Annotated in this window: 50 protein-coding genes and 1 riboswitch; of the genes, 16 read left to right on the top strand and 34 right to left on the bottom strand. The window is 73.1% G+C overall.

Features of this window, described 5'->3' with window-relative positions; all coding sequences use genetic code 11:
- Window positions 1-73: 73 nt before the first annotated feature.
- The 4 genes from ACFVVA_RS35455 to ACFVVA_RS35440 form a co-directional block, all read right to left on the bottom strand.
- Window positions 74-538, bottom strand: coding sequence for a GNAT family N-acetyltransferase (locus ACFVVA_RS35455; RefSeq protein WP_387694830.1), 465 nt, complete (start codon window positions 536-538; stop codon window positions 74-76).
- Window position 539: 1 nt separating this feature from the next.
- Window positions 540-1,478 (bottom strand): RluA family pseudouridine synthase, encoded by a 939-nt coding sequence (locus ACFVVA_RS35450; RefSeq protein ID WP_387694829.1) that lies wholly within the window; start codon window positions 1,476-1,478, stop codon window positions 540-542.
- Between the two features lie 53 nt (window positions 1,479-1,531).
- Window positions 1,532-2,182, bottom strand: a complete 651-nt coding sequence (gene lspA / locus ACFVVA_RS35445; RefSeq protein ID WP_387694847.1) for a signal peptidase II — start codon at window positions 2,180-2,182, stop codon at window positions 1,532-1,534.
- 165 nt (window positions 2,183-2,347) lie between these two features.
- Entirely contained in the window at window positions 2,348-2,812 is a 465-nt protein-coding gene (locus ACFVVA_RS35440) for a TraR/DksA family transcriptional regulator (RefSeq protein WP_387694828.1), read from the bottom strand.
- A gap of 660 nt (window positions 2,813-3,472) precedes the next feature.
- On the opposite strand from ACFVVA_RS35440, the gene ileS reads away from it, so the two are divergent.
- The gene (gene ileS / locus ACFVVA_RS35435; RefSeq protein ID WP_359908368.1) at window positions 3,473-6,604 is read left to right on the top strand and encodes an isoleucine--tRNA ligase; all 3,132 of its coding nucleotides are present in this window, start codon (window positions 3,473-3,475) and stop codon (window positions 6,602-6,604) included.
- A 144-nt stretch (window positions 6,605-6,748) separates the two neighbouring features.
- On the opposite strand, the gene ACFVVA_RS35430 is transcribed toward ileS, so the two are convergent.
- The 16 genes from ACFVVA_RS35430 to rsmH all read right to left on the bottom strand — a co-directional run bounded on the left by ACFVVA_RS35430 (window position 6,749) and on the right by rsmH (window position 25,352).
- Entirely contained in the window at window positions 6,749-8,098 is a 1,350-nt protein-coding gene (locus ACFVVA_RS35430; RefSeq protein ID WP_387694827.1) for a DivIVA domain-containing protein, read from the bottom strand.
- 59 nt (window positions 8,099-8,157) lie between these two features.
- A complete protein-coding gene (locus ACFVVA_RS35425) occupies window positions 8,158-8,439 on the bottom strand; it encodes a YggT family protein (RefSeq protein ID WP_030060143.1) in 282 nt (93 codons plus the stop codon).
- Between the two features lie 98 nt (window positions 8,440-8,537).
- Complete coding sequence (locus ACFVVA_RS35420; RefSeq protein ID WP_224276937.1) at window positions 8,538-9,155, bottom strand: cell division protein SepF; 618 nt, start codon at window positions 9,153-9,155, stop codon at window positions 8,538-8,540.
- A gap of 292 nt (window positions 9,156-9,447) precedes the next feature.
- The gene (locus ACFVVA_RS35415; protein WP_387694826.1) at window positions 9,448-10,236 is read right to left on the bottom strand and encodes a YggS family pyridoxal phosphate-dependent enzyme; all 789 of its coding nucleotides are present in this window, start codon (window positions 10,234-10,236) and stop codon (window positions 9,448-9,450) included.
- Window positions 10,236-10,967 carry a peptidoglycan editing factor PgeF gene (gene pgeF, locus ACFVVA_RS35410; RefSeq protein ID WP_380551098.1) on the bottom strand — a complete coding sequence of 244 codons (732 nt, stop codon included), beginning with the start codon at window positions 10,965-10,967 and terminating at the stop codon, window positions 10,236-10,238. Before pgeF ends, ACFVVA_RS35415 begins: the two co-directional genes overlap by 1 nt.
- Window positions 10,964-12,196 (bottom strand): cell division protein FtsZ, encoded by a 1,233-nt coding sequence (gene ftsZ, locus ACFVVA_RS35405; protein ID WP_387694825.1) that lies wholly within the window; start codon window positions 12,194-12,196, stop codon window positions 10,964-10,966. The genes pgeF and ftsZ overlap by 4 nt, the downstream gene beginning before the upstream one ends.
- A 364-nt stretch (window positions 12,197-12,560) precedes the next feature.
- Window positions 12,561-13,337 (bottom strand): cell division protein FtsQ/DivIB, encoded by a 777-nt coding sequence (locus tag ACFVVA_RS35400; RefSeq protein ID WP_387694824.1) that lies wholly within the window; start codon window positions 13,335-13,337, stop codon window positions 12,561-12,563.
- Window positions 13,330-14,436: an undecaprenyldiphospho-muramoylpentapeptide beta-N-acetylglucosaminyltransferase gene (gene murG, locus ACFVVA_RS35395; RefSeq protein WP_359912813.1), complete on the bottom strand. Its 1,107-nt coding sequence runs from the start codon at window positions 14,434-14,436 to the stop codon at window positions 13,330-13,332. Before murG ends, ACFVVA_RS35400 begins: the two co-directional genes overlap by 8 nt.
- 6 nt (window positions 14,437-14,442) lie before the next feature.
- Complete coding sequence (ftsW, locus tag ACFVVA_RS35390) at window positions 14,443-15,783, bottom strand: putative lipid II flippase FtsW (RefSeq protein WP_387694823.1); 1,341 nt, start codon at window positions 15,781-15,783, stop codon at window positions 14,443-14,445.
- A 75-nt stretch (window positions 15,784-15,858) separates the two neighbouring features.
- Window positions 15,859-17,307, bottom strand: a complete 1,449-nt coding sequence (gene murD, locus ACFVVA_RS35385) for a UDP-N-acetylmuramoyl-L-alanine--D-glutamate ligase (RefSeq protein ID WP_387694822.1) — start codon at window positions 17,305-17,307, stop codon at window positions 15,859-15,861.
- Complete coding sequence (gene mraY / locus ACFVVA_RS35380) at window positions 17,304-18,365, bottom strand: phospho-N-acetylmuramoyl-pentapeptide-transferase (protein WP_359827635.1); 1,062 nt, start codon at window positions 18,363-18,365, stop codon at window positions 17,304-17,306. Before mraY ends, murD begins: the two co-directional genes overlap by 4 nt.
- Entirely contained in the window at window positions 18,365-19,768 is a 1,404-nt protein-coding gene (gene murF / locus ACFVVA_RS35375) for a UDP-N-acetylmuramoyl-tripeptide--D-alanyl-D-alanine ligase (protein ID WP_387694821.1), read from the bottom strand. Before murF ends, mraY begins: the two co-directional genes overlap by 1 nt.
- Window positions 19,765-21,417 carry a UDP-N-acetylmuramoyl-L-alanyl-D-glutamate--2,6-diaminopimelate ligase gene (locus tag ACFVVA_RS35370; protein ID WP_387694820.1) on the bottom strand — a complete coding sequence of 551 codons (1,653 nt, stop codon included), beginning with the start codon at window positions 21,415-21,417 and terminating at the stop codon, window positions 19,765-19,767. The genes murF and ACFVVA_RS35370 overlap by 4 nt, the downstream gene beginning before the upstream one ends.
- 7 nt (window positions 21,418-21,424) lie before the next feature.
- The gene (locus ACFVVA_RS35365) at window positions 21,425-23,635 is read right to left on the bottom strand and encodes a penicillin-binding transpeptidase domain-containing protein (RefSeq protein WP_387694819.1); all 2,211 of its coding nucleotides are present in this window, start codon (window positions 23,633-23,635) and stop codon (window positions 21,425-21,427) included.
- A 73-nt stretch (window positions 23,636-23,708) separates the two neighbouring features.
- Window positions 23,709-24,245, bottom strand: coding sequence for a cell division protein FtsL (locus tag ACFVVA_RS35360; protein WP_387694818.1), 537 nt, complete (start codon window positions 24,243-24,245; stop codon window positions 23,709-23,711).
- A gap of 132 nt (window positions 24,246-24,377) precedes the next feature.
- Window positions 24,378-25,352 carry a 16S rRNA (cytosine(1402)-N(4))-methyltransferase RsmH gene (rsmH, locus tag ACFVVA_RS35355; protein WP_387694817.1) on the bottom strand — a complete coding sequence of 325 codons (975 nt, stop codon included), beginning with the start codon at window positions 25,350-25,352 and terminating at the stop codon, window positions 24,378-24,380.
- Between the two features lie 537 nt (window positions 25,353-25,889).
- Here rsmH and ACFVVA_RS35350 point away from each other — a divergent pair.
- From ACFVVA_RS35350 to ACFVVA_RS35335, 4 genes are all read left to right on the top strand, one after another.
- Entirely contained in the window at window positions 25,890-26,432 is a 543-nt protein-coding gene (locus ACFVVA_RS35350) for a beta-class carbonic anhydrase (protein ID WP_387694816.1), read from the top strand.
- Window positions 26,433-26,721: 289 nt separating this feature from the next.
- The gene (locus ACFVVA_RS35345) at window positions 26,722-27,771 is read left to right on the top strand and encodes an AAA family ATPase (protein WP_380357231.1); all 1,050 of its coding nucleotides are present in this window, start codon (window positions 26,722-26,724) and stop codon (window positions 27,769-27,771) included.
- 1 nt (window position 27,772) lies between these two features.
- Complete coding sequence (locus ACFVVA_RS35340; protein ID WP_387694815.1) at window positions 27,773-29,095, top strand: DUF58 domain-containing protein; 1,323 nt, start codon at window positions 27,773-27,775, stop codon at window positions 29,093-29,095.
- Window positions 29,092-31,518, top strand: a complete 2,427-nt coding sequence (locus ACFVVA_RS35335; RefSeq protein WP_387694814.1) for a DUF3488 and DUF4129 domain-containing transglutaminase family protein — start codon at window positions 29,092-29,094, stop codon at window positions 31,516-31,518. Before ACFVVA_RS35340 ends, ACFVVA_RS35335 begins: the two co-directional genes overlap by 4 nt.
- A gap of 107 nt (window positions 31,519-31,625) precedes the next feature.
- Here the strand turns inward: ACFVVA_RS35335 and ACFVVA_RS35330 are convergent, their stop codons facing one another.
- From ACFVVA_RS35330 to ACFVVA_RS35320, 3 genes are all read right to left on the bottom strand, one after another.
- Window positions 31,626-32,015: a DUF3040 domain-containing protein gene (locus ACFVVA_RS35330; protein ID WP_049651927.1), complete on the bottom strand. Its 390-nt coding sequence runs from the start codon at window positions 32,013-32,015 to the stop codon at window positions 31,626-31,628.
- Window positions 32,016-32,513: 498 nt separating this feature from the next.
- The gene (locus tag ACFVVA_RS35325) at window positions 32,514-33,266 is read right to left on the bottom strand and encodes a methyltransferase domain-containing protein (protein ID WP_359897125.1); all 753 of its coding nucleotides are present in this window, start codon (window positions 33,264-33,266) and stop codon (window positions 32,514-32,516) included.
- Window positions 33,267-33,524: 258 nt separating this feature from the next.
- Entirely contained in the window at window positions 33,525-34,079 is a 555-nt protein-coding gene (locus ACFVVA_RS35320; protein WP_387694813.1) for an SAV_6107 family HEPN domain-containing protein, read from the bottom strand.
- Between the two features lie 637 nt (window positions 34,080-34,716).
- Between ACFVVA_RS35320 and ACFVVA_RS35315 the strand changes: the two genes are divergently transcribed.
- Complete coding sequence (locus ACFVVA_RS35315) at window positions 34,717-35,325, top strand: DUF4126 domain-containing protein (protein ID WP_387694812.1); 609 nt, start codon at window positions 34,717-34,719, stop codon at window positions 35,323-35,325.
- Between the two features lie 22 nt (window positions 35,326-35,347).
- The gene (locus ACFVVA_RS35310) at window positions 35,348-36,865 is read left to right on the top strand and encodes a phytoene desaturase family protein (RefSeq protein ID WP_387694811.1); all 1,518 of its coding nucleotides are present in this window, start codon (window positions 35,348-35,350) and stop codon (window positions 36,863-36,865) included.
- Between the two features lie 48 nt (window positions 36,866-36,913).
- Here ACFVVA_RS35310 and ACFVVA_RS35305 read toward each other — a convergent pair whose 3' ends face one another.
- Together ACFVVA_RS35305 and metF are read right to left on the bottom strand one after the other, a co-directional pair.
- On the bottom strand, window positions 36,914-37,789 hold the full coding sequence (locus ACFVVA_RS35305; protein WP_387694810.1) for a hypothetical protein: 876 nt from the start codon (window positions 37,787-37,789) through the stop codon (window positions 36,914-36,916).
- Between the two features lie 204 nt (window positions 37,790-37,993).
- On the bottom strand, window positions 37,994-38,908 hold the full coding sequence (gene metF, locus ACFVVA_RS35300; RefSeq protein WP_359897118.1) for a methylenetetrahydrofolate reductase [NAD(P)H]: 915 nt from the start codon (window positions 38,906-38,908) through the stop codon (window positions 37,994-37,996).
- A 196-nt stretch (window positions 38,909-39,104) separates the two neighbouring features.
- Here metF and ACFVVA_RS35295 point away from each other — a divergent pair, with 196 nt between their 5' ends.
- Window positions 39,105-40,235, top strand: a complete 1,131-nt coding sequence (locus ACFVVA_RS35295; RefSeq protein ID WP_359897116.1) for a polyprenyl synthetase family protein — start codon at window positions 39,105-39,107, stop codon at window positions 40,233-40,235.
- Between the two features lie 80 nt (window positions 40,236-40,315).
- On the opposite strand, the gene thiE is transcribed toward ACFVVA_RS35295, so the two are convergent.
- From thiE to ACFVVA_RS35280, 3 genes are read right to left on the bottom strand one after another with little or no spacing between them, the layout of a single operon-like run.
- Window positions 40,316-40,969, bottom strand: coding sequence for a thiamine phosphate synthase (thiE, locus tag ACFVVA_RS35290; protein ID WP_387694809.1), 654 nt, complete (start codon window positions 40,967-40,969; stop codon window positions 40,316-40,318).
- Entirely contained in the window at window positions 40,969-41,334 is a 366-nt protein-coding gene (locus tag ACFVVA_RS35285; RefSeq protein ID WP_189915099.1) for an Rv2175c family DNA-binding protein, read from the bottom strand. The genes thiE and ACFVVA_RS35285 overlap by 1 nt, the downstream gene beginning before the upstream one ends.
- Before the next feature lie 42 nt (window positions 41,335-41,376).
- On the bottom strand, window positions 41,377-42,585 hold the full coding sequence (locus tag ACFVVA_RS35280) for an NAD(P)/FAD-dependent oxidoreductase (protein WP_387694808.1): 1,209 nt from the start codon (window positions 42,583-42,585) through the stop codon (window positions 41,377-41,379).
- An 83-nt stretch (window positions 42,586-42,668) separates the two neighbouring features.
- Window positions 42,669-42,781, top strand: a riboswitch (TPP riboswitch).
- Between the two features lie 3 nt (window positions 42,782-42,784).
- Here ACFVVA_RS35280 and thiO point away from each other — a divergent pair.
- The 4 genes from thiO (at window position 42,785) to pknB (ending at window position 46,850) form a co-directional block, all read left to right on the top strand.
- Window positions 42,785-43,960: a glycine oxidase ThiO gene (gene thiO, locus ACFVVA_RS35275; protein WP_387694807.1), complete on the top strand. Its 1,176-nt coding sequence runs from the start codon at window positions 42,785-42,787 to the stop codon at window positions 43,958-43,960.
- Window positions 43,957-44,181, top strand: coding sequence for a sulfur carrier protein ThiS (gene thiS, locus ACFVVA_RS35270; RefSeq protein ID WP_387694806.1), 225 nt, complete (start codon window positions 43,957-43,959; stop codon window positions 44,179-44,181). The genes thiO and thiS overlap by 4 nt, the downstream gene beginning before the upstream one ends.
- Before the next feature lie 3 nt (window positions 44,182-44,184).
- Window positions 44,185-44,982, top strand: a complete 798-nt coding sequence (locus ACFVVA_RS35265; protein WP_387694805.1) for a thiazole synthase — start codon at window positions 44,185-44,187, stop codon at window positions 44,980-44,982.
- Window positions 44,983-45,068: 86 nt separating this feature from the next.
- Window positions 45,069-46,850, top strand: a complete 1,782-nt coding sequence (gene pknB, locus ACFVVA_RS35260; protein ID WP_387694846.1) for a Stk1 family PASTA domain-containing Ser/Thr kinase — start codon at window positions 45,069-45,071, stop codon at window positions 46,848-46,850.
- 34 nt (window positions 46,851-46,884) lie between these two features.
- Here the strand turns inward: pknB and ACFVVA_RS35255 are convergent, their stop codons facing one another.
- Complete coding sequence (locus ACFVVA_RS35255; protein WP_387694804.1) at window positions 46,885-47,514, bottom strand: sulfite oxidase-like oxidoreductase; 630 nt, start codon at window positions 47,512-47,514, stop codon at window positions 46,885-46,887.
- Between the two features lie 241 nt (window positions 47,515-47,755).
- Here ACFVVA_RS35255 and bfr point away from each other — a divergent pair, with 241 nt between their 5' ends.
- Complete coding sequence (bfr, locus tag ACFVVA_RS35250; RefSeq protein ID WP_359897105.1) at window positions 47,756-48,235, top strand: bacterioferritin; 480 nt, start codon at window positions 47,756-47,758, stop codon at window positions 48,233-48,235.
- 46 nt (window positions 48,236-48,281) lie between these two features.
- Here bfr and ACFVVA_RS35245 read toward each other — a convergent pair whose 3' ends face one another.
- Both ACFVVA_RS35245 and ACFVVA_RS35240 read right to left on the bottom strand, forming a co-directional pair.
- A complete protein-coding gene (locus tag ACFVVA_RS35245; protein WP_359897103.1) occupies window positions 48,282-48,560 on the bottom strand; it encodes a (2Fe-2S)-binding protein in 279 nt (92 codons plus the stop codon).
- A gap of 159 nt (window positions 48,561-48,719) precedes the next feature.
- A complete protein-coding gene (locus tag ACFVVA_RS35240) occupies window positions 48,720-50,069 on the bottom strand; it encodes a class II 3-deoxy-7-phosphoheptulonate synthase (protein WP_359897101.1) in 1,350 nt (449 codons plus the stop codon).
- 303 nt (window positions 50,070-50,372) lie between these two features.
- On the opposite strand from ACFVVA_RS35240, the gene ACFVVA_RS35235 reads away from it, so the two are divergent.
- Window positions 50,373-52,310, top strand: a complete 1,938-nt coding sequence (locus ACFVVA_RS35235) for a chorismate-binding protein (RefSeq protein ID WP_387694803.1) — start codon at window positions 50,373-50,375, stop codon at window positions 52,308-52,310.
- A 66-nt stretch (window positions 52,311-52,376) separates the two neighbouring features.
- Here the strand turns inward: ACFVVA_RS35235 and ACFVVA_RS35230 are convergent, their stop codons facing one another.
- From ACFVVA_RS35230 to ACFVVA_RS35220, 3 genes are read right to left on the bottom strand one after another with little or no spacing between them, the layout of a single operon-like run.
- Complete coding sequence (locus ACFVVA_RS35230; RefSeq protein ID WP_380353246.1) at window positions 52,377-53,072, bottom strand: response regulator; 696 nt, start codon at window positions 53,070-53,072, stop codon at window positions 52,377-52,379.
- A complete protein-coding gene (gene macS / locus ACFVVA_RS35225) occupies window positions 53,069-54,295 on the bottom strand; it encodes a MacS family sensor histidine kinase (RefSeq protein ID WP_387694802.1) in 1,227 nt (408 codons plus the stop codon). Before macS ends, ACFVVA_RS35230 begins: the two co-directional genes overlap by 4 nt.
- Window positions 54,296-54,344: 49 nt before the next feature.
- Window positions 54,345-55,190: a lysophospholipid acyltransferase family protein gene (locus tag ACFVVA_RS35220; RefSeq protein WP_387694844.1), complete on the bottom strand. Its 846-nt coding sequence runs from the start codon at window positions 55,188-55,190 to the stop codon at window positions 54,345-54,347.
- Window positions 55,191-55,406: 216 nt separating this feature from the next.
- On the opposite strand from ACFVVA_RS35220, the gene ACFVVA_RS35215 reads away from it, so the two are divergent.
- Window positions 55,407-56,201: an alpha/beta hydrolase gene (locus ACFVVA_RS35215; RefSeq protein WP_387694801.1), complete on the top strand. Its 795-nt coding sequence runs from the start codon at window positions 55,407-55,409 to the stop codon at window positions 56,199-56,201.
- Window positions 56,202-56,211: 10 nt separating this feature from the next.
- The gene (locus ACFVVA_RS35210) at window positions 56,212-56,958 is read left to right on the top strand and encodes a hypothetical protein (RefSeq protein WP_387694800.1); all 747 of its coding nucleotides are present in this window, start codon (window positions 56,212-56,214) and stop codon (window positions 56,956-56,958) included.
- Window positions 56,959-57,054: the final 96 nt, after the last annotated feature.

Raw genomic sequence — 57,054 nt, 5'->3', positions numbered from 1 at the left:
CGCGCGAAGCGAAGGGCGACCGGCGGGAACCCGCCCCCGGAGGTGCGGCGCCGTCCGCCCGGAACGCCTACGGCTACAGCATCCGCGTCATCGTCCGGTGCGGGATGCCCGCGGAGTCGTACACGGGCCCCTCGGCCACGTACCCCAGCCGCTCGTAGAACCCGAGCGCCCGCACCTGCGCGTGCAGCTCGACCTCCACGGCGCCGCGCTCGACTCCCGCGGCCTCGACCGCCCGTACGAGCACCGCCCCGAGGCCCGTCCCCCGGGCCGCCGCGACGACCGCGAGCCGCCCGAGCAGCACGCGTCCCTCGACACCGCCGGTGAGCTCGCGCGCCTGCTCCCCGAAGATCAGCCGCGCCGTCCCCAGCGCGGCCCCGTCGGCCCCGAGGGCCAGCAGGTGCACCGAGGTCGCGTCGTACTCGTCGTACTCCAGTTCCTCCGGCACGTTCTGCTCGACGACGAAGACCTCGCGCCGGACGGCCCGCACGAGCTCCAGGTCCGCCTCCCCATCGGCGATCCGGACGGTGGCAGCCGCCACCTCAGCTCTCCGCCGCGATGATGTCCAGCGACTTCCTGAGGTCCTCCGGGTACTCGCTGGAGAACTCGACCCACTGCCCGTCCGCCGGGTGCTCGAAGCCGAGCGACACCGCGTGCAGCCACTGCCGGGTCAGGCCCAGCCGCTTGGCCAGCGTCGGGTCGGCGCCGTACGTCAGGTCGCCCACGCAGGGGTGCCGCAGCGCGGACATGTGGACGCGGATCTGGTGGGTGCGCCCGGTCTCCAGCTTGATCGCCAGCAGCGACGCGGCCCGGTACGCCTCGATCAGGTCGTAGTGGGTGACGGACGGCTTGCCGTCCCGGGTGACGGCCCACTTCCAGTCCGAGCTGGGGTGCCGGCCGATCGGCGCGTCCACCGTCCCGCTCATCGGGTCCGGGTGGCCCTGCACCAGGGTGTGGTAGCGCTTCTCGGTGATCCGGTCGTGGAACTGCCGCTTGAGGTCGGTGTAGGCGCGCTCGGACTTGGCGACCACCATCAGCCCGGAGGTGCCGACGTCCAGCCGGTGCACGATGCCCTGGCGCTCGGCGGCGCCCGAGGTGGAGATCCGGTACCCGGCCGCGGCCAGCCCGCCGATCACGGTGGGGCCGGTCCAGCCCGGGCTGGGGTGCGCGGCGACGCCGACCGGCTTGTCGACCAGCACGATGTCCTCGTCGTCGTGGACGATCCGCATGCCCTCGACCGCCTCGGCGACGATCCGCACGGGCGCGGCCGGGGCCGGGATCTCGACCTCCAGCCAGGAGCCGGCGGTCACCCGGTCCGACTTGCCGGCCGCGGCGCCGTCGAGCATCACCTTGCCGTCGGCGGCCAGCTCGGCGGCCTTGGTCCGGGAGAAGCCGAACATCCGGGCCAGGGCGGCGTCGAGGCGCTCGCCCTCCAGGCCGTCGGGAACGGGGAGGCTGCGGATCTGCGCTGCGGTACTCACCCGTACGAGTATGCCGGAACCGCGGCCCTGCCCCCGCCCGCCGGTGGCCGGGGCTACTTCTCGGCCTGCTCCGTCTTCTCCGCCTTGTCGGCCTGCTGGTGGAGCGTCCCGTCCGGGTTGCTGCCCCGGAAGGAGAGCAGCACCACCAGGATTCCGCCGCAGACGATCGCCGAGTCCGCGAGGTTGAAGACCGCGAAGTGCTGGACGGAGATGAAGTCCACCACATGCCCGCGGAAGACGCCGGGCGCGCGGAACAGCCGGTCGGTGAGGTTGCCGAGCGCCCCGCCGAGCAGCAGCCCGAGCGCGATCGCCCAGGGCAGGCTGTACAGGCGGCGCGCGATCCGCCAGATCACCACGATGACGGCGGAGGCGATCATCGTGAAGACGACGGTCAGCGCCTGCCCCATCCCGAAGGCCGCGCCCGAGTTACGGATCACCTGGAAGGTGACCACGTCCCCGATCACCTTGATCGCCGCGTGGTTCTCCAGCCGGGCGACCACCAGCAGCTTGCTGCCCAGGTCGATCAGGAAGGCGAGCACCGCCACGACCAGCAGCACCCCGACCCGGCGCCGGCCCTTGGGCTTCTCGCTCCCCGCGTCGTCCACGGACGCCCCGGTCGGCTCCGCCACGGGCACCTCCACGGCATCGGCGGGGGACGGGACGGCGTCGTCCCGGGTCTGGGGGGAACCTTGCGTGCTGATGATCCGCTCCGCTGCCGATGGAGCTCCCCCGGTCCGCAGGAGGGGGAGGGTGGTGGGCCGGTGACAGCCTGCCCGCGTTCACGAACGCGTCAGGCGACGTTACTCGGGCGACGTTACGGGGTCGAGCGTACGGCAAGCCCGACCCCCCGCGTCGCTCCGGTCGCAGGGTCAGCGGCGTTCCTGCTTGGCCTTGCACTGCACGCAGAGCGTCGCCCTGGGGAAGGCCTGCATCCGGGCCTTGCCGATGGCCTGCCCGCAGGACTCGCAGGTGCCGAAGCCGACGCCCTCCAGCCGACCCAGCGCGCGCTCGGTCTGGGCCAGGCTGTCCCGCGCGTTGTTGGCCAGCGCGAGCTCGCTCTCCCGCGAGATGTTCTTCGTACCGGCGTCCACCTGGTCGTCGCCGGCTCCGTCGTTGGAGTCGCGCATCAGGCCGGAGATGGCCGCCTCGGCGGCGCCGATCTCGGTCCGGAGCCGGTCCAGGTCGCTGATCAGCTCGTCGTGCAGCTCGTGGACCTCCTCGGCGGTCCACGGGTCCTCGCCCGGCCGGACCGGCAGCGTGGCCGGGTCCACCGACTCGGCGCCGCGCGGCGCGGTGACGGTGTCGGTGCTGCTCTTCGGTGCGGTAGTGGTCACAGGCCCCTCCCCTGGGTCGACCGCCACGGCCTTGCGTGCCCGCTTGGTGGCGGTGCCCGCGCCGGTTCCCTTCTCAGCCATGGCTTTCGACCCCATCTACGAACGAATCGAGCCGCCGGTTCCCGGCGGCTTCCAGTGCCGGAACGATAATCCCGATCAAAACCGGTCACAACATGACATACCGACGCCTCATAACGTTCCCACCCAGGCAGCCGTCCCAACCGTCACGCCCCGTGCGCTCAGAGATTTGTGCCCAGATCGACTCCGGCTAACCTCCCTCGGCGAACGCCCCCGGAACGCTCCCGGAGCGCCCCCGGAGTGCTCCGGACCGCCCACCGGGAAACGGTTTGGACAAACCGGCGCGCCCGGCCGATACACTGGCCGTGCAAGGCGCAGATGGGACGAGTACCGACGTACGCAGCCACCAGCGACCCGGGGACGGTGCGAGCCCGGGGGTGTGCACGACGGGAAGATCACCCCGGAGCCGCCGGAAGAACGGCCGCCGCGATGCCGCGGTGGCCCACTAGACCCGGCAGCAAGCCCAAACAAGAGGGCCGCGAACGCAGCACCGCGGCCAAGGAGGGTGGTACCGCGGGACGGCCGGGCCGTCTCGTCCCTCCGGAGGATCCAGTCCCGCATCCACCGGAGGTAGACGCCGCGATGGCCAGCTCCTACAACCCCGTCCCCGCGCAGGTGGATCTGCCTGCCCTGGAGCACCAGATCCTGTCCTTCTGGCAGGACAACAAGATCTTCCAGCGCAGCCTGGAGCAGTCCGAGGGCCGCCCCGAGTGGGTGTTCTACGAGGGCCCGCCCACCGCCAACGGCATGCCCGGCGCCCACCACATCGAGGCCCGCGTCTTCAAGGACGTCTTCCCGCGCTTCCGGACCATGAAGGGCTACCACGTCGCCCGCAAGGCCGGCTGGGACTGCCACGGCCTGCCGGTCGAGCTCGCCGTCGAGAAGGAGCTGGGCTTCTCCGGCAAGCAGGACATCGAGGCGTACGGCATCGCCGAGTTCAACGCCAAGTGCCGCGACTCGGTGACCCGCCACACCGACGCCTTCGCCGAGCTGACCACCCGCATGGGCTACTGGGTCGACCTCGACGAGGCCTACCGGACGATGGACCCGTCGTACGTCCAGTCCGTCTGGTGGTCGCTCCAGCAGATCTTCGACAAGGGCCTGCTGGTCCAGGACCACCGGGTCGCCCCCTGGTGCCCGCGCTGCGGCACCGGCCTGTCGGACCACGAGCTGGCCCAGGGCTACGAGACCGTGGTCGACCCCTCGGTCTTCGTGCGCTTCCCGCTCACCAGCGGCCCGCTGGCCGGCCGGGCCGCCCTGCTGGTGTGGACCACCACCCCGTGGACCCTGGTCTCCAACACCGCCGCCGCCGTCCACCCGGAGGTCACCTACGTGGTGGCCACCGACGGCGAGGAGCAACTGGTCGTCGCCGAGCCGCTGGTCGCCAAGGCGCTCGGCGAGGGCTGGGAGACCACCGGCGAGTCCTTCACCGGCGCCGAGATGGAGCGCTGGGCCTACCGCCGCCCCTTCGACCTGGTCGAGATCGAGAACGCCCACTACGTCCTCAACGCCGACTACGTCACCACCGAGGACGGCACCGGCATCGTCCACCAGTCCCCCGCCTTCGGCGCGGACGACCTCGCGACCTGCCGCAAGTACGGCCTGCCGGTGGTCAACCCGGTGCTCGGCGACGGCACCTTCGCCCCCGAGGTCCCGCTGGTCGGCGGCCAGTTCTTCAAGAAGGCCGACGAGGCCCTGGTCGCGGACCTCAAGGAGCGCGGCCTGCTCTTCCGTCACCTCCCGTACGAGCACAGCTACCCGCACTGCTGGCGCTGCCACACCGCGCTGCTCTACTACGCGCAGCCGTCCTGGTACATCCGGACCACCGCCGTCAAGGACGCGATGATCCGCGAGAACGAGGCCACCAACTGGTTCCCGGACACGGTCAAGCACGGCCGCTTCGGCGACTGGCTGAACAACAACATCGACTGGGCGCTCAGCCGCAACCGCTACTGGGGCACCCCGCTGCCGATCTGGCGCTGCGAGGAGGGCCACCTCACCTGCGTCGGCTCGCTGGCCGAGCTGTCCGAGCTCACCGGCACCGACCAGAGCGGCCTCGACCCGCACCGCCCGTACATCGACGCGGTGACCTTCGCCTGCCGCGACTGCGGCGGCACCGCCACCCGCGTGCCCGAGGTCATCGACGCCTGGTACGACTCGGGCTCGATGCCCTTCGCCCAGTACGGCTACCCGTACCAGAACAAGGAGCTGTTCGAGAAGCGCTACCCGGCGCAGTTCATCTCCGAGGCGATCGACCAGACCCGCGGCTGGTTCTACACGCTGATGGCGGTCGGCACCCTGGTGTTCGACAGGAACAGCTACGAGAACGTCGTCTGCCTGGGCCACATCCTGGCCGAGGACGGCCGCAAGATGTCCAAGCACCTGGGCAACATCCTCCAGCCGATCCCGCTGATGGACCAGCACGGCGCCGACGCCGTCCGCTGGTTCATGGCGGCCGGCGGCTCGCCCTGGTCGGCCCGCCGGGTCGGCCACGGCACCATCCAGGAGGTCGTCCGCAAGACCCTCCTCACCTACTGGAACACCGTCGCCTTCCAGGCCCTGTACGCCCGCACCTCGAACTGGGCGCCCTCGGCGAACGACCCGGCCCCGGCCGACCGCCCGCAGCTGGACCGCTGGGTGCTCTCCGAGCTGAACACCCTGGTCCGCGAGGTCGACGCGGCCTACGAGGCGTACGACACCCAGCGCGCCGGCAAGCTGCTGTCGGGCTTCGTCGACGACCTGTCCAACTGGTACGTCCGCCGCGGCCGCCGCCGCTTCTGGCAGGGCGACGCCGCCGCGCTCGCCACGCTTCACGAGGCGCTGGAGACGGTCACCCGCCTGATGGCCCCGCTCACCCCGTTCATCACCGAGCGGGTCTGGCAGGACCTGGTCGTCCCGGTCGCCCCGGAGGCCCCGGCCTCGGTGCACCTGGCCACCTGGCCGGAGGCCGACGAGTCGCTGATCGACACCGAGCTCTCCCGGCACATGGCACTGGTCCGCCGCCTGGTCGAGCTGGGCCGGGCCACCCGCGCCGAGTCCGGCGTGAAGACCCGTCAGCCGCTCTCGCGCGCGCTGGTCGCCGCCCAGGGCTGGGAGGAGCTGCCGGCCGACCTGCGCGCGCAGATCGCCGAGGAGCTCAACGTCTCCACCCTGGAGTCGCTGGCCGAGGTCGGCGGTTCGCTGGTCGACACCAGCGCCAAGGCCAACTTCCGCGCGCTGGGCAAGCGTTTCGGCAAGGGCGTCCAGGACGTCGCCAAGGCGGTCGCCGCCACCGACGCCGCCCGCCTGGCCGCCGAACTGCGCGCCTCGGGCACCACCTCCGTCGAACTGAACGGTGAACCGATCACCCTCTCCCCCGACGAGGTGATCATCACCGAGACCCCGCGCGAGGGCTGGGCCGTCGCCAACGAGTCCGGCGCCACCGTCGCCCTCGACCTGGCCATCACCCCGGAGCTCAAGCGGCTCGGCATCGCCCGCGACGCCATCCGCCAGATCCAGGAGGCCCGCAAGAACTCCGGCCTGGACGTCGCCGACCGCATCGTCCTGCGCTGGCGCGCCACCTCGGAGGAGACCGCCGAGGCCATCGCCGAGCACGGCCCCCTCGTCGCCGAGGAGGTCCTCGCCACCGACTTCGCCGCCGGTGCGGCCGACTGGGACTCCGAGACCTTCGCGGACGACTCCCTCGGCCTCGCCTTCCAGCTCCGCAAGGCCTGACCCGCACCACCCCCGAACCGCCGCCCGGCTCCCCGCCGGGCGGCGGTTCCGCGTTTCCCCCGCCCCACCTACCAAAAACAAGGGCGCCCCCTCCCCGACCCGTGGGTCGGAAAGGGGGCGCCCTCAAAAGGCTCTGCTACAACCTCAGTTGTCGCCGTCCTCGTCGATCAGGAAGCCCCGCATCGGCGCCGGAGCCTGCTGCATCGGCTGCGGCGGCTGCGGTCGGACGGCCGCCATCGGCTGGGTCATCCCGGCCGGCTGCATCTGCGGCGCACCGCTGTTGCCACCGGTCGACTGCCCGCCGAAGCTCGGCGCCGGGGAGTTGCCGCCGAAGGCGCTGTTCCCGCCGAAGGACGGCGAGTTGCCACCGAAGGACGGCTGGTTGCCGCCGAAGCTCGGCGCACCGCTGCTCATCGCACCGGCACCGGCCGGGGCCATCGACGAGGCCGCCGGCGGCAGCGACGCGGTGGCGGGGATCCGCGGCGGAGCGAGCGAGTCGTCGGCCTGCGACTCCAGCTGGCGCAGCTGGGTCTCCAGGTACGACTTCAGTCGCGTGCGGTACTCACGCTCGAACGCCCGCAGGTCTTCGACCTTGCGCTCCAGCGTGGCCCGCGCCGACTCCAGCGATCCCATCGCGACGCGGTGCTTCTCCTGCGCGTCCCGCTCCAGCGCGTCGGCCTTCGCACGGGCGTCGCGCTCCAGGCCCTCGGCCCGGCTGCGCGCCTCGCCGACGATCTTGTTGGCCTCGGAACGGGCCTCGGAGATCGCCTGGTCGGCGGTCTGCTGAGCGAGCGCCAGCACACGGGCGGCACTGTCGCCGCCGGGGCCCTGCTGCTGCATCGGGCCGCCCATGGGGCCGCCCATCTGCTGCGGGCCGCCCATGGGGCCGCCCATCGGCTGCATCTGCTGCTGGCCCATGCCCTGGCCCATCGGGTTGCCCATCTGCTGCGGGCCACCGGGACCGCCCATGGGCTGCAGCATCTGACCGCCCATCGGCTGGACCAGCTGCTGCTGGCCGCCCATGGTCTGGTTCATCTGCTGCTGCTGCGGGCCGCCGGCGGGAAGCTGCGGCGCGGATCCGGCGGGCAGGCCGAGGGGCTGGTTGCCCATCTGCTGCTGCTGCTGCGGGCCGGGGCCCATCTGCTGGGGACCACCCGGGCCCATCTGCTGCGGGCCGCCGGGGCCCATCTGCTGCGGACCACCCGGACCCTGCTGGCCGGGGACCGGCGGGCCGGATATGGCGGCCGGCACCGGAGCGCCGCCCTGTCGGGGCGCGTCCTGCTGCGGCTCCTTGCGCAGGTTGGCCTGGTTCTGCGCGGCGGCACGAGTCGCGGCGGCCAGCTTGGCGCGCAGGTCCTCGTTCTCCCGGAGGAGGCGGGTCAGCTCCGCCTCGACCTCGTCGAGGAAGGCATCGACCTCGTCCTCGTCATAGCCTTCACGCAGGCGGACGGTCGTGAACTGCTTGTTCCGAACGTCCTCGGGGGTCAATGGCATCTCTTCACCTCAACGTGATCGTCGGCACACCGGCATCCTGTCGCATCGCTCACCTACGACTAGGGGTGCACAAGCGAGATCAGGACATACACAATGATCATCAGTACGAAGAAGGACAGGTCGAGCGCCACGCCCCCGAAACGCAACGGCGGAATGAGCCGCCGAAGAAGCTTGAGCGGCGGATCCGTGACAGTGTACGTGGCCTCCAGGACCAGGACCATGGCCTTGCCGGGCCGCCACGAACGCGCGAACTGGAAGACCCAGTCCATGACCAGCCGTACGAGCAGGAACACCAGGAAGACGGTCAGGGCGTAGTAGAGCACCGCCCACACGATGTCCATCGCGTATCCCTCTCCCCGGTCCCGATCCCTCGGGCCTGCCGCTCGTCACCTGTCGCCAACCACTGTTGATCAGATCCACACGTAAAGTCGTGGCCGGGTCAGCTCTGGTTGAAGAACCCACCCTCGGCGATCCGAGCCTTGTCCTCCGCCGTGACATCGACGTTAGCAGGCGACAGCAGGAACACCTTCTGTGTCACGCGCTCGATACTGCCGTGCAGACCGAAGACGAGTCCAGCCGCGAAGTCTACGAGGCGCTTCGCGTCGGTGTCGTCCATCTCGGTCAGATTCATGATCACGGGGGTCCCGCCACGGAACTGTTCCCCGATGGTACGGGCCTCGTTGTAGGTCCGGGGGTGCAGCGTGGTGATGCGGTAGGGCTCTCGTTCGTTCACGACCTTGGGCATGATCACCGGCGCGCTCTTCTCCAGGTTGTGGCGACGTTCGGGTGTGATGGACGACACGGGGGCCATCCTCGGAGTCTCCTGGCGGATCGGCACCGCCGCGGGCACCGGCTGCGGGGTGATCGAGGAGACCGGGGCGGGCGCGGCGGCCGCGGGAGCCGGGGCCGGCCGGGGGATGTCCTCGGTCCGCTGGCCCGTCCGGATCGGTTCGGGGTCCGCGTCGTAGTCGTCGTCGGGGTCGTACCCCTGGCCGTCGTACGTCTCGTCCTCCACGAGGCCGAGGTAGACCGCCATCTTGCGCATTGCGCCGGCCATGCTCCTGTCTCCTCCGCTCATAGCCACCTCGCTCGCGCTCGGTGGCGGCTTCGCGATGCGCGCACCTTCTGATGGTCGCTTCGCTCGTTCCGTACGGACCGGCTCCGGCCCGGGCCGTACGGCCCCGCCTGCGGATTCCGCGGTCCCTCCACGACGGCGTGTCAGCCCGACGGCCGGTCAGATGCGTGGAGTGGGGGCCGCGGAGCTGCGATCCACGGTTCGCTAGCGCTCCGAAGAGCTGCTAGATTCTGTCCTATTTTGTCCTGCTGTCTGATCTACTTACCCGGTGACGTTACCTGAGGGGTGACCTCACTCCGAGTACCGCCGTTCCGACGCGCACATGTGTCGCTCCGGCGGCAATCGCCTGCTCAAGGTCACCGCTCATCCCTGCGGAGACCATGGTGGCAGCCGGATGGGCCGCCCGTACGGCGGTTGCGATTTCCGCCAGCCGATCGAAGGCCCGGGCCGGGTCTCCGGCCAGCGGGCCGGCCAGCGGAGCGACGGTCATCACACCGTCCAGCCGCAGCCCGGGCGTGTCGGCGATCGCGTCGGCCAGTTGCGCGACGTCCTCCGGCGCGACCCCCGCCCGGTGCTCACCCTCCCCGTGCGCCTTGTCCAGCGCCACCTGCACCAGGCAGCCCAGCTCCGGGCGCTCCGCCTTGAGCACCGCCGCGGAGAGCGACTCGACCAGCCGGAGCCGGTCCACCGAGTGCACGTGGTTCGCGTAGCGGACGACCGAGCGGACCTTGTTGGTCTGCAGCTGGCCGACGAAGTGCCAGTCAAGAGGAAGGTTTCTGCACTGCTCCGCCTTGGGAGCGGCGTCCTGGTCCCGGTTCTCCGCGACGTCCGTCACCCCGAGACCGGCCAGCAGCGCGGTGTCCTCGGCGGGGTAGGTCTTGGTGACGACGACCAGGGTGACCTCCTCCCGGGCGCGCCCGGCGGCCGCGCACGCGTCCGCGATCCGGCGCTCGACCACGTCGAGGTTGGTGCCGAGTTCCTCGTACCGGGCCCGCTGGCCCTCCGTCAGCGCCGCGGTGAACTCCGGGCTTCCCGGGAACGGTCCGTAGATGTCGTTCGTCATCAGTGATCAGAGCCCAACCAGACGTAGCTCGCGAGCCGGCCGGTGCGCTGCTCGCGGCGATAGGAGTAGTGATCGGCGGATTCAAGGGTGCAGACCGGTGATCTCACCAGCTCCTTGACCCCCACCGCGGCCAGCTGGGCCGCGACTCCCTCCGGCACGTCCAGCGCCGGAGTCCCCCAGGAGGTCTCGGCGAAGGCCTCCGGCACCACCGCGGCGACCTCGGCGCGCAGCTGCGCCGGCACCTCGTAGCAGCGGCCGCAGACCGCGGGCCCGGTGGCGGCGGTGATCCGCGAGGGCTCCGCGCCCAGTTCGACCATCGCCCGGACGGCCGCGGGCACCACCCCGGCCGCCAGCCCGGGCCGGCCCGCGTGGGCCGCGCCCACCACGCCCGCCACCGGATCGGCCAGCAACACCGGAGTGCAGTCGGCCGTCAGCACCGCCAGTGCGAGCGGCCGGTCGGAGACCACCGCGTCCACCGTCGGGGCCTGACCGGGCGGCTGGCGCCCGGTCACCACGGCGACCTCGGCGCCGTGCACCTGGTTCATCCACACCACGTCGGCCGGGTCGAGACCCAGCTGCCGGGCGGCCAGCGCCCGGTTCTCCCGCACGGCCTCCGGGTCGTCCCCCACCGCGCCGCCGAGGTTGAGCTCCCCGTACGGCGAAGTGCTCACCCCGCCCCACCGGGAGGTGAAGGCGAAGTGAGCACCCGCGCGGATCGAGTGATCGATCACTTAAGGAAGTCCGGGACGTCGAGCTCCTCTGCCGGGCTCTCCACGTACGGCTGCCGGGCCGGCTGCACCTGCGGCGGCACCGGGGCGGCGGTCGTGGTGGCCGAGGTCTCGGCGGTCCGGCTCGACGACGCGGTCGAGGACTCGCCCTCCGACCGGGACGTCACCGAGCCGATGCTCCCGTAGGACGGGCGGCCGGCCGGACGCTCCGGGGCGGCCGGCGGGGTGGCCGGGCGCTCCGGGGCGGTGGACTTGACCACCGGGTCGCGGACGATCGCCGGCGGCTGCCCGCCGTCGAAGCCGGCCGCGATGACGGTGACCCGGACCTCGTCGCCGAGCGCGTCGTCGATGACCGCACCGAAGATGATGTTCGCCTCGGGGTGGGCGGCCTCGCTGACCAGCTGGGCCGACTCGTTGATCTCGAACAGGCCGAGGTCGGAGCCGCCCGAGATGGACAGCAGCACGCCGCGGGCGCCGTCGATCGAGGCCTCCAGCAGCGGCGAGGAGATCGCCATCACGGCGGCGGCCTTGGCGCGGTCCTCACCGCGGGCCGAGCCGATGCCCATGAGCGCCGAACCGGCCTCCGACATCACGGACTTGACGTCGGCGAAGTCGAGGTTGATCAGACCCGGGGTGGTGATCAGGTCGGTGATGCCCTGGACGCCGGAGAGCAGGACCTGGTCGGCCGAGCGGAAAGCGTCGAGCACGCTGACCTGGCGGTCCGAAATGGACAGCAGTCGGTCGTTGGGGATCACGATGAGGGTGTCGACCTCTTCGCGCAGGGAGGCGATTCCGTCCTCGGCCTGGTTGGCCCGGCGCCGTCCCTCGAAGGTGAACGGACGGGTGACCACGCCGATGGTCAGGGCGCCCAGGGAGCGCGCGATGTTGGCGACGACGGGCGCGCCGCCCGTGCCCGTGCCACCGCCCTCACCGGCGGTCACGAAGACCATGTCGGCCCCCTTGAGGACCTCCTCGATCTCCTCGCGGTGGTCCTCGGCGGCCTTCCGGCCGACCTCGGGGTTGGCGCCGGCGCCGAGGCCCCGGGTGAGTTCACGGCCCACATCGAGCTTGACGTCGGCGTCGCTCATCAGGAGGGCCTGCGCATCGGTGTTGATCGCGATGAACTCGACGCCCTTGAGACCGACCTCGATCATCCGGTTGATGGCGTTGACACCACCGCCGCCGATTCCGACGACCTTGATGACTGCGAGGTAGTTCTGCGGTGCTGCCACGTCGAAGGCCTCTCGCCTCGAATTTCCGGGTCGGCCCGACCCGGGGCGGGGCCGTACCGACGGATGTCGATGGGTAGGGAGCCTGGTTTCTGACTGAATGTCCGAAATGCCGACCGCCGACCCCAACCCTAAACTTGACCTTTAGGGTTAGTTCTGTGCCTCCGTCACATCACCAGGAAACACAGTCTGGTGACACAGGACACTAGGTGGCTCCGGGCACGCGTTTCAACGAACACGCCGAGCTTCCCTTTTTCTTTTGAGCCTATGTGATCATCGGCCGGCATAGGAAACCGGGGGTGACCACCAAGAGTCGGGCCGACACTTCAAGGCGTCAACCCCTCCCTCAGGCAGAGAACCTACCGGATCATCCCGACACCGCCGGCGCCTCCGGCGCCGTCACGTCGAAGTTCGTGCCCTTCTGCTTCATCAGTGCGACCAGCACCCTGGCCTTCCGGTCGATCTGCTCCGGACTCCCCCAGCGCACCGTCGCACCCCCGCTGAGCTGCAACTCGATGTCGTCGTAGGAGTGCACCAGCACCGAGCCGGCCCGCTTGGCGACCTCCGGCGGCAGCCCGGCGGCCACCGCCACCGCGCCCTGCACCAATTGCGGACGGGAGATCACCCCGTCCACGTCGTTCGCCTGCTGACTGAGTCGCAGCTCGACCACCGGAACGCCCTCCGGCGGAGCCGGTTCGGTGGCGAAGCTCACGCCCCCGGCATCCACCTGGGTGAACTGGCCGTCATCCCCCTTGACGGCGGCCACCGCCTTGCGCTGGACGACCTTCACCCGCAGGGTGTGCGGCCAGCCCCGCCACACCTCGGCCTCGGCCACCCGGGGGATCCCCTCCACCCGGTGCCGGACGTCGTCCAGGTCCACGCGCGCCAGCGGGCCGTCACCGAGCCCGCCGACCGCCGCGCGGACCTGGTCCGCCGTCAACTTGTCGTCGCTCATGCCCTGGACCGCGACGCTGCGCACGTCCAGGACCGAGGAGAGGAACACCAGCCAGGCCAGCACGCCGAGCACCGTGGCGCCGAGCACGCCCAGCACCACGATGCCCCGCCGGGAGAGCCGGAGGCGGGGAGCGGACTCCTCCACCTCCAACTCCTCCTCCAACGGGTCGGCGAGCCGGCCGTCAGCCACGGCGGCGGCCGCCGCGGTGGGCCTGGATCGCCTCGTAGACCATGCCGACCAGCAGGTCGTCGGCGTCCCGGCGGCCGAACTCGGCGGCCGACCGGCTCATGTCCCACAGCCGCTGCGGGTCGGTGAGCACCGGCAGCACGTTCTGGAGCACCCAGTCCGGAGTCAGCTCGGCGTCGTCCACCAGCAGGCCGCCGCCGGCCTTGACCATCGGCTGGGCGTTCAGCCGCTGCTCGCCGTTGCCGATCGGCAGCGGGACGAAGGCGGCGGGCAGGCCGACGGCCGCCAGCTCGGCCACCGTCATGGCGCCGGCCCGGCAGAGCATCATGTCGGCGGCCGCGTAGGCCAGGTCCATCCGGTCCAGGTACGGCACCGGGCGGTACGGCGGCATCCCGGGGACGTCCGCCACCTGCGGCAGCTCGTTCTTCGGGCCGACCGCGTGCAGGATCTGCACGCCGTACTGCTGGAGCCGCGGGGCGATCGCGGTGATCGTCTCGTTGAGCCGGCGCGCGCCCTGGGAGCCGCCGGAGACCAGCAGGGTGGGCAGCCGCTGGTCGAGGCCGAAGTAGTGGCGGGCCTCGGGGCGGGCCGCGGCGCGGTCCAGGGTGGCGATGGTCCGGCGCAGCGGGATGCCGATGTACCGGGAGTCGCGCAGCTTGCTGTCCGGCGTGGAGACCGCCACGAAGTCGCTGTAGCGGGCGCCGATCTTGTTAGCCAGGCCCGGGCGGGCGTTCGCCTCGTGCACCACGATCGGCACGCCGGCCCGCTTGGCGGCCAGGTAGGCGGGCATCGCGACGTAGCCGCCGAAGCCGACCACGGCGTCCGCGTTGACCCGCTCGATGATCTCCTGGGCGGCCCGGACGGTGCCGCGCAGCCGGCCGGGGACGGTGATCAGCTCCGGGGTGGGCTTGCGGGGCAGCGGCACGGCCGGGATGAGCTCCAGCTGGTAGCCGCGCTCGGGGACCAGCCGGGTCTCCAGTCCGCGCTCGGTGCCCAGGGCGGTGATCCCGACGGACGGGTCGTGCCTGCGGAGGGCATCCGCGAGGGCCATGGCCGGCTCGATGTGACCGGCGGTCCCCCCGCCGGCGAGTACGACATGCACCGAAATTCACCGCTCCCTGCGTGCCGGCCCCGGGGCCGGGCGCGCTGTGGTTCGTCGTCGTGGCAGCACCCGGGCCAGTTGTCTCCTGATCCGGGAGTTCTTGCTCCGGGCGGCCAGGGCCGCCTTCGCGCCCGAGGTGCTGCGCGCCAGGCACAGCAGCACTCCGATCGCGGACATGGCCGACAGCATGGCGGAACCGCCGTAGGAGAACAGCGGGAGCGGGACGCCCGCGATGGGCAGCAGTCCCAGCGCCGACCCCAGGTTGATCATGGCCTGCGCCATGATCCAGGTGGTGGCGGCTCCCGCGGCGTACCTGACGAAGGGGTCCTTCGTACCGATGGCCACACGGATACCCGCGTAGCCTAGTGCCGAGAAGAGACCGAGGACCGACAGCGTCCCCACCAGACCGAGTTCCTCGCCGGTCGCGGCGAAGATGAAGTCGGTGTGCGCCTCGGGCAGCTGGCCCCATTTCTCCACGCCGGCGCCGAGGCCGGTGCCGAAGCCGCCGCCGTTGGCGAACGCGAAGACGCCGTGCAGGGCCTGGAAGCAGGCGCCCTCCGGGTCGAGCTTGGTGACGCCGATGCAGCTCAGCCGCTCCGCCCGGTGCGGCACGGTGACCACCAGGGCGGTGCAGACCACCACCGCCACCCCGAGGGTGGCCACGAACAGCCGCAGCGGCGCGCCGACCATCCAGAGCAGCGCGAACACCATGGCCACCAGGATCATCGAGGTGCCCATGTCGCCGCCGAACATGATCAGCGCGAGCAGCAGCAGGGCCCCCGGCACCAGTGGCACCAGCAGGTGCTTCCACGAGTTGAGGGTGCCGGCCTTCTGCTTGCGGGCGAGCAGGTCGGCGCCCCAGAGCACCAGCGCGAGCTTGGCGAACTCCGAGGGCTGGAACTGGAAGAAGCCGAAGTCCAGCCAGTTCTGGTTGCCGTTGATCCGCACCCCGATGCCGGGGATGGCCACCAGTGTGAGGGCGCCGATCACAGCGATCATCACCGGATAGGTGATCACCCGCAGCACCGCCACCGGGACGGAGGCGAAGCCGATCAGCAGGACCAGGCCGAGGATGGCCGCGATCAACTGCTTGAGGAAGTAGTACTGCGCCGTGTGGTGCTGGTTCAGGGCGAGGATCTGCGAGGCCGAGAAGACCATCATCAGACCGAGCACGACCAGCAGCAGGGTGCTGCCGACGACCAGCAGGTACGGGGTGAGCGGCCGGTCCAGCCAGTACCGGACCCGGGCCCGGAAGGCCTGGACGCGGGCCAGTGGACCGGCCGACTTGTACTTGGTCGTGGTGGCGGAGATCACTCTCATCGGCTCGGCGGCGTCCCGCTTCTCCACGCCGGAATCCGCTCTGCCCTGCCCCGCCACCGCTCCCCGCTCACTGTTCTCCGTCCGACGCCCGCGCCGGACCACCTACTCGCCCGCCAGCTCCCGGACGGCCGCCGCGAAGAGGTCGCCGCGCTCGCCGTAGTTGGTGAACATGTCCATCGAGGCGCAGGCCGGTGCCAGCAGCACCGTGTCACCCGATCGGGCGAGCGACGCGGCCGTTCGAACGACCTCGGCCATCGCCACCGCGCCAGTCTGGCCCTCGGCCGCCTCGATCACCGGCACATCCGGAGCGTGTCGCTCCAGCGCCTCCCGGATCAGCGCCCGGTCCTCGCCGATCAGCACCACCCCGCGCAGCCGCTCGGCCGCGCCCTGCACCAGGTCGTCGAAGGTCGCGCCCTTGGCCAGTCCCCCGGCGATCCAGACGATCGGCCGGTAGGCGGCGAGCGAGGCGGCCGCCGCGTGGGTGTTGGTGGCCTTGGAGTCGTCGATGTACGCGACCTCGCGGACCACGCCGACCTCGGCGATCCGGTGGGCGTCCGGGCGGAAGGCCCGCAGGCCCTCCCGGACGGCCTTCGGGTCGACGCCGTACGACCGGGCCAGCGCCGCCGCGGCGAGCGCGTTGGCGATGTTGTGCGGGGCCGGCGGGTTGACGTCCTCGACGGCGCCCAGCTCGGCCGCGTTCTTGGCCCGGTCCTCGACGAAGGCCCGGTCCACCAGCAGCCCGTCCACCACGCCGAAGTTCGACGGACCGGGCGCGCCGAGGCCGAAGCCGATCGCCCGGCAGCCCTCCTCGACGTCGGCCTCGCGGACCAGCGCCTCGGTGGCCGGGTCGGCCAGGTTGTACACGCAGGCGACGACGTTGCCCTCGTAGATCCGGCCCTTGTCGGCGGCGTACGCCTCCATCGAGCCGTGCCAGTCGAGGTGGTCGGGTGCCAGGTTGAGCACCGCCGCCGAGTACGGGCGCAGCGAGGGCGCCCAGTGCAGCTGGTAGCTGGAGAGCTCGACGGCGAGCACGTCGTACGGCTCCTCGGCGAGCACCGCGTCCAGCACCGAGACCCCGACGTTGCCGACCGCGGCGGTGCGCCGGCCGGCGGCGGTGAGGATCGAGGCGAGCATCTGGACGGTGGTGGTCTTGCCGTTGGTGCCGGTGACGGCCAGCCAGGGGGCGGGCTCGCCGGTGCCGGGCAGCGGCCTGCGCAGCCGCCAGGCCAGCTCGACGTCGCCCCAGACCGGCACCCCGGCCGCCTCGGCGGCGACGAACAGCGGGCTGTCCGGCGCCCAGCCGGGCGAGGTGACGATCAGTTCGGTGCCCTCGGGCAGGCTCGCGCCGTCGCCGAGCCGCACGGTGACGCCCAGCGCCTCCAGCTCGGCGGCCCGGGCGGCCAGGCCGGGCCCGCTGCCGCCGTCCACCACGGTGACCCGGGCGCCGAGGCCGTGCAGGACGCGCGCGGCGCTGATGCCGGAGACGCCGAGCCCCGCGACGGCGACCGGCAGGCCGCCGAAGTCCGGGTTGGTCAGGTCGGGGTCGGTCATCCGGTCACCCATCCCGCGTAGAACAGTCCGAGGCCGACGGCGACGCACAGGCCCTGGATGATCCAGAACCGGACCACGATCAGGACCTCGGTCCAGCCCTTGAGTTCGAAGTGGTGCTGCAGTGGCGCCATCTTGAAGACGCGCTTGCCGGTCATCCGGAAGGAGCCGACCTGGATGATCACCGAGAGGGTGATGATCACGTAGAGGCCGCCGAGCAGGGCGAGCAGCAGCTCGGTGCGGGAGCAGATCGCCAGACCGGCCAGGGCGCCGCCGAGGGCGAGCGAGCCGGTGTCACCCATGAAGATCTTGGCGGGCGAGGTGTTCCACCACAGGAAGCCGAAGCAGGAGCCCATCAGGGCGGAGGCCACGACGGCGAGGTCCAGGGGGTCGCGGATGTCGTAGCAGTTGGCGGTCGCGGTGATGGCGTAGGCGCAGCTCTGGGTGTGCTCCCAGATGCCGATGAAGGTGTAGGCGCCGAAGACCATCACCGAGGCACCGGTGGCGAGGCCGTCCAGACCGTCCGTCAGGTTCACGCCGTTCGACATCGCGGCGATCATGAAGTACGCGAAGATGACGAACAGGACGGGGCCGATCGCCCACTTGAAGTCCCGGACGAAGGACAGGCTCTGGGACGCCGGGTTGAGCCCGCGGTCGTCCGGGAACTGCATCGCCAGGACGGCGAACCCGAGGCCGACGATCGACTGGCCGGCCAGCTTCGCCTTGGCCCGCAGGCCCAGCGAGCGGCGCTTGACCACCTTGATGTAGTCGTCCAGGAAGCCGACCAGGCCGAGCCCCGCGGTCAGGAAGAGCACCAGCAGCCCGGAGGCCGTCGGGCTCTCGCCCGTTATCGCCTTCGTGGCGAAGTACGCGATCAGGGTCGCCAGGATGAAGGCGATGCCGCCCATGGTGGGCGTGCCCTTCTTGCTGTGGTGCGCCTTGGGGCCGTCGTCACGGATGTACTGGCCGTAGCCGTGCTTCGCGAGCACCTTGATCAGGGCCGGGGTGCCGAGCAGCGACAGGATGAGACCGATCATCCCGGAGAAAAGGATCTGCTTCATTATTCGGCCACACCGTCCGCCAGGAGGGCCTCGGCCACCTTCTCCAGCCCCACCGAACGGGAAGCCTTCACCAGGACCACATCCCCCGGCCGCAGCTGACTGCGCAGCAGCTCGACCGCCGCGTCCGCGTCGGACACCAGCACCGACTCCTCACCCCACGAACCTTCGTTCCTCGCGCCGAGTTCCATGCAGGCCGCCTCGCGTCCGCCGACCGCCACCAGCTTGGTGACGTCGAGCCGGACCGCGAGCCGCCCGATGGCGTCGTGCTCGGCCAGGCTCTCCTCGCCGAGCTCCCGCATCTCGCCGAGCACCGCCCAGGTGCGGCGGCGCTCCGGGCCCCGGCCGCCCATCGAGACGAGCGCCCGCAGCGCGGCCCGCATCGAGTCGGGGTTCGCGTTGTAGGCGTCGTTCACGACGGTGACACCGTCGGCCCGGTCGACGACCTCCATGCGCCAGCGGGACAGCGCACCCGCTTCGCCCAGGGCTGCCGCGGTGTCGTCGACGGACATCCCGAGCTCCACCGCCACCGCAGCGGCGGCGAGGGCGTTCGAGACGTGGTGCTCACCGTACAGGCGCAGCTGCACGGTCGCGGAACCGGCCGGGGTGGTGAGCGTGAAGGATGGCCGCCCGGTGGCGTCCAGGCGAACGTCGGTGGCCCGTACGTGGGCGTCCGGTGATTCCCCGAACAGGACCACCTTCGCCCTGGTGCGGGAGGCCATCGCGCGCACCAGCCGGTCGTCCGCGTTGAGGATCGCGGCGCCGTCGGCGGGCAGCGACTCCACCAGTTCGCCCTTGGCCTCGGCGATCGCCTCCTGGGAGCCGAACTCGCCGACGTGGGCGGTGCCGACGTTGAGGACCAGGCCGATCCGGGGCGGGGTGATCGAGGTGAGGTACTCGATGTCGCCCTTGTGCCGGGCGCCCATCTCCATCACCAGGTGCCGGGTGCCGGCCTCGACCCGCAGCGCGGTCATCGGGTGGCCGATCTCGTTGTTGAGCGAGCCGGGCGGGTAGACCGTCGCGCCGTGGCGCTGGAGCAGCTGGGCGATCAGGTCCTTGGTGCTGGTCTTGCCGGCCGAGCCGGTCAGCGCGACCACGGCGGTGCCCTCGGCGCGGGCGACCACGGCGCGCGCCAGCCTGCCGAGCGCCTCCACCACACTGTCGACCAGGACGGCGGGCACGCCGACCGGGCGGGAGGCCAGCACCGCGACGGCGCCGTCCCCGACCGCCTTGGCCGCGTAGTCGTGGCCGTCCACGTGCTCGCCGACGAAGGCCGCGAACAGGCCGCCGGGGACCACCTTCCGCGAGTCGACCTCGACCGGGCCGGTGACCAGGGCGTCCGGGTCGGCGCCGTCCAGCGTGCCTCCGACGGCGGCGGCCACCTCGGCGAGGGTCAGTGCGATCACTGCTGCTCTACTCCTCGGTCGCCCCGTACGGCCGCGGCCCGCGCGACGGACTCGCGCAGCACCTCCCGGTCGTCGAAGGGGCGGATCTCGTCTCGTACGTACTGGCCGAGCTCGTGGCCCTTGCCGGCCACCAGCACGGTGTCCCCCGCCTGGGCGCGGGCGACGGCGAGTGCGATCGCCTCGGCCCGGTCGGGGACGACCAGGACGGCCCCGCGCTCGGCCTCGGGCACCGCGGCGGCGCCGTTCAGCATGGTGGCGAGGATCGCCAACGGGTCCTCGCTGCGCGGGTTGTCGCTGGTCAGCAGGGCGGTGTCGGCCAGGCGGGCGGCGATGGCGCCCATCGGGCCGCGCTTGTGCGGATCGCGGTCGCCGCCGCAGCCGACCACGACGTGCAGCCGGCCCTCGGTGACCTGGCGCAGCGAGGCGAGGACGGCCTGGAGGGCGTCCGGCTTGTGGGCGTAGTCGACGACGGCGACGAACGGCTGTCCGGCGTCCACCCGCTCCAGCCGGCCGGGCACGCCGGGGACGGCGGCGACGCCGGCCACGGCCCGCTCCAGCGGCAGCCCGGCGGCGACCAGCACGGTGATCGCGGCGAGCGCGTTGGCGACGTTGAACGGACCGGGCAGCGGGACGGAGGCGTCGGCCTCGGCGCCGTCCGGGCCCAGCACCCTGAAGGTGGAGCCGACCGGCCCGAGTCGGACGTCCACGGCCCGCCAGTCGGCCCCGGCGGCGCCGGTGGCGGAGAAGGTGGTCACCGGGATCTCGGCCTCGGCGGCGAGCCGGCGGCCGTACTCGTCGTCCAGGTTGACCACGCCCCGGCGGGACTTGCCGGGCTGGAAGAGCCGGGCCTTCGCCTGGAAGTAGTCCTCCATGTCCGGGTGGAAGTCGAGGTGTTCGGGGGTCAGGTTGTTGAACAGCGCGACGTCGTACGCGACGCCGTCGGTGCGGCCGAAGACCAGGGCGTGGCTGGAGACCTCCATGGTCACCGCGTCGGCGCCGCGCTCGGCCATCACGCCGAGGATCGCGTGCAGGTCGGTGGCCTCGGGGGTGGTGCGCTCGCTCTTGATCCGCTCCTCGCCGACCCGCATCTCGACGGTGCCGATCACTCCCGGGCTGCGCCCGGCGCCGCGCAGGCCGCCCTCGACCAGGTAGGAGGTGGTGGTCTTGCCGTTGGTGCCGGTCAGCCCGAGCATCAGCAGCCGCCGGGAGGGGCGGCCGTAGACGATCGCGGCCAGCTCGCCCATGACGGCCCGCGGCCGGTCGACGACCAGCAGCGGCAGGCCGGTGGCGGCCGCCTGCTCGACGCCGGCCGGGTCGGTGAGCACCGCCACCGCGCCGGACTCCGCGGCCTTGGCCGCGAAGGCCGCGCCGTGGTGGTTGGCGCCCGGGAAGGCCACGTACACGTCGCCCGGGCGGACCGCGCGGGAGTCGTGGGTGACACCGCTGACGGCGCCGCCCTCGACGGGCGGCAGGCCCAGTTCGGCGGCCAGCTCGGCGAGCGGCAGGGCGGTGGTCCCGGTCGGGCGGGGCGGACTCACGGTGGTTTGATCGGGTTTCGGCACGGCGGGAAGGCTATCCGCCGAAGGGTGTCCAGGGCCAAACCGGCCCTTCGCCGCGCCGTGCTCCGGCCCGGCCGGTTCGTTGCTCATCGCTCGTTCACGGCTTCCAGTCGACGGTGAGGTTGGGCGCCTGGCTGCCGCTCGGCGGGACCTGCATGGTCTTCAGGGTGAACTCCATCACCTGCTTGAACACCGGGCCGCACAGCTGGCCGCCGAAGTGGCCGTTGACCGGGCCCTGGAGGGTGCAGGAGACGGTGTACCGGGGGGCGTCGGCGGGGGCGAAGCCGATGAAGGAGGCGGTGTAGCCGTCGTAGCCGACGCCGTTGGCGGCGCCCCGGTTGGCGGTGCCGGTCTTGCCCGCGACCCGGTAGCCGGAGATGGCGGCCTTGCCGCCGGTGCCCTGCTCGTCGTCGACGACCGACTCCAGCATCGAGGTGAGGGTCTTGGCCGTCTCCGGGCTGACCACCCGGGTCTGCTCCCCCGGCGCGCTCGGCGTGTACTTGCCGTTCGGGTCGGTGACGCCCTGGACGATGCTGGGCGCGACCCGCACCCCACCGTTGGCGATGGTGGAGTAGACCGAGGTGGCCTGCAGCGCGTTCATCTGCAGCGGGCCCTGGCCGAAGGAGATGTTGTACTTCTCCGAGGCGACCAGGTCCTCCGGCTTCTTGAGCATCCCGGGGGTCTCCCCGGGGAAGCCCAGGCCGGTCGGCCGGGCCACGCCGAACTTGCGCATGTAGCCGTCCAGCACCTGGTTGGCCTTCAGCTGGTCGCCGTCGCCGAGGGTCTCGACCGCCTCGATGGTGCCGATGTTGGACGACTTGGCGAGCACCCCGGCCAGGGTCAGGTACCAGGGGTCGTGGTCGATGTCGTCCTTGAACTGCTGCCCGGCCCGGACCAGCCGGTTGGGCACGGTGACCTTGGTGTCCCAGGTGGCCTTGCCGGAGTCCAGCACGGCGGCCAGGCTCATCAGCTTGGCGGTGCTGCCCGGCTCGTACGCGTCGGCCAGGGCGGGGTTGCCCAGCTGCGCCTGCTTGGACAGGCTCAGGTCGTTCGGGTTGAAGCCGGGCGCGGTGGCCATCGCGAGGACCTGACCGGTCTTCACGTCCTGGACCACCACGTAGCCCTTCTCCGCGCCGGAGTTGGCCACCTGGTCGGTGATCGCCCGCTGAGCGGCCCACTGGATGTCCCGGTTGATGGTCAGCTTCACGTCGTCGCCCGGCACGGCCGGCTCCATCGAGCCCCCCGCGGTGGGCACCAGGCGCCCGCCCGACTGGGCGTAGCTGCTGTGGCCGTCCTTGCCGGCCAGCAGCTTCTGGTACTGGAGCTCCAGGCCGCCGGCGCCCTCGCCCTCGGCGTTGACGAAGCCGACCAGGTTGGCCGCCAGCCCGTCCGCGGGGTAGATCCGCTTCTGGGTCTCCCGGTTGAACACTCCGGCCAGCGGGTTGGCGCACTCGTTGTCCACCCGGGTGCGTCCGCCCTGGTCGGCGGGCTTGCCGAGCAGCCTCTTCTGGGCCTGGCAGGCCCGCGAGCCGGCCTGCTTCTCCAGGCCCGACTTGAGGTCGCTGATCTGCTTCTTGGCGGCCGGGGTCCGCTGGGCCGCGAGCCGCTTGTAACGGCTCTTCGGGGTGTGCAGGTCGGCGGCGATCTTCTCCTTGGGCACGCCGAGGATCGGCGACAGCAACGCGGCCGCCTGCTCCGGCGCGTCCGGGATGCCGGTCGCCTCCGGGGTGAACATCGCCGGGTCGGCGGTGATGTCGTACGCGTCGACGGTGGCCGCCAGCGAGACCCCGTCGGAGGACGTTATCGAGCCGCGTTCGGCGGTGATCGGGATGTTCAGGTAGCGGTTGGTGTTGGCGTCGGCGGCCAGCGCGTCGGCGTCCACCAGCTGGAGCTGCACCAGGCGGCCCGCGAAGACGGAGAACACCAGCGACAGCACCACGCTGATCACCCGCAGCCGGCGCTTCGGCTCGGCCAGCTTGAGCGCCTTGGGGCGCAGCGCCGGACGGCTCCGCGGGCGCACCGCCGCCTGGCTGCGGGCCGGCGGGCGTCCCTCGGGGCCGCGCTGCTGCGGCGCCCGCGGGGTGCGGCCGACGGAGGCCGACCTGGCGGGCTGGGCCTTGGCCGACTGGCTGCGGGCGGGCTGACCCTTCGCCGGCTGGCTCCTGGCCGGCTGGCCCTTCGCGGGCTGACCCTTGACCGGCTGGCCGCGGCCGGAGCCGGACTGCGCGCGCGGCGCACCGCCGCGGGGCACCGGACGGCGGCCGTTGCCGCCGCCGGACCCACTGGTGGGCTGACGTGGAGTGCTCATGCGACCACCTCGCTGCGCTCGGCGGACGCTTCGCACCATTCGTACCTGTTGACGGTTCGCCCGTTCCGCCCGCTCACCGGCCGGTACCCCCGCTCGGCTTCGCGCCCGCGGCGGGCGGGACCGGGTTGAGCTGGATCACCGAGTCACCGGCGGACGCCGCCGGGGTCGGCGCGGGCGGCGGGGCGGCGGGCGACGGGGCACCGCCCGGCTGCGGCGCGGCCGGCGACGGCCCGGCGACGGGCTGGGCGGCACTCGGCTGGGCTCTGGTCGGCCACGGCTCGGCCGTGGACCGCTTGACCGGCGGGCTGTCCTGCGCCGGGCCCGGGGTACCGATCACCTTGCCGCCGTTCGGGACGTCCAGGAAGGCCATGCCGCCGGCCGGGACCATGCCGAGCTCGGCCGCGCGCCGCGACAGCGCGTCCGGGGCCGAGCTCTGGTCGATCTCGTGCTGGAGGCCCTGCTGCTCGTCGGTCGCCGTCGTGGTCTGCTTCTGCAGCCGGGACAGCTCGAAGGAGCCCTCGTTGAGTGCGGTGTTCAGCGTGAGCAGGCCGAGCAGCCCGGCCGCCAGCAGCACCACGATGAGCACCGCGAACGGCGTGCGCCGCCGCACCGGGCGCCTGCCCGGCCGGACCGTGATCCGTGCCCTGCCCTGTCTCGGGAGTCCTCCCCGCCCCGCCCGGACCTCACCGGCCACCGGCCCCACCGCTCTCCTCCGCCCTTCGGACCCGCCGGGACCGGTTCGTCAGCCCCGCTTGCTACGGTTCCTGATCCTCTCCGCCACCCGCAGCCGCACGGGCGCGGCACGCCGGTTCTCCTCGATCTCCTCCTCGGTGGCCAGCTCGGCACCGCGAGTGATCAGTTTGAGCCAGGGCTGGTGCTCCTCCGGGATGAACGGCAGGCCCGGCGGAGCGGTGCTGGTCGCACCGGCGGCGAAGCACTGCTTGACCAGGCGGTCCTCCAGCGACTGGTAGGACATCACCGCGATCCGGCCGCCCACCGCGAGGACGTCCAGCGCGCCCGGGATCGCCCGGTCCAGGACCTCCAGCTCGCCGTTGACCTCGATCCGCAGCGCCTGGAACGTCCGCTTGGCCGGGTTCCCGCCGGTCCGACGGGTCGCCGCCGGGATGGCGTTGCGCACCAAATCGACCAGACGCGCGCTGTTGGTGAACGGTTCCTTCTCCCGCTCCCGCAGGATCACCGAGGCGATCTTCCCGGCGAACCGCTCCTCGCCGTACACCTTGAGGATCCGGGCCAGGTCGCCGTGGCTGTAGGTGTTCAGCACCTCCGCCGCGCTGATCCCCCGGGTCTGGTCCATCCGCATGTCCAGCGGCGCGTCCTGCGCGTACGCGAAGCCGCGCTCGGCCTCGTCCAGCTGCATCGAGGAGACGCCGAGGTCGAACAGGACGCCGTCCACCTCGTCGATGCCCAGGCGCTCCAGCACCTCGGGGATCTCGTCGTAGACGGCGTGCACCAGGGTGGCCCGGTCGCCGAACGGGGCCAGCCGCTCGCCGGACAGCTTCAGCGCCACCGGGTCGCGGTCCACCGCGACCAGCCGCACCTGCGGGAACTGGGTCAGCAGCGCCTCGCTGTGCCCGCCGAGGCCGAGGGTGGCGTCGACCACGACGGCACCGGGGCGCGAGATCGCCGGGGCCAGGGCGTCCATGCACCGCTGGAGCATCACCGGAACGTGCTTGGGGCCCGGTTCGTTGGTGGTCATGCGCGGTGGCGCCCTTCCTCGGTGCGGAGCAGCCCGACGTCCGGGAGCTGCGACCATTCTCGCCCACCGTGCCCCGGCACGACGAAGCGGCCCGTGGTCCCCGCCCGCTCAAGGGGAAGGTCGTGACCGCCCGGCACCGGGGAAGGTGCGCCAGGTGGACACGGAGCGGGAGGAGGCCACGGACCGCGTCGACCGGGCCGCACCGGCCGGGAAGGCCCGGTTGACGGGCCCCGGCGGGTGTGCTCCACTGCGCCGCAAACTCTATCGCGCGGGCCTTGCCAGTCAATGGTCCGCTCCGGCGCACCACCCGGGCGGCGGTACAGATCACCGCAGGTCGCGGGCGTGCGGGTGGACCGGTGGCGGCACGGATCGGGGGCCTTCGACGGCCGGCGCGCGCCCCCTCCCCGCCCCGCGTGCGGGTCACCCCGCACCAGCCCGGACGAACCCTCCGGTTGTGGCGATGCACCCGATCGCGGCGCCCGGTTCTGTAGCTCCCCGCCCCACCGCGCGCTCCCGATCCGCACTAACGTCGCCACCATGACAGTGACACCAGACCGGCCCTCGCCGAACGCCGCTGCCGCCCCTGCCAGACCCACCGTCATCGACCGCTTCGTCACGGCCAACCGCACCTACGCCGTGACCTTCCAGGACGGCGGGATGGACGCCCGCCCGGTGCAGAAGATCGCCGTGGTCGCCTGCATGGACGCCCGCCTCGACCTGTTCGCGGCGCTCGGCCTCGAACTCGGCGACGCGCACGTCATCCGCAACGCCGGAGGCGTCGTCACCGACGACACCATCCGCTCCCTGACCATCAGCCAGCGCGCCCTCGGCACCCGCTCGATCGCGCTGATCCACCACACCGGCTGCGGCCTGCTCGGGCTCACCGAGGACTTCCGCCGCGAGCTGGAGCTGGAGGTCGGCCAGCGCCCGCAGTGGGCGGTGGAGGCCTTCGTCGACCTGGACGGCGACGTCCGCCAGTCCATGCAGCGCGTCCGCACCTCTCCCTTCCTGCTGCACACCGACGACGTCCGCGGCTTCGTCTTCGACGTCCACACCGGCCTGCTGCGCGAGATCGGCTGAGTACTCCGTCCGCTCGTCCCCGGGCCCGCCGCAGCCGCCCGGAGACGAGCGGACCGGCCACCCGCGGTCCAGGCATTCGGGAACCGCCGAATGGTGACTTCTGGCCATCCCGCGGGGGAGAATGCGCCTGCCGGTCGGACCCCGAACCACCTGGGGCGGCCAGGCCGCAGGCCGCCTTTCCCGGCGCCGGATCCTTGTTCGGAACCGCCCCCGGGACGGCCGCGTCAAGCATGGGGTGGGGCCCGGCCTCGGGACGGGGCGGGCACAGGGTGCCAGGGAGCGTAAACGGGTGACGAGCTACAACGATCAGGCCGGACTCGGCAGTCCTGCGGGGGGCGAGCAGCAGAGGGCGAACGGGTACCAGCCGGTCGGGCTCCCCGAGCTCGCCGCGGTCGTCGACCGCGTCCGCGCCAACGTCGAGAGCGTGATCGAGGGCAAGCCGGAGGCCGTCCGGATCGCCCTGACCGTCCTGCTCGCCGAGGGCCACCTGCTGCTGGAGGACGTGCCCGGCGTCGGCAAGACCATGCTGGCCAAGGCGCTCGCCCGCTCGCTCGACTGCACCGTGCGCCGCATCCAGTTCACGCCCGACCTGCTGCCCTCGGACGTCACCGGCACCAACATCTACGACCAGCAGCGGCACGACTTCGAGTTCCGCCCGGGCGCGATCTTCGCCCAGGTCGTGGTCGGCGACGAGATCAACCGCGCCTCGCCCAAGACCCAGTCCGCGCTGCTGGAGTCCATGGAGGAACGCCAGGTCACCATCGACGGCACCAGCTACGAGCTGCCCTCGCCGTTCATGGTCGTGGCCACCCAGAACCCGGTCGAGATGGAGGGCACGTACCCGCTGCCGGAGGCCCAGCGCGACCGCTTCATGGCCCGGATCTCGATCGGCTACCCCAGCCCCGAGGCCGAGCTCGCGATGCTGGACGTGCACGCCGGCGCCAGCCCGCTGGAGGACCTCCAGCCGGTCGCGCACGCCTCCGACATCCTCAAGCTGATCGACCTGGTCCGCGGCGTGCACATCGCCGACCCGGTCCGCCGCTACGCCGTCGACCTGGTCGGCGCCACCCGCACCAGCCCGGAGCTGCGCCTGGGCGCCTCCCCGCGCGCCACCCTGCACCTGGTCCGGGCCGCCCGCGCCGCCGCCGCGCTGGACGGGCGCGACTACGTCACCCCGGACGACATCCAGCGCCTCGCCGTCCCGGTCCTGGCACACCGTCTGATGCCGACCGCCGAGACCCAGCTCAGCCGCCGCACCTCCGAGCAGATCGTGACCGACCTGGTCGCCCGGCTGCCGCTGCCGCGCCCGCAGGGCGGCCCGGCCGTCCGGAGGGGCTGAGGTGACCCAGTCCGACTCCGCTTCGGGACTGCGGGCCGGGTTCCGCGGTCTCACCACCCGGGGGCGGTCCTTCCTCGCCGCCGGGGTCACCGCGGTGGTCTGTTCCTACCTGCTCGACCAGAACGCCCTGCTGCGCGTCGGCGTCCTGCTCGCCGCCCTGCCGCTGGTCGCCGTGGTGGTGGTCGCCAACACCCGCTACCGGGTGGCCAGCGGACGCCGGCTCAGCCCGCGCCGGGCCGTCGCCGGCCAGGAGGCCCGGGTCCACCTGCGGGTCGACAACGTCTCCCGGGTGCCCACCGGCGTGCTGCTGCTGGAGGACAAGGTCCCGTACGTGCTCGGGCCGCGCCCGCGCTTCGTGCTGGACCGGGTCGAGCCGCGCGGCAACCGCGAAGTCTCCTACCGGGTCCGCTCCGACCTGCGCGGCCGCTACCCGCTCGGGCCGCTCCAGCTGCGGCTGTCCGACCCGTTCGGGATGTGCGAGGTGACCCGCGCCTTCACCGCCTCCGACGTCCTCACCGTCGTCCCCCAGGTCCAGGCGCTGCCGTCGGTACGGCTCAGCGGCGAGTGGATCGGCCAGGGCGAGAGCCACAGCCGCACCCTGGCGCTGGCCGGCGACGACGACGTGATCCTGCGCGAGTACCGGCCCGGCGACGACCTGCGCCGGGTGCACTGGCGCTCCACCGCCCGGTACGGCGAGCTGATGGTGCGCCGCGAGGAGCAGCCCCGGCAGGCCCGGGCCACCGTCGTGCTGGACACCCGGGAGATCGCCCACCGGGGCAGCGGCCCCGCCTCCTCCTTCGAGTGGGCGGTCGGCTGCGCCGCCTCGGTCTGCGCGCACCTGCTGGAGCGCGGCTACCAGACCCGGCTGCTCACCGACACCGGGCTGTCCGTGCCCGCGCCCGGCGCGGGCGGCGGCCACGGCAGCGCCGCCACCTCCGGGCTGATCCTGGACGCCCTCGCCGTCGCCGACCTGTCCGACGGCGGCACCCTCTCCCGCGCCGAGGATCCGCTGCGTGCCGGCGGCGAGGGCCTGCTGGTCGCCGTCCTCGGCGACCTGGACGACGCCCAGGCCACCCGGCTGGGCCGGCTGCGCAGCCGCGCCGGCGGGGCGATCGCCCTCCTGCTGGACACCGGCACCTGGGCCGGCCTGCGGATGCTCGCCCCGGACACCGGCGGCGACGACTTCCGCGCCCGGGTCCGGCAACTGCGCGAGTCCGGGTGGACGGTGATCCCGGTGCGGGCCGGGGACTCCGTACCGGACCTGTGGCGGGCCGCCGACGGCAGCAGGACGACCGCCCCCTACCGAGAAGAGGCCGGCGCGTGACCACCCGGGCCAAACTGACCGCGTACTCGGCGCTGGCCACCGCCCTCGCCTCGCTGTGCATGATGCCGCTGCTCACCACCCGCAGCTGGTTCACCCACGCCGTCCTGGTGATCGCCGTGATCTCCGCGGTCGGCGCGGGCCTGCGCCGCTCCCCGCTGTACCGCTGGACGGTGCCGGTCGGGCAGCTGCTGGTCCTGCTCCTCCTGCTGCTGCTCGGCTTCGCGGGCGCCGGCGGGGTACTGCCCGGGCCGGCCACGATACGGGTCCTGGACCAGGTCCTCAGCTCCGGCCTGGACGACATACAGCAGTACGCCATCCCGGCTCCGCCCACCGCCGGACTGCGGCTGATCCTGGTCTCGGCGATCGGCCTGATCGCCGTCGCGGTGGACACCGTCGCGGTGACCTACCGGCGCTCGGCGCTGGCCGGGCTGCCGCTGCTGGCCCTGTACTCGGTCGGCAACGGCCTGGCCGGGGAGCACGGCAGCTGGGTCTGGTTCGCCGTCGCCGCGGCCGGCTACCTGCTGCTGCTGTTCGCCGAGGGCCAGGACCGGGTCTCCCGCTGGGGCCGGGTCTTCTACGGCGGGGCGCGCGGCTCGGTGGAGTCCGGCCGGGTCAGCCCGGGCGGCCGGCAGGTCGGCGTGCTGGCCCTGGCGGTGGCGCTGCTGCTGCCGGTGATCCTGCCGCAGTGGAGCTCCGGACTGCTGAACTCCGGCTCCGGCGGGTCGAAGGGCAAGGGCGCCGGCGGGAGCCTGACCAGCCTCGACCCGATGGTCAGCCTGGAGGCCGCGGTCACCAGGCCGACCGACGCGGAGCTGCTCACCTACACCCTGGACAGCTCGCTGGCCGATCAGACCTATCTGCGGACCGGCTCGCTCGACCAGTTCGACGGCACCAACTGGAAGCTCGCCAGCCCCACGGTCACCGACCTCCCGGCGACGCTGCCCACCCCCGAGGGCCTGCGCGACGCCCAGCTCCCCCGGATCGACGTCGACCTCAAGATCGGCGACCGGCTGGAGGGCAGCTGGCTGCCGATGCCCTACCCGGCCGTCTCCGTCCAGGTCCCCAAGCCCGGCGACTGGAAGCTCGACCCGCTGACCCGCACCGTCCTGCCGGCCAACGACAAGGCGATCCGCAACCTGAGCTACCACGTCAGCGCCCTGGACCTGCGGCCCACCGCCAACGACCTGCGCCTCGCGGCCACCGCGCCGCAGGACATCAGGGAGCACTACACCGCCGTCCCGGCCGACCTGCCGCCCGTGGTCGCCGAGAAGGCCAGGGCCGTCACCGCCGGCGCCCGGAACGACTACGACCGGGCGACGGCGCTGGTCAACTGGTTCACCGGGCCGGACTTCACGTACGACACCGCGGTCAACGGCGGCACCGGCAGCGACGCCATCGCCGTCTTCCTGCGCGACCGCCGCGGCTTCTGCGTGCACTTCGCCTCCACCATGGCGGCGATGGCCCGGGTACTGAAGATCCCGGCCCGGGTGGCCGTCGGCTTCACCCCCGGCGACAACAAGGGCGGCGGCCTCTACTCGGTGACCGGCCGGATGTACCACGCCTGGCCCGAGCTGTACTTCTCGGGCTACGGCTGGCTGCGCTTCGAGCCGACCCCGAGCCGCGGCGTCCCGGCCCGCTACACCGAGGCGTCCAACGCCCCGACCAGCGCGCCGACCCAGCAGGTGACCGCCGCCCCGCAGAGCGCCTCGGCCGCCCCCGCGCCGACCTCCAGCTCGGACTGCACCCCCAAGCAGCGCCAGCTGGGCGAGTGCGACACCAAGGGCAAGGCCGTCGCCACGGCCGCCGAGGAGTCCTGGCTGCTCTCCCCGCAGGTGCTCGGCACCCTGGCCGCGGTGCTCGTGCTGATCGCACTGCTGCTCGCCCCGATGCTCTGGCGCGCCGCCGTGCGCCGCCGCCGACTGGGCGGCGGGGGCCGGCGCGGGCCTGGCGGGAGCGGGCCGGCGGAGCTGACCGACGCCCAGGTGCTGGCCGCCTGGGACGAGCTGATCGACTCCGCCTGGGACCTCGGAATTCCCCCGGACGAGTCACGCACCCCGCGTTCGGCGGCCCGCCGGATCACCGAGAAGGCGCAGCTGGACGCGGACTCCTCGGCCGCCACCGGCCGGCTGGCGCTGGCCACCGAGCGGGTGCTCTACGCCCCGCCCGGGCGGCCCACCACGGAGCCGCTGGCCGCCGACGTCCGCACCGTCCGGCGCGGGCTGCGGGCGAGCGCCGGCCGGGCCGGGCGGACCAGGGCGCTGCTGCTGCCGCCGTCCTCGGCCCAGCTGTGGTGGCGGATCTCCGACGCGGTGCGGGCGGCCCGGGCGGCGGCCGGCACCCGGGTCGGCCGGGCGGTCGAGGCGGTCCGCGCGCCGGTGCGGCGGGTCTTCACCCGGCGCAAGCGGTCCACGCCGCAATCGTGACGCCGGAGTCCTGACCCGGACACGAAGCCGGGGCGGGCAGTCGATCGACTGCCCGCCCCGGCTTCATCCGTTTCGTACCCATCGGCTCCGGCCATCGGCCGGGCGGCTCAGAAGCCCCCGGTCTGCTCGTCCCGACGACGCTGCCAGCGCTGCTCCACCCGGTCCATCATCCCGGCCTTGCGGCGCGGGGCGGCGGCCGGGCGGGCCCCGGTGCCCTGGCCCGCGGGCCCCCGGCGCCAGCCGGTCACGGCGAACACCGCACATCCGAGCATCACCAGGAAGCCCACGACGCTGACCCAGATCTGGTCCGGCACGACCATGCCGCCCATCAGCAGGCCGATGCCCACCACGAAGCCGGCGACGGCCAGGTAGACCCGCCGACGGGTGTAGGTGCGCAGCCCGGTTCCCTCAAGCGCAGACGCGAATTTGGGATCTTCGGCATACAGCGCTCGCTCCATCTGGTCGAGCAGTCGCTGCTCGTGCTCCGAGAGCGGCACGGAGTCCTCCTACTCGTCGGTCGCGCGTGCGACCGGTCCGCCCACCCCGGTCGGGGAGGCAAGTCCAATCAGCCTTGGGGCACACGGTCGGACGCCCGTGCGGGGGACCCGGCCCGTGTCGTCCATATGCCCCACGCGTCCGGCTGTCATGCTTTCCGGCTTTACCCAGATCATACGGTCCGTGGGCCCGTTACGGAGTGGTCTGCGCCGCGTGGGACGGGCCACTTCGAGCGGGGACGGCCGCATCGGAGTCAACGCGCCACGCCCCGGACAAGTGCCCGATCGGATGGAATCGTCCCGGACCTGGGCAGGTTTGCCACCGGGCGGCGCGGAGCGACCGGGGGCCGACCGGCGCACGGACGGGCTACGGGCGGGGAACCGCCAGGCCTCCGGGGCGCGAACCGCCGCCGTACGGTGTGCAAAAAAACCGTACGACGGTGGCAGGGTTCGTGAAGGGGCGCACGCGCCCTGAGAGGAGCGCGTGCCGGACGGAACGCCTCAGGCCAGGGTGGCCAGCAGGTGCAGCTGGGTCGCCACGGCATGGAACGCGGGCTGCTCGGCGGCGGCCTCCTCCAGCTTCAGCAGCGCGTCCAGGGCACCCGGCTCGGCGTCCACCAGCACCCCGGGGACGAGGTCGGCGAAGACCCGTACGCCGTGCACCGACTCCACCCGCAGGCCGGCGGCCTCGGCCAGCCGGCCCAGCTCCTCGCCGGTGAAGCGGCGCGGCATCGGGTCCTGCGCGCCCCAGCGGCCGTCCGTGGCGGAGAGCACCGTGCGGGCCTCGTTGAAATGGCCGGCCAGCGCGCGGGCCAGCACGGCGCCGTTGCGGTTGGCCGCCAGCAGGCTGACCACACCGCCCGCGCGCAGGGTGCCGGCCAGGCTGCCGAGCGCCTCGGCCGGGTCGTCCACGACCTCCAGCACGCCGTGGCAGAGCACCGCGTCCACGCTGCCGGGAGCGACCAGCTCCGGCAGGGTCTGGGTGTCGCCCTGGACGGCCCGCACCAGGTCCGTCACACCGGCCTCGGCGGCCCGGCGCTCCAGGGCGAACAGGGCGTCCGGGCTCGGGTCGACCACGGTGACGCGGTGGCCGAGCTTGGCGACCGGCACGGCGAAGTTCCCGGTGCCGCCGCCGGTGTCGACCACGTCGAGCACCGGCTGGTCCAGCTCGGCCGCCCGCTTCTCCAGGGCTGCCCGGACCACCTCCCACACCACGGCGGTACGCAGGGCACTGCGGGGACGCGTCGGGTACAAGGTGGGGCTCCTTGGCACGTGCAGTTCGATCAGGATGCCTCCACCTTAGAGCCTGTCTCCTGGATCCTTGCCGGGCCCACGACGCCGGGGCACGCACCTCGCCGCGTTGTCGTCGGTCGCCAATGCTCCGCAGTGGCTCCCTCCTCCGCCTTGCGATGCACGCACCCCAACGCCGCGGCCTGATCCGACAAAATCCAGGAGACAGGCTCTGGACCGGCCCGGCGGGGACCTCGTCCGACCGGCCCGGCGGGGACCCTGTCAGACCGGCGGCTCGTCGGCCTCCAGTGGCAGCCGGGGCGGGGGCGGCGCGGCGTGCAGGCCGAGCAGCCGCTCGACCAGGCGCAGGAAGAGGGCGGAGTTGCGGATCAGGTCGTCGGCGTCGCGGGCCGAGGCGGCGCCCCTGATCCCGGCCTCGGCGGCGGCCCGGCGGCGGGCGCCGGCGCCGTAGTAGAGCGCCCATTCGGCGAGTTCCGGGGCCACCTCGGGCAGCACCTCCCAGGCGCTGCGGATGGCCTTGCGGCGGCGCGGACTCTTCTCCGGGCGGCCGCGCACCGCCAGGACGGCCGCCACCGTGCGCAGCGCGGCCAGGTGGGCGGTGGCGTAGCGCTCCAGCGGGTCCTCCAGGGCGCGGGCCCGGACGAGGGTGCGGTGGGCGTCGGCGAGCAGGTCGAGGGCGGCCGGCGGCGCGGCGGTCCGGCGCAGCACGGGGTGGACGTCCGCTCCGGCGGGGCGTCGGGCGGACGGACCCGGGAGCTGTGGCAGGGCGGCGGAGTGGAGGCGGGCGGTGACGGGCTCAGGACGACTGATGGTCATGGTCTCCCCCGTTCCGAGGCAGCGCGCGGACCGGGTGGTCCGTGCCTTCCCATCGTGAACGGCACCACTGACAATCCGGCCCGGAAGGCCGCTCCTGCGGCGCGAAGGGGTCGTAAGGAGTCCGGAAAGGCCGTAGGGAGGCCGGAAAACGGGGTAGCGGCGGCAGGCGCGGTCCTCCCCCGGTTCCGCGCCGCCGCCGTGTCGTCGCTCCGCCGGTCCACCCCCTGGCCGGCGGCGGCGAACTCCCCCTCGCGGCCGGTCTCCCCCCGGCCCGCTCCGCCGCCCCGTGTCGGCGGTGCGGGGACCACGACCAGCCCCGTGGCGGTCCGTCCGCCGCCTCCCCCGGCCTGCGCGGCCGGGAGACGGACGGATCCGCCGCCCGGGCGGGCCGGGCGCCCGACGCGCCGCCCTCCCGGGTGCCACCACTCTCCCGTCCGCGCAGGTCGTCGGCCATCCGCTGACGTACTCAACCGCGAATCTGAGTATCCGTACTCAGTCCCTCCCGGCCCGCCGTCCGCCGGAACCGCGACGTGCGTCCACAACGTCCCGGGTGCCGGTACGGTACGGCGGGGCCGGGCGGAACCGGCCCCGCCGGACGAGGAGCGGACGCGATGACGAGGACGAGGAGGGGGACGCGATGACGGTCCTGCCGCTGATCTTCACCAGCGGGCTGGCCAGCGGCATCAACGCCTACGCGGTGGTGCTGCTGCTCGGCCTGCTGGGCAGGTTCGGTGACGCGGACTCGGTGCCGCAGGCGCTGGAGCGCACGGACGTGCTGGTCGTGGCGGGCGTGCTGTTCGCGCTGGAGGCCGTGGCCGACAAGATCCCGTACGTGGACAGCGTCTGGGACGTCGTGCACACGGTGATCCGGCCGATCGCCGGTGCCACCGTCGGCGTGCTGATCGCGAGCAACGACCCCGGTTCGCTCAGCGAGGTCGCGGCCGGCGCGATGGGCGGCACCTCGGCGCTGGTCAGCCACCTGGTGAAGTCCTCGCTGCGGATGGCCGTCAACACCTCCCCGGAACCGGTCAGCAACATCGTGGTCAGCATGGCCGAGGACCTCTCGGTGGCCGGCCTGGTCACGCTGGCGATCTTCCACCCCTGGCTGGCCGCCTCGGTCGCCGCCGCGGTCCTGGTCGCCGGTCTGCTGCTGGTCCGGCTGGCGATCACGAAGATCCGCGCCTTCCGGGCCCGCCGCCGCGAACGCAGGGCCGCCAGGGCGGCGGGCGCCGCGGGCACGGCGTAAACCTGGTCCTAGGATCGGGGCCATGGCAAAGATCGTCGTCATCGGCGCAGGAATGAGCGGGCTCGCGGCGGCCTCCCGGCTGGCGACCCTCGGCCACCGGGTGACGGTCTGCGAGGCGGGCGGCACGTACGGGGGCATGGTCGGGCGGTACGAGCGCGACGGCTTCGCCTTCGACACCGGCCCCGGCCTGCTCTCCCTCCCGGCCGTCTACCGCGACCTCGCGCTGAAGACCGGCAAGGAGCCGCTGGAGCAGCTGGTCGAGCTGGCCCCGGTCGACCCGGAGAGCCGGCACCTGTTCCCCGACGGCACCGCCGTCACCCTGCCCAACGCCTCCCGCGGCGGTGTCAGCCAGGCCCTGGACGCCGCCTTCGGCGCCGGCTCGGGCGCCCGCTGGAGCGAGGTGATGAACCACGGCCGGACGGTCTGGGAGGCCACCCGCCGCCCGCTGCTGGAGGAGGCGCTCCCGGCCGACCTCGGTGTCCTGTCCCCGGCCGGCCGGGCCCGGGTGGACACCGACCCGTACCCCGTGCCGCCGCGCACCGGCCTGGCCCGGCTGCGCCGCCCGCGGCCGTGGAGCCTCGCCGACGTGGCGCGGCGTCAACTCGGCGGCCACCCCGGCCTGACCGCCCTGCTGGGCGAGCCCGCGCTGCGGTACGGCCTCCTGCCCGGGCAGGCCCCGGCGGGGGCCGCCGTGCTGCCGTACATGGAGCAGTCCTTCGGCGTCTGGTACGTCCGGGGCGGCCTGCGCGCGCTCGCGGACGCCGTGTACCGGCGCTGCGAGCTGCGCGGGGTCGAGTTCCGCTTCGACACCCCGGTCACCCGGGTGGTCGTGGAGAACGGCCGGGCGTGCGGGGTCGGGACGGCGGACGGCCGGATCGACGCGGACCTGGTGATCTCCGCGATGGACACCCGCGCGCTGTTCCACCACGGTATCGCCGAGTGGCCGGGGGTGCCGGCCGAGGACTGGGAGCCGTTCGAGGTGCCCGGCCGGTTCAGCGTGCTGCTCGCCCTGCGCGGGCCCCGGCCCGAGGGCACCGCGCACCGGACGGTGGTCCACGCGGTGGACCCGGCCGCCGAGGAGAACGCCCTCACCCTGTCCGCGCCGCTGTGCGAGCGTCCCACCGTGCAGGTGCTCCGCCCGGACGACCCGGCGCTGCGCCCCGACGACGCCCACGAGAGCGTGGTGCTGACCGCGACCGTCCCGGCCCAGGAGGAGGACGTCGACTGGACCGCCCCCGGTGTCGCCGACCGCTACGCCGACCGGTTGCTCGCCCACGTCGACGCGGCCGGCCTGGGACTGCGCGAGCGGGTGCTGTGGCGGGTCGTGCGCACCCCGGAGGACACCCGCCGGGAGACCGGCGCGCTGTTCGGCTCGGTCGCCCGTCCTGTGCTCGCGGGTTCGTACGCGGGGCTGCACGCCGCCAATGCGTCGCCCGTCCCGGGCCTCTACCTGGTCGGCGGCAACGCCCACCCCGGCGGCGGCCTCGCCCGCGTCGGCATGTCGGCCTGCATCACCGCCGGGCTGATCGGCCCGGCGTAGGGCCCTGCGGCCCGGCCCGGTCGGCCTTGCTGCCGGGCCCCTGCCGGGTCAGCCCTGGTGCCAGGTGTTCTGCTGCTGGTAGCCGTAGTTCTGGTCGTACGCCGGCTGCTGCGGGATGCCCTGGACCTGCGGGTCGGGCTGCGGCTGCCACTGCTGCTGGGGCTGGGCGTTCGGGTCCCAGGTCTGCTGGTGCTGCGGCTGCTGGTAGCCCGCGTACGGGTCCTGCTGCTGGTCCTGCTGCTGCGGGTAGCCGCCGTACGGGTCCTGGTGCTGGGGGTAGCCGCCGTAGGACTGCTGCTGGTCGTAGGCGTAGGCGGGCTGCTGCTGGGTCTGCCACTGCTGCTGGTCGTAGCCGGACTGGTAGGCGGCGGCGTACGGGTCCTGGTGCTGCTGCTGGACCTGCGGCTGCTGCTGCTCGTAGTACCCGGGGGCGTAGACGCCGTCCTGGGCGAGTTCCTGCATCTCGAAGGCGGCGGTCTGCTCGACCTCGGGCACCTCGTCGGGCACCTCGACGGGGACCGGCGCGGCGGCCCGGGTCTCCTCGACGGCGCTGACCTCGCCGACCCGCTTCCTGGCGACGGCGACGGCCGCCACCGCGGCGGCGCCGCCGGTCAGGGCACCCAGCAGCGGCACCTTGGCGAGCGGGCCGGGCAGGGTGCCGTCGGCCTTCCGCAGGGACCATCCGGCCTGGTGGCCGCGCTTGACCGCGAGGGTGACGAAGGTCTGGCCGACCGCGAACAGCGCGGCGCCGGCCCCGATCACCACGACCGAGCCGAGGACCATCCCGGCGGCGACGCCCAGGAAGCCGGCCAGGGCCAGGACCCGCCAGTGCAGCGGCGCCCGGTTCTGCAGCAGCACCTCGGCGACCAACCAGAGCGCCACCACCGCCAACGCGGTGTACAGCAGCAGGTATCCGATGCCCATCCGCCCGCTACCTCCAGTCGCGTACCCGCGCTTGTGCGCCGCGCGTGTGCGGCGACTGTACCGGTTCAACGGCCGGGGTACCGCATCGCGTTCCCGCCGCCCCGGACGGCGGCCGCACACGACCGAGCCCGTCACCGTCGGTGCGGTGACGGGCTCGTGAACACCCGGCGCCGGCGCTGCGCGGGCGCGGGCCAGGCCGGCCGGTCAGCGCTGGTGCAGCCCCAGGTTCTGGTAGATCTCCAGCGTCGCCGTCGAGTGGTTCAGCGTGATGAAGTGCAGACCGGGCGCGCCCTCGGCGAGGAGGCGCTCGGCCATCGCCGTGGCGTGCTCCATGCCGATGGCCCGCAGCGCCGCCGGGTCGTCGATGGCCGCCCGCAGACGGGCCTCCAGGTCGGCGGGGAAGGCCGAGCCGCTGAGCTGGGGGAAGCGCTCCAGCTGCTTGGCGTTGGTGACCGGCATGATCTCCGGGATGATCGGCGTCTCGCAGCCGGCGGCCGTGACCCGGTCGCGCAGCCGCAGGTAGTCGTCCACCTCGAAGAACATCTGGGTGATCGCGTAGTCGGCCCCGGAGCGGATCTTCGCCACGAAGTGCCGGATGTCCTCGTCCCAGTCGGTCGAGCGCGGGTGCATGTTCGGCGAGGCCGCGACGCCGACGCAGAAGTCGCCGATGCCCTTGATCAGCTCCACCAGCTCGTACGCGTAGGTGACGCCCTCGGGGTGGCTGACCCACTCGCCCATCGGGTCGCCGGGCGGGTCGCCCCGGACCGCCAGGACGTTCCGCACGCCCTGGTCGGCGTACTGGCCGATGATGTTGCGCAGCTCCGCGATCGAGTGGTCCACCGCGGTGAGGTGGGCGACCGGGGTCAGGGTGGTCTCGGTGGCGATCCGGCCGACCATGTTGACGGTGCGCTCGCGCGAGGAGCCGCCGGCGCCGTAGGTCATACAGACGAAGTTCGGGTCGAGCGGTTCGAGCCGACGGATGGCGTCCCAGAGTTTCTGCTCGCCGACCTCGGTGCGCGGCGGCATGAATTCGAAGGAGAAGGAGCGCTTTCCGGCCGCCAGGAGGTCGCGCACCGTCAGTGCGCGATCCGTTCTCGTGGAAGCGATACCGAGTGCCATGCTGGCAGGCTATCCGGCGTTCGAAGGGGCCGGACAACCGTATTCCACCTATTGAGACAAGAGATGGAAGACGTTCCGGTTCACCCCGGCCCCGTTCCGCGGCGCCTCCTCCGAGCCCCCGCGGGGCCGCTCGCACACCCGTTCCCAGCCGCACCGTTACGCTTGCTGCACCCCAGAGAACCAGCGGAGCCCCATCGTGACCTCGTCCAGCACCCGGCCGGCCAACCCCAGTGCGGCCAACCCCATTGACGTGGAGGACGTCCGCACCCGCGTCAACGCGGCGCTCGCCGCGTTCATGGACGGCCAGTCCGTGCTGCTCGACAAGATCTCGCCCCGGCTGGCCCCCGCCGCCGACGCGCTGCGCGACTTCCTGCTGGACGGCGGCAAGCGCCTGCGCCCGGCCTTCTGCTACTGGGGCTGGCGCGGCGCCGGCGGCCCGGCCGGGGGCGCCACCGGTGAGGCGATCGCCAACGCGGCCGCCGCCCTCGAGCTGCTCCAGGCGAGCGCCCTGGTGCACGACGACCTGATGGACCGCAGCGACACCCGCCGCGGCCTGCCCTCGGTCCACCGCCGCTTCGAGGCGCTGCACCGGGACAGCGGCTGGCGCGGCGACCGCGAGCAGTACGGCACCTCGGCCGCGGTGCTGCTCGGCGACCTGCTGCTGATCTGGTGCGACGAGCTGTTCCTGCGCTCCGGCCTGGAGCCGGCCGCCGTCCTCGCCGCCAAGCCGGTGTTCGACCTGATGCGCACCGAGGTCATGCTCGGCCAGTACCTGGACGTCCTGGAGCCGGTGGCCGGCGACTCGACCGACGAGGGCGCGCTGGACCGGGCGCGGACGGTGCTGCACTACAAGTCCGCGAAGTACACCATCGAACGGCCGCTGCAGGTGGGTGCGCTGCTGGCCGGTGCCGGGCCGGAACTGGTCGAGGCGTACGGGGCGTTCGGGCTGCCGCTGGGCGAGGCCTTCCAGCTGCGCGACGACCTGCTCGGCGTCTTCGGGGACCCGGCCGTCACCGGCAAGCCGGCCGGGGACGACCTGCGCGAGGGCAAGCGCACCCTGCTGGTCGCGCACGCGATGCGGGGCCTGCCGGCCGCCGACGCCCGGCACCTGGACGAGCGGCTCGGCGCCCCGGACCTGGCGGCCCCTGAGGTCGCCGAGCTGCGCGCGCTGGTCGCCCGCAGCGGCGCGCCCGAGCTGGTGGAGCACCGGATCGAGGAGCTGATGCGGCAGTCGCTGGCCGCGCTGGAGGCCGCTCCGCTCGCCGACGACCGGGCCCGTACGGTGCTGCTGGCCCTGGCCGAGGCCGCCACCGTCCGCAAGTACTGACGGACGGCGACGGCCCCGGGGCCTGGGCGCCTGGGGGCCTGGAGGCCTGCGGGCCTCCGGATCCTGCTGATCCGGGCCGGTCAGAGCGCGGCGCGCACCCGGCGGGACAGCTCGGCGGCGGCCGCCCGCGGATCCGCCGCGGCGGTGACGGCCCGCACCACGACGATCCTGCGGGCACCGGCGGCCAGCACCTCGTCCAGGTTGCCGAGGTCGATCCCGCCGATCGCGAACCACGGCCGGTCGGTGTCCTGCTTCGCCGCGTACGAGACCAGGCCGAGGCCCGGGGCCGGGCGGCCCGGCTTGGTCGGGGTCGGCCAGACCGGGCCGGTGCAGAAGTAGTCCGTACCGGGTTCGGCGATCGCCGCGTCCACCTCGGACTCGGCGTGGCAGGAACGGCCGATCAGCACGTCCTCGCCGAGGATCGCCCGGGCGGCCCGCACCGGCAGGTCGTCCTGGCCGAGGTGCAGCACGTCCGGCCGGGCCGCGTGGGCGACGTCGGCGCGGTCGTTGACGGCCAGCAGCTTGCCGTGCCGGCGGCAGGCGTCGGCGAAGACCTCCAGGGCCTCCAGCTCCTGCTTGGCCTCCAGGCCCTTGTCCCGCAGCTGGACGATGTCCACCCCGCCCGCCAGCGCCGCGTCCAGGAACTCGGCGAGGTCGCCCTGCTCCCGGCGGGCGTCGGTGCACAGGTAGAGCCGGGCGTCGGCCAGCCGGGTACGCAGCGTGTCCGCCGCCATCAGATCAGCATCGCCTGGGCGCGGCGCTTCACCTCGGTGCCGCGGTTCTCCCGCAGCGCCTGGATCGGGCTGCCGGGCAGCGACGGGTCCTCGGTGAAGAGCCACTCCAGGATCTCCACGTCGTTGTACCCGCAGTCCCGCAGGACGGTCAGGGTGCCGGACAGGTGCTTGACCAGGCCCGGGCCGTCGATGAACGCCGCCGGGACCTGCAGCGACTTGTTCGGCCCGCGCCGGACGGCGATCAGGCCGCCGTTCTTGACCAGGTCACGTACCTCGGTGACCCGGACCCCCCACTGCTCCGAGATGTCGGGCAGGTACATCCAGTCGGTGACCAGGGCTTCAATCTTGCTTTCGATCTCACTCACGCCACCAGACTGCCACCTCCGCGGCCCACCGCGCACCAGGCACTACCCCGCGACGGCCGACTTCAGCGGCACCGCCGGGTCGCCCGCGCGGGCCGGATCCAGGGCCGTACCGCGCTCGATCAGCCTCCGCCCCTGGGTGAGGTCGCGCGGCCGGTCCACGGCCAGCAGCGCGCTCGGCACGCCGTCGCGCAGCCAGAGCACCGACCAGTCGCCGTCCCGCGGGGAGCCGCGCCACAGCAGCTCGTCGCCGTCGGCGTGCCGGCCGGCGTACTGGACCATCCGGCCGAACTGCTCGGACCAGAAGTACGGCACCGGGTCGTAGGCCGGCGCGTCCGCGCCCAGGACGGCGGCGGCCACCGCCTCGCCGGACTGCAGGGCGTGGTCCCAGTGCTGGACGGCCAGCCGGGCACCGGCCCGGGCCGAGGGGTAGCTGACGCAGTCGCCGGCCGCGAACACGCCGGGCACCGAGGTGCGCAGCCGCCCGTCCACCACGACGGCGCCGGCCGCGTCCAGCTCGACCCCGGAGCCGGCCAGCCAGCCGGTCGCGGGGCGGGCCCCGATGCCGACCACCACCTCGTCGGCGGGCAGGTGCGAGCCGTCCGCCAGCAGCACCGCGCCGGGCTCGACGGCGGCCACGCCGACCCCGCAGCGCAGGTCGACCCCGGCCCCGGCGTACCAGGCGGCCATCGCCGAGCCGACCTCCGTCGGCAGCGCGCCGGGCAGCGGCGCCGGGCCGGCCTCGACCACGGTCACCTCGCAGCCCGCCGCTCGGGCCGCGGTGGACACCTCGGCGCCGATCCAGCCCGCGCCGACCAGTACCAGCCGCAGCCCGGGGCGCAGCAGCGCGCGCAGCGCCAGGGCGTCGTCCAGGGTGTGCAGCAGGTGCGCGCGCTCGGCGCCGGGCAGGGCCCGCGGGACGGCGCCGGTGGCGATCACCAGCGAGCCGTACGGGAGGTCGCCGCCGTCGGTGTGCAGCACGCCGGGGGTCAGGCCGGTGGCCCGGCGGCCGGTGAGCAGCTCGATGCCGAGCTGCCCGTAGTCGATGTCCAGGGCGGTGGAGTCGGCCTTGCCGAGCAGCACGTCCTTGGAGAGCGGCGGCCGGTCGTACGGCGCGTGCGGCTCCTCGCCGACCAGCGCGATCGGCCCCTGCCGGCCGCCCTGCCGCAGCTTGAGGGCGCACTGCGCCCCGGCCAGCCCGGCTCCGACGACGACCACCCGATCCGTTCCGCTCAGCTCTGCCACGCCCGTCACTGTACTCAGCGCGACGCGGCGGCCTGCGGGCCGTCCGCCCGCTGTACGGGCCTTCGGCCGGGCCGACCCCCGGCGTTAAGGTGGGGGCACCACACGGGAGCCTGGCGCACCGGGCTGAGAGGCGGGCTGGCACGGCCTGCGACCGTCCGAACCTGATCCGGGTCATACCGGCGAAGGGAGAAGAGCAGCTTTGTCACGCTTGCCATCAGGCGCCCACGCCGACGTGCTGGTGATCGGCGGGGGCGTCATCGGCCTCGCCGTCGCCTGGCGCGCCGCGCAGCGCGGGCTGCGGAACGTGATCGTGGTCGACCCCTCCCCCGGCGGCGGGGCCGCCGGGGTCGCGGCCGGGATGCTCGCCCCGGTCACCGAGCTGCAGTACGGCGAGGAGCCGCTGCTCCGCCTCGGGATGGCCTCGAACGAGCGGTACGCGGCCTTCGCCGCCGAGCTCTCCGAGGCGAGCGGCGGCCGGGACACCGGCTACCGCCGCTGCGGCACCGTCGCCGTGGCGCTGGACTCCGACGACCGCGAGGAACTGCGCGAGCTGCACGCCTTCCACCAGCGGCTCGGTCTGGACTCGACCTGGCTGACCGGCCGGGAGGCCCGCAGGCTGGAGCCGATGCTCGCCCCCGGCGTGCGCGGCGGCCTGCACGTCGCGGACGACCACCAGGTGGACCCCCGGCGCCTGCTCACCGCCCTGGCCGCCGCCTGCGAGAACGCGAACGTCCTGCTGCACCGCGCCGAGGCCGTCGAGCTGCTGGTCGAGGGCGGCCGCGCGACCGGTGCCCGGCTCTCGACCGGGGAACGGGTGGGCGCCGGGCAGGTCGTCCTCGCCGCAGGGCCGCACAGCCACCGGCTGCCCGGCCTGCCCGACGGTGTGCTGCCCGCGATCCGCCCGGTGAAGGGGCAGGTGCTGCGGCTGCACGTCCCGGACGCCTACCGCCCGTTCCTGTCCCGCAACGTCCGCGCCGTGGTCCGCGGCCGGCACCTGTACCTGGTGCCCCGGGAGAACGGCGAGCTGGTGGTCGGCGCGACCACCGAGGAGCAGGGCTACGACACCACCGTCACCGCCGGCGGGGTGTACGAACTCCTGCGCGACGCCCACGAGTTGGTCCCGGGAATCACCGAACTCCCGCTGCTGGAGACCTCCGCCGGGCTGCGCCCCGGATCGCCGGACAACGCCCCGCTGCTCGGCCCGACGTCACTGCCCGGGCTGGTCGCCGCCACCGGCCACTACCGCAACGGCGTGCTGCTCACCCCGGTGACCGCCGACCTGGTCTCCGAGTACCTGGCCACCGGTGAAGTCCCCGAAACGGCAAGGCCGTTCACGCCCCTGCGCTTCTCCCCCGAACCCCCCGCTGCGAAGGCCTCCGCATGACCGAGATCGCCCCGAACGAGATCGCCCTGACCGTCAACGGCGAGCCCCGCCGGGTGTCCGCCACGACCACCCTCGCCGAGGTGGTGGCCGCCGTCAGCGCCGCCAACACCGGTGTCGCCGCCGCGCTCAACGAGGCCGTGGTGCCCCGCGGTTCGTGGCCCGGGACGGCGCTGGCCGGCGGCGACCGGATCGAGATCCTCACCGCCGTGCAGGGAGGCTGAACCATGGCCGACGACCTTCTGACCATCGCCGGGACGGCCTTCTCCTCCCGGCTGATCATGGGCACCGGGGGCGCCCCCAGCCTGGAGGTCCTGGAGCGCGCGCTGCTCGCCTCCGGCACCGAGCTGACCACCGTCGCCATGCGCCGGGTCGACGCCTCCACCCAGGGCTCCGTGCTCGACGTGCTGACCCGCAACGGCATCCGGGTGCTGCCCAACACGGCCGGCTGCTTCACCGCCGGCGAGGCCGTGCTGACCGCCCGGCTGGCCCGCGAGGCGCTCGGCACCGACTGGGTCAAGCTGGAGGTGATCGCCGACGAGCGCACCCTGCTGCCCGACCCGATCGAGCTGCTGGACGCCGCCGAGACGCTGGTCGACGACGGCTTCACCGTCCTGCCGTACACCAACGACGACCCGGTGCTGGCCCGCAAGCTGGAGGACGTCGGCTGCGCGGCCATCATGCCGCTGGGCTCGCCGATCGGTTCGGGCCTGGGCATCCGCAACCCGCACAACTTCCAGCTGATCGTGGAGGGTGCGGGCGTCCCGGTGATCCTGGACGCGGGCGCCGGCACCGCCTCCGACGTGGCGCTGGCGATGGAACTGGGCTGCGCCGCGGTGATGCTCGCCTCCGCGGTGACCAGGGCTCAGGACCCGGTGCTGATGGCCGAGGCGATGCGGCACGCCGCCGAGGCGGGCCGGCTCGCCCACCGGGCCGGCCGGATCCCGCGCCGCTTCCACGCCGAGGCCTCCTCCGCGATGGCCGGCCGGGCCGACCTGGACACCCGCGAGCACCCCGCGTTCTGAACCGTCGCGCATGTCACAAGCCGGTCCCGGAGGCGGTGTCCTCCGGGACCGGCCGTCCCGGGCGGCTCTAGACTCTCCGAGTGGACATGGCACTGCACGACCCCTTGATCGGCGCCCTGCTCGACAACCGGTACCGGGTCGAGCAGCGCGTCGCGACCGGCGGGATGTCCACCGTCTACAAGGGCACCGACACCCGTCTGGACCGCGTGGTCGCACTCAAGGTGATGCACCCTTCGCTGGCCGGCGACGAGGGTTTCACCGCCCGCTTCATCCGCGAGGCCAAGGCCGTCGCCAAGCTCACCCACCCCAACGTGGTCACCGTCTTCGACCAGGGCGCGGACGGCGGTCACGTCTTCCTCGCCATGGAGTACGTGCCCGGCCGCACCCTGCGCGACCTGCTGCGCGACCGCGGCGCGCTGTCCGTCCGGGCCGCTCTGGACGTGCTGGAGCCGGTGCTGGCCGCGCTCGGCGCCGCCCACCGGGCCGGGCTGGTCCACCGCGACGTCAAGCCCGAGAACGTGCTGATCACCGACGGCGGCCTGGTCAAGGTCGCCGACTTCGGCCTGGTCCGGGTGCTCGGCACCGCCGACGGCGCGCCCACCTCGACCACCACCGCCACCGGCGGCACGGTCATGGGCACCGTCTCCTACCTGGCCCCCGAGCAGATCCTCCCGGACGCCCCGACCGACCAGCGGGTGGACGTCTACGCGGCCGGCATCCTGCTGTACGAGATGCTCACCGGCCGCCGCCCGCACACCGGCGACAATCCCGTCCAGGTCATGTACAAGCACCTGCACGAGGACGTCCCGGCCCCCTCGCTGGTCGCCCCCGCCGTCGGCCCCGAACTGGACGCGATAGTGGCCGGCGCCTGCGCCCGGTCCGCCGACGCCCGCCCGTACGACGCGGTCGAGCTGCTCGCCGCCCTCCAGCGGGTGCGCCGCACCCTCACCCCGGCCGAGCTGGACGCCGAGCCGCCGGCCTCCACCCGGCCCGGCCCGCGCTACCCGACCACCGAGCCGACCTCGGTGGTCCAGCCGCTGCCGCGGCCCGCCGACGCCCCGCCGACCGAGCGCACCAGCGTGCTGGACATGCCGCCGGAGCTGATGGACGAGCTGCTCGCCGAGCCCCGCCCGTACGACGAGCCGACCCCGGTGCAGCGGCGCCGGCCGGCCGCGCCGCGCCGCCGACTCCCGCGCGGTCCGCTGATCTGGACGGCCGCGGTGGCCGCCCTGGTCCTGGCGATCGGCGGCGCCACCTACGGGATCTCCGAGGGGCTGTACGGCGCGGTGCCGGGCGTGCTCGGCAAGGACCGGGCCGAGGCGCAGCGGGTCCTGGACAAGGAGGGCCTGCACGGCAGGTTCGTCGAGGTGTTCAGCGAGTCCGTGCCGTCCGGGCAGGTGATCTCCGTGGATCCCGGGGTGGGGGCGCGCACCCGCAAGAGCGACAGCGTCACCGTCACCGTCTCCAGGGGCCCCAAGCGGATCGCGGTGCCGGACCTCACCGGCAAGAGCTCCGCCGACGCCACCTCGGCCCTGGCCGGCGCCCAGCTGACCAGGGGCGGCGTGACCGAGACCTACGACGACACCGTGCCCGAGGGCTCGGTGATCAGCAGCTCACCGGCGGCCGGGCAGCTGCTGCAGGAGAACTCCGCGGTCTCGCTGGTGGTCAGCAAGGGCATGGTGCCGGTCCCGAACGTCACCGGGATGGGCAAGGACGAGGCGCAGAAGGCGCTCCAGGCGGCGGGCTTCACCATGCAGACCAGCGGCTGGGACGTGTTCGGCGCGGTCACCTCCTCCGGCCAGAGCCCGGCGGCGGGCGAGCGGCGCCCGCAGCGCAGCGTGGTGACGGTCAAGTTCTCGCTGTTCTAGGACGCGTCCGACCCGCCCGGCCGCCGCGAGGGGTTCAGCGCAGCGGCCCGTCGCCGGGCTCCTCCTGGTAGGAGTAGCGCTGCTCGCGCCAGGGGTCGGCGAGGTTGTGGTAGCCGCGCTCCTCCCAGAAGCCGCGCCGGTCGGCCCGCATGTACTCCACCGCGCGCACCCACTTGGGGCCCTTCCACGCGTACAGCCGCGGTACCACCAGCCGCACCGGGAAGCCGTGCTCGGCGGTGAGCGCCTCGCCGTTGCGGTGGGTGGCGAGCAGCGTGCGGGGGTCGGCGAAGTCGGCCAGCCGCAGGTTGGCGCTGTAGCCGTACTCGGCCCAGACCATGACGTGGGTGACGCCCGGTGCCGGGGGCACCAGGTCGAGCACGGCGGAGGCCGACACGCCCGTCCATTCGTTGCCGAGCACCGAGAACTTGGTCACGCAGTGCATGTCCCCGACGACGGTGGTGCGCGGGAGGGCGCAGAAGGCCTCGAAGTCCCAGCTGTGCTTCTCCGCCGAGGCGGTGGCGCCGAACACCTGGAGGTCCCAGGTCAGGGGCTTGAAGCGGGGCACGGGCCCGTAGTGCAGGGCGGGCCAGCCGCGCTGCGCGCGCTGGCCCGGGGGGAGCCTCGGGTCAGACGGCGGAAGCGGTTCGTGTTTCGACTGACCCATGGATCCATGGTGACAGACGGCGGACGAGCCTCGGCGCGCGCCCCTTTGCGCGGATTCGCGCCCCGGCCCGTACGGAGCAACGGTCGAGCCCCCACCAGCACGTTCCGTCATGAATCGGATATTCCGCCACATCTCCTAGTGAGTGTGAACTTACTGGAATTTCCTCCCGAAGCGGTGCCAGGATGCGCAGCGCAGGACCCAGCACAGGACGCAGGACAGGACTCACGCAGGAGGCATCACCATGCAGGGCGATCCCGAGGTCATCGAGTTCCTCAACGAGCAGCTCACCGCCGAGCTGACCGCGATCAACCAGTACTTCCTGCATGCCAAGATGCAGGAGAACTTCGGCTGGACGAAGCTCGCCAAGTACACCCGGCACGAGTCCTTCGACGAGATGAAGCACGCCGAGACGCTCACCGACCGGATCCTGTTCCTGGACGGGCTGCCCAACTACCAGCGGCTGTTCCACGTCCGGATCGGCCAGACGGTCAAGGAGATGTTCGAGGCGGACCGCCAGGTCGAGGTCGAGGCGATCGACCGGCTCAAGCGCGGGATCGTGGTGATGCGGGCCAAGAACGACGTCACCTCGGCGAACATCTTCGAGGACATCCTGGCCGACGAGGAGCACCACATCGACTACCTCGACACCCAGCTGGAGCTGCTGGACAAGCTCGGCGAGGCGCTCTACCTCGCTCAGGTCATCGAGCAGCCGGAGTCCTGAGGCGGTCCTTCCGGGCGGCTCGGGCGGCTCGGACGGCCCGGGCCGTTCAGGCCGCCCGCAGTGGGACCACCGGAGCGGCCTTCGGGGCGGGGGCCGGGGCGGCCGGGGCCTCCGGGTCCGCGAGGCCGAGCTTCGCGGCCAGCCGGGCGGTCGGGCACGGGCGGGCGCCGTGCTCGCCGAGCAGCGCCTGGATGCGGCGCACGCAGGACCCGCAGTCGGTGCCGGCCCGGCAGCCCTTCGCTATCTGGCGCGGGGTGCTGGCGCCGCCGTCGATCGCCTTCTTCACCTGGTCCTCGGTGACCGCATGGCACATGCACACGTACATCGCGGTCTCTCCCGGGGTGGAGCGGAATGGATCTTGACTAAGGTTCGCCTTAGTTCACTGAGGCTTACCTTACCTGGGCAAACGGGTACGAAAAAGCCCCTCCGGGCTCGGGAACACCGAATCCGGAGGGGCCTTCGTCACATCCGACGGGCGCCGGGCCTACTGGCCCCGGTACATCTCCGCCACCAGGAACGCCAGGTCCAGCGACTGGCTGCGGTTGAGGCGCGGGTCGCAGGCCGTCTCGTAGCGCTGGTGCAGGTCGTCCACCAGGACCTCGTCGCCGCCGCCGACGCACTCGGTGACGTCGTCGCCGGTCAGCTCCACGTGGATGCCGCCCGGGTGGGTGCCGAGCGCGCGGTGCACCTCGAAGAAGCCCTTGACCTCGTCCAGGACGTCGTCGAAGCGGCGGGTCTTGTGCCCGCTGGAGGCCTCGAAGGTGTTGCCGTGCATCGGGTCGCAGATCCACACCGGCTTGGCGCCGGAGGCGGTGACCTTCTCCACCAGGGTGGGCAGGTGCTCGCGGATCTTGCCCGCGCCCATCCGGGTGATGAAGGTCAGGCGGCCGGGCTCGCGCTCCGGGTCCAGCTTCTCGATCAGGGCGAGCGCGTCGTCCACCGAGGTGGTCGGGCCGAGCTTGACGCCGATCGGGTTGCGGATCTTGGAGGCGAACTCGATGTGCGCGTGGTCCAGCTGCCGGGTGCGCTCGCCGATCCACACCATGTGGCCGGAGACGTCGTACAGCTCGCCGGTGCGCGAGTCCACGCGGGTCAGCGCGGTCTCGTAGTCGAGAACCAGCGCCTCGTGCGAGGAGAAGAACTCGACCGCCTTGAACTCCTCCGGCACCACGCCGCAGGCGCTCATGAACGCCAGGGCGTTGTCGATCTCCCGGGCGAGCTGCTCGTAGCGCTGGCCGGCCGGCGAGTTGCGGACGAAGTCCTGGTTCCAGGCGTGCACCTGGCGCAGGTCCGCGTAACCACCGGTGGTGAACGCGCGCACCAGGTTGAGCGTCGCGGCGGACGCGTTGTACATCCGCTTCAGGCGCTCCGGGTCCGGGATGCGGGACTCGGGGGTGAACTCGAAGCCGTTCACCGAGTCGCCGCGGTAGACCGGCAGGGTCACGCCGTCGCGGGTCTCGGTCGACTTGGAGCGCGGCTTGGAGTACTGGCCGGCGATGCGGCCGACCTTCACCACCGGCACCGAGGCGGCGTACGTCAGCACGGCGGCCATCTGGAGCAGCGTCTTCAGCTTGTTGCGGATGTGCTCCGCCGAGACGCCGTCGAAGGCCTCGGCACAGTCACCACCCTGGAGGAGGAAGGCCTCCCCGCGCGCCACGGCCCCGAGCCGGGCGCGCAGCTGGTCGCACTCGCCGGCGAAGACGAGCGGCGGATAGGAGGCGAGCTCGGCAAGGGTCTTGCGCAGAGCCTCTTGGTCCGGCCATTCAGGCTGCTGCGCCGCGGGCAGGGACTGCCAGGAATGGGCAGCCCTCGAAGTCTCAGTCGTAGCGGTCACATCGCCAAGGCTACGGGGTGACAGGAGTGACTCGTGACTATTGCCCGAGGGATGAGACACATCTCGGACAAAGACGTGACGGCCCTCACCCGCCCCGGCGCATCCGCTAGGGTCGAATCATGCACGCGCCCCACACCCACTCCTGGTGGTGGGCCTCCCCCAAGGGTGGCCCACGAACGACGCGTTCCTAGACGAACACGACGGCCGCCCCTCGGGGCGGCCGTCGGCGTCTGCGCAGACGGCCCTCCGGGAGCGGACCTTGCACCGCCTCTCACCAGCCCACCCGGAAGGAAGCCGTTTCCCGTGACCACCGCCGTCGACCTGCTCACCCGCCTCACCGGCCCGGACGCCCCCGCGTTCGCCCTGCTGCACCGCCGCACCCCCCGGCTCAGCCCGGACACCGTCGAGGTGCTGCTGGGCACCGTCGACCGCTACGAGCACCTCGCCGACCTGCCCGTGCGCAGCGGCCCGCCGGCCGGCGGCGGCCCGGTGCACGATCTGCTCGCGCTCGTCCCGTACCGCCAGATCCGCGAGCGCGGCTTCGAGGCGCACGACGACGACACCCCCCTGCAGGCCCTCTCGGTGACCGAGCAGCACACCCTGCCGTTGGCCGAATTCACCTATGCCCTACCGAAATTGCCGGTCTCACTTGCCGGTGGCGGGTTCGATGTGGACGACGATTCGTACGCGTCGATCGTCCGCAGGGTCATCCGGGACGAGATCGGCAACGGCGAGGGCGCCAACTTCGTGATCCGGCGCGACTTCCACGCGACGCTGGAAGACTTCTCACCGGAGCTCGCGCTGACGCTCTTCCGCCGGCTGCTGGAGCAGGAGCGCGGCGCGTACTGGACCTTCCTCGTGCACACCGGTGACCGGGTGCTGGTCGGCGCCTCCCCCGAGGTGCACGTCCGGCAGAGCGGCGGCACCGTCGTGATGAACCCGATCTCCGGCACCTACCGCTACCCGGCCGGCGGCTCCGACCTCGACTCGCTGCTCCAGTTCCTGCACGACCCCAAGGAACTGGAGGAGCTCACCATGGTCGTGGACGAGGAGCTCAAGATGATGTGCACGGTCGGCGACCTCGGCGGCCAGGTGCTCGGGCCCCGGCTCAAGGAGATGGCCCACCTCGCCCACACCGAGTACGAGCTGCGCGGGCGCACCTCGCTGGACGTCCGCGACGTGCTCCGCGAGACGATGTTCGCCGCGACCGTCACGGGCAGCCCGGTCGAGAACGCCACCCGGGTGATCAAGCGCTACGAGCCCACCGGGCGCGGCTACTACTCCGGCGCGCTCGCCCTGATCGGCCGTTCCGCCAGCGGCGGGCAGCTGCTGGACTCGCCGATCTGCATCCGCACCGCCGACATCGACCCGGCCACCGGCCGGCTGGTCGTCCGGGTCGGCGCCACCCTGGTGCGCCACTCCGTCCCGGAGTCCGAGGTCGCCGAGACCCACGCCAAGGCCGCCGGGGTGCTCACCGCGATCGGCGCCCGGCCCACGCCCTCCCGGCTGCCCCACCCGGTCGGGCCCCGGCTCGCCGACGACCACCGGGTGCAGGCCGCCCTGGACTCCCGCCGGGCCGACCTCGCGCCGTTCTGGCTGCGGATGCAGCAGCCCGCCGAGATCACCGAGACCGAGCCGACCCTGGTCGTGGACGGCGAGGACACCTTCACCTCGATGCTCTCCCACCTGCTCGGCTCGCTCGGCCACCGGGTGACGGTGGCCCGGTACGACGAGCCTGGGCTGCGCGAGCGGGTCGCGGCGCACCGGGGCGCACTGGTGCTCGGCCCCGGCCCTGGCGACCCGGCACTCGCGGACGACCCCAAGATGATGCTGCTGCGGCCGATCGTCGCGGACGCGCTGGCCGCCGTCCGCTCCGGCGCCCGCACCTCGCCGCTGCTCGCGGTCTGCCTGAGCCACCAGCTGCTGGCCGCCGAACTCGGGCTCGCGCTGGGCCGCAAGGCCGTCCCCTACCAGGGGGCGCAGGAGCGCATCGACCTGTTCGGCGGCAAGCAGACGGTCGGCTTCTACAACACCTTCACCGCGCGCTGCTCGGACGCCGACGCGGCACGGCTCGCCACCGAGGGCGTCGAGGTCTCCCGGGACGCCGTCACCGGCGACGTGCACGCGCTGCGCGGGCCCGGCTTCGCGGGACTCCAGTTCCACCCGGAGTCGGTGCTCACCCGCGACGGGGTCGGCATCGTGGCCGGCCTGCTGCGCGGGGCGACGGCCGCACTGCGCTGAGCCGACGGCGCGGCCCCGGGCGGACGTACACCCGCCCGGGGCCGCGCCGCAGCCGCTGCCGGACCCTCAGATCTCGTCGTCCAGGCCCTGCTCGATGGCGTACCGGACCAGCTCCACCCGGTTGTGCAGCTGCAGCTTCCCGAGCGTGTTCTGCACGTGGTTCTGCACCGTCCGGTGCGACAGCACCAGCCGGTCGGCGATCTGCCGGTACGACAGCCCCTTGGCCACCAGCCGCAGCACCTCGGTCTCCCGGGCGGTCAGCCGCGGGGCGGCCGGCGCCGAGGCCGGGGCCGGCTCGGCGGCCAGCCGGCGGAACTCGCCGAGCACCAGGCCGGCCAGGCCCGGGGTGAACACCGCGTCGCCGACGGCCGTACGGCGCACCGCGTCCAGCAGCTCCTCCCGCCCGGCCGACTTCACCAGGTAGCCGGTCGCGCCGGACTTCACCGCCTCCAGCACGTCCTGGTGCTCACCGCTGGCCGACAGCACCAGCACCCGCACCGCCGGGTCGTGCGCGACCACCTGGCGGCACACCTCGGCACCGGGCAGGCCGGGCAGGTTGAGGTCCAGCACGACCACCTGCGGCGTGCAGGCGCGGGCCCGGCGCACGGCCTCCTCGCCGTCGCCCGCGGTGGCCACCACGTCCAGTCCGGCCTCGGCGAGGTCACGCGAGACGGCGTCCCGCCACATCGGGTGGTCGTCCACCACCATCACCCGCACCGGCCGGTCGGCGGTCGGCTGATCGGTCATCGGCTGGCTGGTCATTGAGTGGCCTTCCTCGGGACGCGCAGTTCGACCTCGACGCCCTCCCCGGGCGCCGAGTACAGCTCGGCCGTGCCGCCGAGGTCCAGCAGCCGGCCGCGGATGGACTGGGAGACGCCGAGCCGGCCCGCCTGCTCGGCCTCGCCCAGCCGGCCCGGGGCGTAGCCGGGGCCGTCGTCGCGGATGCCGACCGTGACGGCCTCCGGCTCGTCCTCGACCAGGATCCAGGCCCGGGCCCGCTCCCCCGCGTGCTTGCGCACGTTGTCGACGGCCGCGCCGACGGCCGCCGCGAGCTCGCCCGCCGCCTGACCGGGCAGCAGCACCGGGGTGCCGGGGGCGGAGAGCGTGATCCGCTCGTCCGTGTACAGGCGCAGCAGCACGGTCAGGTCGCAGGGCGTGTGCGGGTCCGGCGGCTCGGCGGCGTCGGACCGCGACGCGCGCCGCGCCGGCAGCGGACCGCCCGTCATCAGCGCCCGCAGCGCGCGCTCCTGCTCACCGGCCAGCCGGCCGAGCTCGGCGAAGTCCGCGCCGGAGGCCGTCCGCTCGCTCAGCTCCGCGCCGCGCCGCTGGACCAGGGCGAGCACCTGGAGCACGCCGTCGTGGATGTCCCGGGAGAGCCGCTCGCGCTCCCGGGTGGCCGCCTCGACCTGGAGCGCCCGGGTGAGGGTGGCCTCGCTGGCCCGGGCCAGCTCGATCACGTAGCCGATCGCGCAGCCGGCCACCATCAGCAGCACGATGTTGTGGATGTTGTCGCCGGTCGGCCCGCCGTGGCCGAGGATGTTGGCGACGCCGATCACCGAGCCCGAGGCCGCCGCCGGGCGCCAGCCGCCCTTCGCGGCGAAGCCCAGCACCGTGCCGGCCGCCCAGATGGTCGGCAGGGTGGGCGCGCCGTGGCTGATCCGGGCCGGGGAGTCGGTGATGCCGCTCATCACGATGCCGGTGACGGCGAGGGTGAGGTCGGCGCCCAGGACGTACCAGGTGCAGCGCTGCGGGTTGGCGAAGGCCCGGGTGCTGGCCAGGGTCCACAGGGTCAGCGCGCCGAGGAAGATCCAGCCGGCCACCGGGTGCAGGAAGTGCAGGTACGAGTTGAAGTACCGCAGCAGGGCGTAGCACAGGGCCAGCACCCGGAAGTAGGAGATCGCCTTCCACAGCGGGAGTTCGACGGACATGCCGCCGGCCGCCACCGTGCCGCCGACCGCGCCGGCTCTGCCCCCGTCGTCCGTCATCCGCCCCTCCCCTGGGCCCGTCCGGGCGGCCGAGCGGCCGTCCGGGCGCCTACTCCGGCTTCTCCTGCTGCTTCTCCGAGGTGCCCGTCCCGGCGGCCTTCTCCGCTTCGGCGGCCTTCTCCGCTTCGGCGGCCTTCTCGGCCTTCTCCGCCTTCTCGGCCTCGGCGGCCTCCGCCTTCTCCGCCTTGGCGGCGGCCCGCCGCTCGGCGTCGGCCTTCTTCTTGTCGTCCGCGATCTGCCGCTTGGCGGCGGTCGCGTAGATGTCCACGTACTCCTGGCCGGAGAGCCGCATGATCTCGTACATCACCTCGTCCGTCACCGAACGGAGGATGAAGCGGTCATTCTCCATGCCGTGGTAGCGGGAGAAGTCCAGCGGGCGGCCGATCCGGATGCCGGGGCGGATGCCGAAGTTGGGGATCACCTGGCCGGGCGGCTGCACCTTCTCGGTGTCGATCATGGCGACCGGGATCACCGGGGCGCCGGTGGCCAGTGCGACGCGGGCCAGGCCGCCGACCTTGCCGCGGTACAGCTTGCCGTCGGGCGACCGGGTGCCCTCCGGGTAGACGCCGAACAGCTCGCCGCTGTCCAGCACCGCGATGGCGCTGCGGATCGCGGCCTCACCGGCACCGCGCACGCCCGAGCGGTCCACCGGCAGCTGGCCGACGCCCTTGAAGAACGCGGCGGTCAGCCGGCCCTTGAGGCCCGGGGTGTTGAAGTACTCGGCCTTCGCGATGAAGGTGACCCGGCGCCTGATCAGGGCGGGGAAGAAGAACGAGTCCGAGAAGGACAGGTGGTTGCTCGCGATGATCGCCGCACCCTCGGTGGGGATGTTCTCCTCGCCCTCGATCCAGGGCCGGAAGAAGATCCGAAGCAGTGGCGCGACGATCATCTTCATCAGTCGGTAGAACAACCCGGGCCTCCTGTTATGCGGACCGGTCGATCCTAATGCCCCGCGGCCGTCCGCTGTGCCCGCCCCCGCCGTACGGACCGCGTCCGGCCCCTTCGCAGGGGGTGTACGACCCGGCGCGGAGCGTGGGACGATGCGATTTCGCAGCACTTCCCCCTCCAGCGTCCCCTCCCCCAGCGCCACCCGCCCGCGAAGGAGTCCGCCATGCCGTTGCTGCCCGGTGCCGAGCCGTACCGCCACACCGGCGGACCGGTGGGAGTGCTGCTCTGCCACGGCTTCACCGGGTCGCCGCAGTCGCTGCGGCCGTGGGCCGACGAACTGGCGGCGGCCGGCTTCACCGTCTCGCTGCCGCTGCTGCCCGGGCACGGCACCCGCTGGCAGGACATGCAGCTCACCCGCTGGGAGGACTGGTACGCGGAGGTCGAGCGCGAGCTGCTGGCGCTCGCCGACGAGTGCGAGCAGGTCTTCGTCTGCGCCCTGTCGATGGGCGGCGCGCTGGCGCTGCGGCTCGCCGCGCTGCACGGGCCGACGGTCTCCGGGCTGGTGCTGGTCAACCCGTCGGTGCGCTCGGACACCCCCGCGAGCGTGCTGCTGCCGGTGCTGCGCCACCTGCTGCCCAGCCTGCCCGGGGTCGCCAACGACATCGCCCGGTCCGGTGCGGTCGAGGTCGGATACGACCGCACCCCGCTGCACGCCGCCTGGTCGCTGAGCCGGCTGTGGCGGGAGGTCCAGCGGCTGCTGCCGGAGGTGACCCAGCCGGTGCTGCTCTTCCACAGCCCGCAGGACCACGTCGTCTCGCCGGCCAACTCGGAACTGGTACTGGCCCGGATATCCTCGACGGACGTGACGGAGCGGCTGTGCCAGCGCAGTTTCCACGTCGCGACGCTGGACCACGACGCGGCGGAAATATTCGCGGCCGGCCAGGACTTCATCCAACGGCTGGCCCCCGCGCACGCGGCGGGCGTCACCCGGGTCGAATCCGACGATCACCATGGCTGAAGGGCCGGAAGTGCACGAGAGCAGCACGGCGGGCGGCGGGGACGAGACTCCCCGCGAGGACGGCGCGACCAAGGACGGCGGGACGGACGCCGCCACCCCGGGCGGTGCGCCGACGGACCGTACCGGCCCGGAGGGCGCGGCGACGCCCCCACCCGGCCGGGACGCCGCCGCCGGCTCCGCGGGAGAGGCCGCCGGCGACACCGCCGAACGCCGTCCGCGCCGTGCGCCCGAGCGCAGCCAGGCCGAGCAGGACGCGATCTTCGCCGCCCTGGTGGCACAGTTCGACGACCCGGTCGACCTCAACAACCCGAACTGGCCCGAGGTCGAGAACCTCCGGGCGCAGAACGAGCTCAAGGGCGGCTACAAGGAAGGCGGCGCCGGCGGCCGCGGCGACCAGGACGACCTGGCCGACCTCGCCCCGCAGCCCCGCCCCCGCTCCGGCCGACCGGTGATGCCGGCGGGCGGCGCGGGCCCGCGCGACTTCGAACTGGCCGAGGAGACCGACGAGGGGCACTTCGTCCCGCCGGAGCCGCCGCCGCTGCCGGCCGCCGACGTGACCGCCAAGTTCGCCTGGCTGGCGGTGCTCGGCGGCCCGGCGCTGCTGCTGGTCGACGCGGTGGTCTGGCGGGAGATCTCCGGCTGGCCCGCCTGGGTCGGGATCACCGCCTTCCTCGGCGGCTTCGTGACCCTGGTCGCGCGGATGAAGGACCGCGACGAGGACGAGCCGGAGGACCCGGACCACGGCGCGGTCGTCTAGCCCCAGACTTCGCACATGGGGTTTTAGGTTTCCAGCCAGCGGGGTCGGGTTTCGTCGATGTCGAGGAGTTCGAGCAGGTGTGCTTGGACTCCTCGG

Origin of the sequence: Kitasatospora sp. NPDC058048 (genome assembly GCF_042885555.1) — a bacterium.
Lineage (GTDB): Bacteria > Actinomycetota > Actinomycetes > Streptomycetales > Streptomycetaceae > Kitasatospora > Kitasatospora lactacystinica.
This window is presented reverse-complemented; position numbering and strand designations above follow the sequence as displayed.

Coding starts and splice junctions, on each gene's coding strand:
- ileS (WP_359908368.1), top strand. CDS start 3,473: ATGGCCAGCTCCTACAACCCCGTCCCCGCGCAGGTGGATCTGCCTGCC.
- ACFVVA_RS35430 (WP_387694827.1), bottom strand. CDS start 8,098: ATGCCATTGACCCCCGAGGACGTTCGGAACAAGCAGTTCACGACCGTC.
- ACFVVA_RS35425 (WP_030060143.1), bottom strand. CDS start 8,439: ATGGACATCGTGTGGGCGGTGCTCTACTACGCCCTGACCGTCTTCCTG.
- ACFVVA_RS35420 (WP_224276937.1), bottom strand. CDS start 9,155: ATGGCCGGCGCAATGCGCAAGATGGCGGTCTACCTCGGCCTCGTGGAG.
- ACFVVA_RS35415 (WP_387694826.1), bottom strand. CDS start 10,236: ATGACGAACGACATCTACGGACCGTTCCCGGGAAGCCCGGAGTTCACC.
- murD (WP_387694822.1), bottom strand. CDS start 17,307: ATGACCGACCCCGACCTGACCAACCCGGACTTCGGCGGCCTGCCGGTC.
- mraY (WP_359827635.1), bottom strand. CDS start 18,365: ATGAAGCAGATCCTTTTCTCCGGGATGATCGGTCTCATCCTGTCGCTG.
- ACFVVA_RS35370 (WP_387694820.1), bottom strand. CDS start 21,417: ATGAGCAACGAACCGGCCGGGCCGGAGCACGGCGCGGCGAAGGGCCGG.
- ACFVVA_RS35365 (WP_387694819.1), bottom strand. CDS start 23,635: ATGAGCACTCCACGTCAGCCCACCAGTGGGTCCGGCGGCGGCAACGGC.
- rsmH (WP_387694817.1), bottom strand. CDS start 25,352: ATGACCACCAACGAACCGGGCCCCAAGCACGTTCCGGTGATGCTCCAG.
- ACFVVA_RS35350 (WP_387694816.1), top strand. CDS start 25,890: ATGACAGTGACACCAGACCGGCCCTCGCCGAACGCCGCTGCCGCCCCT.
- ACFVVA_RS35320 (WP_387694813.1), bottom strand. CDS start 34,079: ATGACCATCAGTCGTCCTGAGCCCGTCACCGCCCGCCTCCACTCCGCC.
- ACFVVA_RS35315 (WP_387694812.1), top strand. CDS start 34,717: ATGACGGTCCTGCCGCTGATCTTCACCAGCGGGCTGGCCAGCGGCATC.
- ACFVVA_RS35310 (WP_387694811.1), top strand. CDS start 35,348: ATGGCAAAGATCGTCGTCATCGGCGCAGGAATGAGCGGGCTCGCGGCG.
- ACFVVA_RS35305 (WP_387694810.1), bottom strand. CDS start 37,789: ATGGGCATCGGATACCTGCTGCTGTACACCGCGTTGGCGGTGGTGGCG.
- metF (WP_359897118.1), bottom strand. CDS start 38,908: ATGGCACTCGGTATCGCTTCCACGAGAACGGATCGCGCACTGACGGTG.
- thiE (WP_387694809.1), bottom strand. CDS start 40,969: ATGGCGGCGGACACGCTGCGTACCCGGCTGGCCGACGCCCGGCTCTAC.
- thiS (WP_387694806.1), top strand. CDS start 43,957: ATGACCGAGATCGCCCCGAACGAGATCGCCCTGACCGTCAACGGCGAG.
- ACFVVA_RS35265 (WP_387694805.1), top strand. CDS start 44,185: ATGGCCGACGACCTTCTGACCATCGCCGGGACGGCCTTCTCCTCCCGG.
- pknB (WP_387694846.1), top strand. CDS start 45,069: ATGGCACTGCACGACCCCTTGATCGGCGCCCTGCTCGACAACCGGTAC.
- ACFVVA_RS35255 (WP_387694804.1), bottom strand. CDS start 47,514: ATGGGTCAGTCGAAACACGAACCGCTTCCGCCGTCTGACCCGAGGCTC.
- bfr (WP_359897105.1), top strand. CDS start 47,756: ATGCAGGGCGATCCCGAGGTCATCGAGTTCCTCAACGAGCAGCTCACC.
- ACFVVA_RS35245 (WP_359897103.1), bottom strand. CDS start 48,560: ATGTACGTGTGCATGTGCCATGCGGTCACCGAGGACCAGGTGAAGAAG.
- ACFVVA_RS35230 (WP_380353246.1), bottom strand. CDS start 53,072: ATGACCAGCCAGCCGATGACCGATCAGCCGACCGCCGACCGGCCGGTG.
- macS (WP_387694802.1), bottom strand. CDS start 54,295: ATGACGGACGACGGGGGCAGAGCCGGCGCGGTCGGCGGCACGGTGGCG.
- ACFVVA_RS35220 (WP_387694844.1), bottom strand. CDS start 55,190: ATGAAGATGATCGTCGCGCCACTGCTTCGGATCTTCTTCCGGCCCTGG.
- ACFVVA_RS35215 (WP_387694801.1), top strand. CDS start 55,407: ATGCCGTTGCTGCCCGGTGCCGAGCCGTACCGCCACACCGGCGGACCG.